The organism is Hymenobacter sp., assembly GCF_036388155.1.
In the GTDB taxonomy this organism is placed as follows: domain Bacteria; phylum Bacteroidota; class Bacteroidia; order Cytophagales; family Hymenobacteraceae; genus Hymenobacter.
The window spans coordinates 1-57,671 of record NZ_DASVSI010000123.1 but is presented as its reverse complement, the minus strand read 5'-3'; the positions used below and the strand labels follow the sequence as shown (position 1 = coordinate 57,671).

The window sequence follows — 57,671 nt, the reverse complement described above, 5'->3', positions numbered from 1 at the left end:
AGCCCAGCGGGAAGCCGATTACCGTGCACACGGCCACGCTGGTACCGGTCAGCTTTTCGGTGGCCAGGGCCACGTAGCACGGCGGCACGCACACGCTGGCAAAGCCGTGCGCGGCCGCCTCCTCGCAGAGCTGGATTATCTGGGCTTCCGTGCAATCAGGACGCAGCAGGGTGTGGTCAATTCGGGCGGCTAGGGTCATGGGACAAAGGTAGCGCGAGTAACGCTGCCTCCCCTACTACATCACGAGGCGGCGGGTTGTGGCGTGGAGGCTGCTATGGTTGCAGCCTTCCCCTGTACTTTTGAACAAATCCCTCTGCTATGGAAAACGCCATCAAGTTTCTGCGCATTCAGAATTTTAAGTCCATCAAAGACGTGACGCTACACCCACGCCGCGTGAACTTAATTATCGGCGAGCCGAACGTGGGCAAGTCGAACCTGCTGGAAGCTATGACGCTGCTGGGCGGCATCACCTACGAGCAGACCGAGAAATTTATGGGCAGCTTCATTCGCTACGAAGAGCCGCGGCAGCTGTTTTATGACGGTCTACTAACAAATACTATTAAAGTAGAAACTGACCAAGAAAAAGCCTTATTGGGATGGAGCGTTTTTGATGGCTTATTCAAAAGCTTGTTCATTTCCAATTTCACCTTTGGTGAAATAATCAATGATGCCACCTTCACACACCGAGGAAAAACTGTCGTGCTGGGCACGGATGAAGCTGTTTTGGATGATTTCCCGGAATTAATCAAGCAAACACATATTCACAAACCAGGGAAATCTAGGTACATGTATGCAACGTTTGATGATGAAGCGTCTTTTAAAATCAGGCAATATCAAGACCGACTGCGCATAGCTATTAAAACGTATTACTTCAGCAAACAAACTGCGCTCGGCAAACACTATAACTTCAATTACCTGAGTCCACCGCAGGGCAATAATCTGCTGGATATTATTCAAAAACTTCCTGGTTTACGAAAGGAAATCTCTCGAATGTTTGAGCATTACGGGCAAAAGCTGCAAGTTCGCATGAATGAACGGCGCCTTGAAATCATCAAGGACCAAGACGGCGTAATCTACTCATACCCCTATTCCAGCGTAGCCGACACCCTGCAACGCATCATCTTCTACTTGGCCGCGATTGAGAGCAACGACGACGCCGTGCTCCTATTCGAAGAGCCCGAGGCCCACTCCTTTCCGGTGTACGTGTCGAAGCTGGGCCGGCGCATCGTGGAGAGCCGCAACAATCAGTTCTTCATCGACACACACAGCCCCTACCTCATCGACGGCGTCCTGGAAGACATGCTCACCGATGAGGCGCAGGCCGGCGAGCTGGCCGTTTTTGCTGCTTACTACGAGGACCACCAAACGAAGGTGCATCAGCTCAGCGACGAGGAAATCCGCAGCATTCGCAACGACAGCATCGACGTATTCTACAACATGAAGCGGTTCACGACCGGCCGGATTGATGCGTGAACAAGTCGTGTTCGTGCCGGAATGCCACGTCGACACCGCCCTGGCCCAAGTGCTGCTGGCCGACCGGCTCACCTTCATCAACCACCAGAAAAGCATTTCCAAAGTAGCTCGCGTGTTGCAGGCACAGGCCGCGTCGGACCGGGGCCCGCGCTTTGTGGTGGGCATGGTGGATAAGGACAAGAGGTTCGCCGACATCCACTACCTGCGTCCTTTCGCTGCTTCCGCGCCCGTAGCCGCCCGCCCCGGCCCCGACTCCCGCTACTGCATCTACCAGCACCCGGCGCACCCGTGCCACTATCTCATCGTGTTGGAACCTGCCTGCGACACCTGGATTTTTGAAGCCGCCCACGCCGCCGGCCTGGACCTAGCCACTTTCGGTTTGCCCACCACGCTAGCCGGATTTATCGAGGTGGTAAAGGACGAAGACGCCGAAGAAAACCCACGGCTCGTTGACTTGCTGCGGGCCATCAGGCAGGCCCAGCCGCCCGCCTACCGGGAGCTGGCGGAATTCGTAGCCGACGTCATGGACCGCAACAGCAAGCTCTGGCGGTAGCGCCAACCACCACAAAAAAAGGCGGCCTTCCCGATTGGGAAGGCCGCCTTTGCGTTTTATGAGCGGGTTAGCTAGTCCACCAATACGGCCCGGCCGCTTTCCACGTCCTGCTCCACGGACTTGTACTTCACGTCGCGTTTCACGGTGCCGTCCATGTACTGCACGCTCACCTTGTCGTTGCGGTTGGCCACTTTGTGACTGCGCACGGGGGTTTGCTTTACCGCGGGCACGTCGGCGGGGCCCATGTCCTCGGGGCCGGCGCCGAGCGAGTCGAGGCTGGACTCGTGCTCCACGGTGAAGTTGGTTTGCTGCTCCTCGTCTTCGAGGTAGTAGTCGGGCTCGGCGTTGGTGCCTACCATGTTTTGCTGCACCGGCACGTCGGCGTGGAAGAGGAAGCTGGTGGTTTCCTCGTTCACTTTGCCAATCATGCGCTTGAACAGCTCGAAGCTCTCGAACTTGTACACCAGCAGCGGGTCCTTCTGCTCGTACACGGCGTTTTGCACCACCTGCTTCAGGTCGTCCATCTGCCGCAAGTGCTGGGTCCAGGCCGTGTCAATCACAGACAGTACCACCACTTTCTCCATCTGACGCAGAATGTCGTGGCCACCGGTAGCTTGAGCTTTGCGCAGGTTAGCAATAGCCTGCACCTGCTTCTTGCCGTCGGTGAAGGGCACGGCAATGTTCTCGTAGGGCGCGCCGTTGTTCAGCAAATCGTTTACCAGGGGCAGGGCGTTGCTGGCGATGTGCTCGTTCTTGCTCTGGAAATAGCCGAGGGCCTCTTCGTAAAGCTTCTGGGTGAGCTGCGGCAGCTGCAGGCTGGTGAGGTCTTGCTGGGTCAGGTAGGTATCGTAGCCAAACACGCGGATGACGGCCAGCTTGAAATCTTCGAAATCACCTGTGATTTTATGACCGGCGGCGATGTCCTCGCTCACGTCGTAAATCATGTTGAGGATGTCGACTTCCATGCGGTCACCGTGCAGGGCGTTGCGGCGGCGCTTGTACACCACTTCGCGCTGGGCGTTCATCACGTCGTCGTACTCCAGCAGGCGCTTCCGCGTGCCGAAGTTGTTTTCCTCTACTTTCTTCTGGGCGCGCTCGATGGAGTTGGTAATCATCGAGTGCTGAATCACCTCGCCCTCTTCCATGCCCATGCGGTCCATCAGCTTCGCAATCCGGTCGGAGCCGAACAGGCGCATCAGGTTGTCTTCCAATGACACGAAGAACTGCGAGGTGCCTGGGTCGCCCTGGCGGCCGGCCCGGCCGCGCAACTGGCGGTCAACCCGGCGCGACTCGTGGCGCTCCGTGCCGATGATGGCCAGGCCACCCGACTCCTTGGAGGTTTCGCGCAGCTTGATGTCGGTACCGCGGCCGGCCATGTTGGTGGCAATGGTCACGGTGCCTGGGAAACCGGCGGCGGCCACAATCTCGGCCTCGCGCTGGTTCTGCTTGGCGTTGAGCACCTGGTGCTGGATGCCGCGCAATTTCAGCATGCGCGATACCAGCTCGGAGATTTCCACCGACGTGGTGCCCACCAGCACGGGGCGGCCGGCTTCCACTAGTTTCTGGATTTCCAGGGCCACGGCGTTGTATTTCTCGCGCACCGTCTTGTACACCTGGTCGTCGGAGTCTTTGCGGCTGATGGCGCGGTTGGTGGGAATCACCACCACGTCCAGCTTGTAGATTTCCCAGAACTCGCCGGCTTCGGTTTCGGCCGTGCCGGTCATGCCGCACAGCTTGTGGTACATGCGGAAGTAGTTCTGCAGCGTCACCGTGGCGTAGGTCTGGGTGGCGTCTTCCACGCGCACGTTTTCCTTGGCTTCGATGGCCTGGTGCAGGCCGTCGGAGTAGCGGCGGCCTTCCATTACGCGGCCGGTTTGCTCGTCCACGATTTTCACCTTCCCGTCGTCGGTCAGGATGTACTGGTCGTCCTTCTCAAACAGCGTGTAAGCCTTCAGCAGCTGGTTCACGGTGTGCACCCGCTCCGACTTTTCCTGGTAGTCGCTCATCAGTTTTTCCTTCTGATGCAGCTTTTCTTCGCTGGTGAGCGCGGCGTTTTTCTCGATGTCGGCAATGGCCGCCCCAATGTCGGGCATGATGAACAGCTGCGGGTCTTCGCCCTGGGCCGTAATCAGGTCAATGCCCTTTTCGGTCAGCTCGATTTGGTTGTTCTTCTCGTCGATGGTGAAGAACAGCGGCTCGTCGGCCTTGGGCATCTGCCGGGAGTTGTCCTGCAGGTAGTGGTTTTCGGTGGCCTGCAGCACGGCGCGGTTGCCGCTTTCGCTGAGGAACTTGATGAGGGGCTTGCTCTTGGGCAGGCCGCGGTGGGCGCGGAACAGCATGAGGCCACCCTCGCCGTTTTTGTCGCCTTCCTCCACCCCGGTTTTGCCTTCGGCGATGAGCTTGCGGGCCTGCACGAGGTAGTTCTGCACGAGCTTCTTCTGCTCGTCCACCAGGCGCTGGATGCGCGGCTTGAGCTGGTAGAATTCGTGCACGTCGCCGCGCGGCACCGGGCCGGAGATGATGAGCGGCGTCCGCGCATCGTCAATCAGCACGGAGTCCACTTCGTCGACCATGGCGTAGTGGTGCTTGCGCTGCACCAGTTCTTCGGGGTCGCGCGCCATGTTGTCGCGCAGGTAGTCGAAGCCGAATTCGTTGTTGGTGCCGTAGGTGATGTCGGCCTGGTAGGCGGCGCGGCGCTCCGGCGTGTTGGGCTGGTGCTTATCGATGCAATCCACCGTAATGCCGTGGAACTCGAACAGCGGCGCGTTCCATTCGGAGTCACGCTTGGCCAGGTAGTCGTTGACGGTTACAAGGTGCACACCGCGCTTCGACAGCGCGTTGAGGAACGACGGCAAGGTCGAAACCAGCGTTTTGCCTTCGCCCGTGGCCATTTCGGCGATTTTGCCCTGGTGCAGCACCACGCCGCCAATCAGCTGCACGTCGTAGTGCACCATGTCCCAGGTGATTTCGGCGCCGGCCGCGGTCCAGGTGTTGCTCCAGATGGCCTGGTTGCCCTGAATCACGCAGTTGGGGTGCGTGGTGGCGTACTCGCGGTCACGCTCGTTGGCGGTTACCACCAACTGGCCGTTCTCCTTGTAGCGGCGGGCGGTTTCCTTCACAATGGCGAAGGTCTGCGGCAGCACTTCCAAGAGCACGGCTTCTAAGTCTTTGTTGCGCTGCTTTTCCAGCGCGTCAATCTGCTCGAACAGCACCTCTTTCTGGGCCACGTCGAGCTGAGGCTGAGTGTCGATTTGCTGGTGCAAACCCGCAATCTGCCCATCCAGACCGGCGAGGCGCTCGGCAATGCGAGCCCGCACGGAGTCGGTCTGCTCACGCAACTGGTCATCGGACAAGCCGGCCAGTTTGGCATATTCGGCATTAATCAAGCCCACGTAGGGCACGATATCTTTCAAATCGCGCTCCGACTTGGAGCCAAATATTTTGGCGACGGTCTTGCCTAGGAATTCAAACATCAGGTAGTTTTTTAGCGAATAGCGCCGGGGCGCACCCCAAATTTACGGAGCCTTCCGCTAAAACCGTCCCAAAAAGGAAATTGTGCCATGCTGGCAGAATGTAGCGTGGACCCTGCGAGTCCGCGCCTCGCCTTGCACTCCTGTTTTTTCCGCGCAGCCCAGGCGCGGACTCGCAGGGTCAACGCTACAATCAGGCTGGCAGCGCAAAGTGCCGCTCCATCTCGCTCACACACCGGCTTAGGGCGTCGTCTAAGGAAGGCAAAATCATGCCGCGCTCGCTCACCAGCACGCTTTGCGCGGGCCGGGTGGCGGGCAAGCCAAAGTCGGCCATGGGGCGCGGCACCACAAAATCGGGCGAAAGGCCAGCGCGCTGCGCGGCCATGCGGGCCAGTTCTGCCCAAGTGCAGGCGCCCTCGTTGGTCACGTGCCAGATGCCGTTGGCCTCGTCCAGCAGCAAATCGAGCGCGGTGTTGACCAAGTCGGGCACGTAGGTGGGCGAAATGCGCACGTCGTCGGCGGCTTCGAACCGCTGCCCTGCGCGGGCGGCCTGCATGGCAAAGTGCACGAAGTTGAACTCGTCCCAGCCGCTGAAAAACGCGCTGGTGCGCACCACCAGTGCCTGCGGATGCACCGCCAGCACGCGCTGCTCAGCGGCCAGCTTGCTGCGGCCGTACACGTTCAGTGGGTTCGGCTTCGAGGATTCGGTGTAGGGCTCCTGCTGCTGCCCGTCGAACACCAAATCGGAGGAGAAGGTGAGGAAAGGCAGCCCGCGCGCGGCGCAAGCGGTGGCCAGCACCGAAGGGCCGGTGGCATTCTCGCGGAAGCAGTCGCCGGCGTTGTTTTCGGCCTCGTCCACCCGCACGTAGCCGGCGGCGTTTACCACAGCCCAGGGGCGTAGCGAGTCCAATGTTTTTTCCACGACGACCGGACTGGTCACGTCCAGTTCTTCACGGCCCAGGGCCGCAATGACGAGGCCGCGGGTGTGGCAAATTCGACCGAAGGCGCGGCCCAGGGTGCCATGCGCCCCCGCTATGAGCAGGGGACGAATGTCCGGGTCGGCAATGTGGCTGGGAACGAAATCAGGCCGCATATCTTAGTTTCTCCTTGGTAGCAGAGCGGGTGGCGCCGGATATTTTCATGCGGCGCGGCTCTATGGATTTGTCGGGGGTGGTGCTGGGCTGGAAAACCACGCGGCCGGGGCGCTGCCACCAACCGAGGCTTTGCAGCACGGGATGTTGAAAGGGCTGGCCGTGGGCCAGGCTGCGCACCTGCTTGGCCAGCAGCGTGGGCCGCAGTTGGCCGCTGCGCACGTCAAACACGCCGGTTTCGTAGTGGCCGATGTCGCGGGTCAGCAGGCTCACCCAGTCGTAGGCGCCAAAGACGGACCACACCGTGACGGCGCGTACGTCGGCGCCCTGCTCGCGGGCCGCTTGGGCCGATTCCCACACGTACTGTAGCCAGCGCACCTGCTCCTCGCGGGTGCAGTTGAGGTGGGCTTCGGTGATGGAGACGGGGATTTTGTAGCGTTGCCAGGCCTGCAGCAGCAGGCTGGTTACGCCAGCCATTTGCACCCGGCCCACGCGCACGGCTTCCACGTCGGCGTAGCGTTGCTGGCCGTTTTCGGCGGCGTGAGAAGGCCAGTAGTTGTCGGCGGCTTCGTCCAGAAACCGCTCGCTGGTGAGGTAGTGGTTCAGGCCCAGTACGTCGGGCGGGCACGGGTCATCGACCCAGTTTTGCAGTTCTTCTTCCGTGGCGCCGTGCTGGCACAGGTAGTCCCAGAAAAAATGCGTCGGCGACACGCGGCCGCACAAAATGTCCAGGCTGAGCCAGCGCCGGTGGTTTTCAAAATCGGCTTGGTAGCGCAGGGCCGGCGTGCTGTGAATCTGGGCCAGGTCTTCGGTTTGCACCAGTTGGGCGTGCGGGATGATTTCCCGAATGGCTTTCATCGACTGCCGCGTGGCGTCGAGTTGGTTGAGCAGGGCGCGCACAAACGTGCGGTCGTCGGCGGTGTGCGGGTACCAGTGGCCGTAGAGGGCGCTGAAGCGCGCCGTGGTCAGGGGCTCGTTTACCGGGGTGAAGTGGGTGAGCCAAGGGTAGCGCCGGGCCACGTTGCCGGCGTGGCGGGCCAGGCCGGCGGCGAAATTGTCCTCGTGCAGGGCGGTGTAGCGGGGGCCGCTGCCGTGGTGCACCAGGCCAATGATGGGGTTAATGCCGAGCTCGCGCAGGCGGGGCAGGCGCTCGTCGGCCCAGGTCCAGTCGCAGGTGTCGGAATTGTCGGGGCAGGTATGCTCCCAGAGCACGGGGTAGCGGAGGGTTTTTAAGCCAAGTTCGGCTAGGGCATCGAGGTCGGAAACGCGGTGGCGGTGCCCGCTGCGGGTGATTTGGTCGGAATAGTTATCGCCCACACGGCAGTGGCTGCATTCAATACCGCCCCAGAGTTCTAGTGTTGTCATCGGATTCGTCGTCGGTGGAACAATGGCCCAAACCAGCGCTTGGCTTGGCTTGAACGAAAAGCATGCTGCCTTTCCAATACGAGCAAAGCGGCGCAGCGGCTGATTTGGCGAGTGCCGCGGGCCCCCGCTCAACGCCGGAGCCCGCAACCTAACCCCGTGACGCGCCCTACGCTGCGTTGCCCAACTCTCCAGGTAATTCCGAGGACTGATTTTTCTCTTGGCCCTTGAGCATCACCCGCGTTTCGGCCAAATGCGGGCGGTAAAGCACGCGGCTCGGGCGCAGCCACCAGCCCGGCGACTGCATCACCGGATGCTGCAATTTGCGGCCCTGCGCCAGCGCACGCACCAGCTTGGCCAACAGCGTGGGCCGCAGCTCGCCGCTGCGCACGTCGAACGGGCCGGGCTCGTAGTAGCCCACGTTGCAGGTGAGGAGCTTGTTCCAGTCGTAGCTGCCCAGCAGGGACCACACGGTCACGGCGCGCACGTCGGCGCCGAGGGTGCGGGCTTCTTCGGCGGCCTCCCACACGTGGTTGAGCCAACGCACCTGCTCCTCGCGGGTGCTGTTGAGGTGCGCTTCCGTCACGGCAATGGGCAGGCGGTAGCGCTGCCAGGTTTGCAACAGCAAGTTGGCTATGCCCACGGTTTCCACGCCGCCCACGTTGATGGCCTCGGTGTCGGAGTACGTCAGGCCGTCGTTGACGGTGACGGTGCGCTCCGGGTAGTGCTGCATTTCCTCGTCCAGGTACCGCTCGCTGGAAAGGTAATGGTTGATGCCAATGATGCTGGGCGGGCAGGGGTCGTCCACCCAGCTCTGCAGTTCGGCCGCAAGGGCGCCGTGCCCGGTGAGGTAGCCCCAGAGCGGGTGCTCGGGCGTGACCTTGCCGCACAAAAGGTCCAGGCTAATCCACCGGCGATTGTTCTCGAACTCGGCTCGCTTGCGCAAGGCCGGCGTGCTGTGCGCTTGGCCCAAGTCTTCGGTTTGCACCAGTTGGGCATGGGGAATGATTTCCCGAATGGCTTTCATCGACAGCCGCGTGGCTTCTAGCTCATTGAGCAAGGCGCGCACGAAGGTGCGGTGGCAGGTGGTGTGCGGGTACCAGTGCCCGTACAGGCAGCTGAAGCGCGCCGTGGTCAGGGGCTCGTTCACGGGGGTGAAATGCGTGAGCCAGGGGTAGCGCCGGGCCACGTTGGCCGCGTGCCGGGCCAGGCCGGGCGCGAAGCTGTCCTCGTGCATGGCCGTGTACAGTGGCCCGCTGCCGTGGTGCGTCAGGCCCGCAATGGGGTTGATGCCGAGCTCGCGCAGGCGAGGGAGGCGCTCGTCCGTCCAGGTCCAGTCGCAGGTGTCCGGATTGTCGGGACTGATATGCTCCCACAACACGGGGTAGCGCAGGGTTTTCAGGCCAAGGTCGGCAATGGCGTCGAGGTCGCTGACGCGGGTCCAGTGGCCGTTGCGGGCGAGTTGGTTATAATATCCTTCGCCAATGCGGCATTGGGTGCATTCGATGCCCCCCCAGATAGCTAGATTAGACATGGGAATTTTAATTGGTAGAACAAAAAAAAATCAGTCCGCGGCCTAGCGTTGTGCTTGGCCCGGCCATTAAATTAAACTGCCACCCCAGGCAAGCGCATGGGGTGGCAGTTTCCGCAATGAAGAGGGAGAATTACTACTCTTGCTTCGGCGAGCGGCTCACCAATTTCTCCACCAGGGCCGTGCTGCCCGAAATAGCCGGGCGGGCGGGCTTGGCAGCGTTTTCTTTCTCCGTCAGCTTCTTGTAAAGCGTCAGGGCCTGGGCCACCACCTGGTCCATGTTGTAGTACTTGTAGGTGGCGAGGCGGCCCACGAAGTGCACGTTGGGCGTCTCATCGGCCAGCTTCTTGTACTTGTTGTACAGCTCGGCGTTTTCCGGCATCGGAATGGGATAGTACGGGTCGCCCTCGGCCTGCGGGTACTCGTACACGATGGCCGTTTTGGGGTGGTCCTGGCCGGTGAGGGCCTTAAACTCCGTGATGCGCGTGTAGGGATGCTCGTTGGGGTAGTTCACCACGGGCGCGGCCAGGTGCTTCTCCTTGTTCAGCGTTTCGTGCTTGAACTCGAGCGAGCGGTAGGGCAGCTTGCCGAACTTGAAGTCGAAATACTCGTCTACCGGGCCGGTGAAGATGATTTCCTTGTAGGGAATGAAGTCGATTACCTCGTGGTAATCGGTGTTCAGCATCACCTTGATGTTGGGGTGGTTGAGCATGTTCTCGAACATGCGGGTGTAGCCGTGCAGGGGCATGGCCTGGTACGTGTCGGTGAAATACCGGTCGTCGCGGTTGGTGCGGGTAGGCACGCGGCTGGTCACCGACTTGTCGAGCTGCGAGGGGTCGAGGCCCCACTGCTTGTTGGTGTAGTTCTTGAAAAACTTGTTGTAGAGCTCGCGGCCCACTTTGCTCACCACCACGTCTTCCGACGTCTTGATGACGGGCACCGACTCGGCCACCGAAGCGAAAAATTCTTCCACTTCGAAGCTGGTCAGATTCAGGCCATAAAGCTTGTTGATGGTGTCGAGGTTGATGGGCATGGGCACCATCTGGCCGTCAACCGATGCCAGCACGCGGTGCTCGTAGGGACGCCACTCGGTGAAATTGCCGAGGTAGTCAAACACTTCTTTCGAGTTGGTATGAAAGATGTGCGGGCCATACTTGTGCACCAAAATGCCGTCCTCGTTATAGTGGTCGTAGGCATTGCCAGCAATGTGGCTGCGCTTGTCGATGATGAGGACCTTCTTATTGCTGCGGGTGGCCAGCCGTTCGGCGAGCACGCTGCCGGCAAAACCGGCCCCAACGATGAGGTAATCGAACATGGTGCGTAGGGTATGGAAATGTGTAAGGAAGGGACTGAGTATTAATGTCTGGTATTCGGTATTCGGCAGTCAGTAATCAGACGGTGGATGGGAATCCAGATTCAACTAATCTGTCCACCGACTGACCACTACAGACCGCCCCGGTGAGAACCGGCGGGGGGCAGGTCTACCTCCGAAACTTTGGTGGCCATGGCGGGCGCGCTGGCCGTGAGCGTCGTGGACGCGTCGGGGGCTTTGGCCGCGAGGCGTTGCTGCATCAGGTCGACCATTCCCTGCCAGGTTTGGTCCCAGGAAATGGTGGCCAGGTACGCGTCGGTGCGCTGGCGCCAGTCGGCGTCGTCGCGCTGGGTGAGGGCCGTGGCAACGGCCTTGCCGAAATCGGCGGCGTTATCGGCAATCTGCACTAGGTTCAGGTCGCCGTAGGGGCGCACCACGTCGCGAATCGGGGTGCTCACTACGGGGTTGCCGGCGGCCAGGTATTCTGGGGTTTTGGTCGGCGAAATGAACTTGGTGCTTTCGTTATCGGCGAATAGCAATGTTGCTACGTCCCAACCCTTCAAATAGGCGGGGAGTTCCTTGTAGTCCTTACCGCCGAGGTAATGCACGTTGGGCGTGCGGGGCAAAATGGCCGGGTCAATCTTCACCACCGGACCAATGATGACGAACTGCCATTCCGGGTGATTCTGCGACAACTCGCGCAGCAGCTCAATGTCCAGGCGCTCGTCGACCACGCCAAAAAAGCCAATGCGCGGGTGCGCAATGCGGGCCTGGTCGTCTGGTTCGGCCAGCGGGCCACGGGCTTGGCCAAAATGGGCCTTGTCGATGCTGCTGGGGAAGGCGTGCGCGTCGGGGTGCTGCTCGCGCTTGGCTTCGTACAGCGTTTGGCCGCCGGTGAACACCAGGTCAGCTTTCTGAAACAGCTCCTGCTCGCGCTGCCGCAGCTCCGGCGGCGCAAACTTGAACGCGGCCAGCTCGTCCATGCAGTCGTACACGGTGAGCGCCGGGTGGAAATGGCGCGACTTGCCCAAGGCCATGGGCGTGTAGTACCAAAAAACGTATTTTGTAAGACCTTGCTCGTTAAAAAACTGGCTTAGAATTTCAAATTGGGCTTGGTCGGCGGCGGCATCGTCGTGGCGCAGGCGTTGGGGCAAATGCGCCACAACCACTTTCACGTTCTGACGTTCTTTTATCTCAAGGTGCGGCTCGATGAGGTCGTCGTTGTGATAAAAAGCATCCTCGACATAAAACACCCGGCCGTGCTCAGCGAAGCGGGAAAGCAAATGCTGAGGGCGCTGCCATACAAAGTCCCAGTGCAAATGCGCAAAGCAAACAAGGTCGGGCAGGGTATACGAAGCAGAAGTTTCGGCAGCTGATGCGCTGGGCCGGGCAGCGGTGGAGGAAGCACGCAGAGGCGCTTCCACCGTCGATGAAGGTGGCATGAAGAAGGCAGGAAGGTGAGTTTCGCGCCGGGCCGGAACAACACGGGATAGAACGGCCGGGGCGCTTGCTATACTATACGGCCCCCCCCTCCCAAAGGATATGGTTCAGCTTATTCTGCTAAAATCCTGACCAACTTCAATTATAAAATCGGAGTATATAACTATAAAATACCTCTGTAGGAATGCTGCACCTGCAGCAGACACTGCCACTCCACGGCATCGGCCCAGCCACCGGGAGTGCGCAGCCAAGCCTGCCGGGTGCCCACCCGCCGGAAGCCAGCCGCGCGGAACAAGCTCAAACTGGGCCCGTTATCTGCCGGAACCGTGGCATAGAGCTGATGCAGCCGCAACGCAACCCGGGCGTGCTCCTTCACCAGTTCGAGCGCCTGCCGGGCGTAGCCGCGGCGCCGCTGCCCGGCCAAAACGGTGATGCCCACGCCCGCCCGCTGGTGGAGCGGGTCGTACTCAAACAGGTCGACCACGCCCACCGCCTCCCGGCTAATTTCAGTAGTAACCACAAGCCTAAGCTGCCTAACTACGTAGAAATCGCTGGAAGCGTGCGCCAGATACTCACGCAACGCGTGCCGCGACACCGGCGCCAGCATGTCCGACACGCCCCAGATGGCCGGGTCGTTCTCGAGCGCGTACAGAAAATCAAGGTCTTCGGGTTCGAGGGCACGCAGGCGAACGGGGGGTTGGCGGGCGGGCGGGTTGGCGGGTTCAGCAGGTTTCATCAAACGTCCGTTTTAGGGGCCACATCACAAGCTGCCATTCCTTCGTGTCACAATCCACTACGCCACCATTCCACTGAAAACGCGCACGGCAGGCCCGCTCAGCCACACGTTGGCAAAGCCGCCGTCGGGGCGGTGCTCGAACGACACTTCCAGCTCGCCGCCCATGGTGCGCAGGCGCACCGGCGAGGCGGCCCCGCGCTGCGAGGCGGCCAGCGCCACGGCCGTGACGCCGGTGCCGCAGCTCAGGGTTTCGTCTTCCACGCCGCGCTCGTAGGTGCGCACGGGCCAGGGCTGGGCGGGGTCGGCGGGCACTTCCACGAAGTTGACGTTGGTGCCGGCCGGGTCGTAGGCCTGGTCGTAGCGAATGTCGTGGCCGGCCGCAAACACGTTGAACTCCGCCAGGCTGGGCGACTCGCTGGGGTCAAGGAAATGAATGTGGTGGGGCGAGCCCGTGTGCAGAAACACGTCCTCCTCTCCTACTTCAGCCTCTTGGGCGGGCTCCACGTCAATCATTCTCAGGTGCACGGTGCCATTGTCGTCCACGCGGGCGTCATGGGGACCGTCCACGGCCAGGAAACGCGTGTGGCTGTCTATCAGCCCCAGGAACTTGGCAAACGCCACCGTGCAACGGCCGCCGTTGCCGCACATGGAGCTAGGGCGGCCGTCGGCGTTGAAGTACACCATCTCGAAGTCAAAGTCGGGCTTGTTGCGCAGCAAAATCAGCCCATCGGCCCCAATGCCAAACCGGCGATGGCACAGGCGCGCAATCAGGGCTTGGTTGGTTTCGTCGAAAACTTTGGCCCGGTCGTCAATCATGACGAAGTCGTTGCCGGTGCCTTGGTACTTATGGAACTGCATGGCGAAGCGTTGTATTCTGCAAAATAACGGCATCGCGCGCGCCCGGCCATCTCGTCTGTGGCAAGCATTCAAACGCAGGGGTTGGCTGAGAATCTATTTGTATTTGAACGGTTCCGGGGCCGGAGTAAAGTAGCGCGAACTCTGTAATTCGCGTCCCGCGCCTTAAACGTCTCCGCGCTGTTAAAGTCGTTCGGGTGTCCGCCGGGGACGCGAACTACAGAGTTCGCGCTACTGCCCGCCCGGTACACTGACGGCAAAACAGCACTAACAGACTTTTTAGCTGACACAACCAGCTTCTCATGCAAGGTGCCGCTAGCGGTGCTCCCGCTCGTAGCGGTACCCGCGGTACTTCATGCGCAGTTCCGAGCGTTTGCGCTTCGGGGCAATGCTGCCGCGCAGGTATTTCTCGATGACCAGGGCGGCGCAGGGAGCCGCCGCCGTGGCGCCAAAACCGGCGTTTTCGAGGTAGACGGCCACGGCAATTTTGGGGTCGTCGGCGGGAGCGAATCCGACGAAGGTGGCGTGGTCGTCGCCCTCGTCGTTCTGCACGGTGCCCGTTTTGCCCGCCACCGTGATGCCCACATCGGCCAGGCTGGAGGTGGCAGCCGTACCACCGCGCTGCATCACGGCAACCATGCCGGGCACCAGGGCCTCCAGGTTGGCGCTGTCGATGAGGGTGTGGTGCTTTTCGAGGAAGCGCGGCAGCGGCCCGCCGTTGCCCACGCTGCGCACAAAATGCGGCGTGTAGTACCAGCCCCGGTTGGCGATGATGGCCATCATGTTGGCCATTTGCAGGCCGGTCAGGTTGATTTCGCCCTGCCCTACGCTTAGGGAGTAGATGGAGCGGTATTTCCAGTAGCGGGTGCGGCGGGCGCGGTCGTAATAAGCCGGCGTGGGCAGAAACCCAGCCTGCTCGCGGGGCAAATCTACGCCGAGCAGCGTGTCGAGCCCGAACGACTTGGCGTAGCGCTGCCAAGCCGCCAGGTTGGCGTGGCGGGCGGCCGTGGTGTCGGCCACCAAACTGTCGGGCACGCGCTCGATGAGGTTGCGCATCACCTGGTAGAAGTAGGGGTTGCAGCTGTACTGCAGCGCCACGGTGAGGTTGCGGGGCACCGGGTGGCGGTGCACGCAGTTGATAAGCGACTGGTCGCAGCGAAAGCCGGTACTGGGCCGGATGGCGCCCAGCTGCAAGGCCACGGCCGCATTCACCAGCTTGAACACCGAGCCGGGCGGGTTGGCCAGCGTGGCGGGGCGGTTGAGCAGGGGCATGTCCTCGTTCTCCATCAGCTTGCGGCGCGTGCCGGCCCGGTCGGGCGCCGTGAGGGTGCTAGGCGCGAACGTGGGCGCCGACACCGCGCACAGCACCTCGCCGGTGCGCGGGTTGAGGGCCACGAGGTAGCCCTTGCGGCCCGCCAGCAGGCTTTCGGCGTAGGCCTGCAGTTTAGCGTCGATGCTCAGGTGCAGGTCCTGGCCCTGCTGAAAAGCCGTGTCGGCGGCCCAGGTGCCGTGCTGCTGGCCCAGGGTGTCGAGCCAGGGGTGCTGAACGCCCCGACGGCCGTTGAGCAAGCCGTTGTAATACGTTTCGACGCCGCCGTTGCGCAGCCGGTAGAAGCGGCCGCGGCGGTAGCGCTGGGCCAGCCGCAGGAACGGCTGGGCTTGGTCGGCGGCGTAGCCCAGCACCGTTGCCCCCGTGCTGGTGGTGTAGGTGCGCATGGTGCGCTGCTCCAGGGTCAGCATGGGCCAGTCCTTTTTACGGGCCAGGATTTTCTCGGCTTCGGCGTTGGTGAGCAGGAGCTTCACCCCGCCTTTGGGACGGGCACCTTCGTAGGGCAAGGCCCCCTCGATGCGGCGCCACAGCGTACTGTCGCGCCAACCCAGCACGCGGCTGAGTTTGAACGAATCGAGCGGTGGGCGAACTGGCAGCGTGAGCAGGTAAACCGGCCGAGTGGCCACCAGTACCGAGTCGTTGCGGTCGAGCACACGGCCTCGCTGGGGTGCCTCCGATACGTCGCGACGCGGAGTGAGCGGCCCAACGGTGGAGTCCTGCACGGCCGGCATCCCCACCTCCTGCCCGGGTGATGAGCAGGCGTTCAGCAACAGAAGCAACACCAGGAGACAGGTTCTCCAGGGAAAGAGGGCCGTGGGCATAAGGTAAAGCTAGGAGCCAGCGACGAGGTTGACCGACACTCTTCGATGAACCGGGGCCGTTGCCACGCGAAGAGCAGAAATGAGCTGGAAAAAGCTAATGGCCTCCCTCAAGCTTGGCTGCTGCAAACCTTACGCTGCGGCTTTGCGCAGCAGGGCTATTTGCCCGGCGTGGTAGAGGTAATGCTGGGCCACGCCGTGCAGCATGACATAAGCCGAGGAGCCCAGGCTTTGCGACCGGTTGGCCGGAACTCCGATGGGGCGGTCCAAGTCGGCATCCGGCAACTCGGCAGCCGTTTGCAAGAGGCGTTCGTGGGCGGTGCGCAGGTCGCGCAGCACGGCCTGCCAGTCGGCTTCGGTGGGGTTTTGGGGTTGGGGCGGCCAGTCTTCGGCGTGGCTGATTTGGAGCTGGGTGTCCAGCTTGATGCGGCGAGTCACCACATCGGCCCACACGCCAGCGTGCCGTGTAATTTCCCAAATGCTGTGCGCCGTTGGGATGGGGTGCTGAGCAGCTTGCGCAGCAGTCAGGCCGTCGAGGGTAGCCAGCAGCGACGGGCCCGGCCAGGACTCGCCGTCAAAAGCGCGACGGATTTGGTCGAGAAGGCGGGTGGTTTCCGGCATGGAAGGTGGCGCAAATGGTTGATGAAAAAGTCTTACTACTTTAGAATATTTAGCAAAATAAAAATCAATAAATTTTACAAAGTCAGCCTTTACATTTACTCCTATCTTCATCTATTCAAGCTTTATCAACGCTACCGCGCCTTATTCAACCCTGACCGACCACGTGTACCAATACGGCTGCTGCGTAGCCAGAACGCGCCGCTAGTGCTTTGCTTTTTACAGCAAAGTTTCAAAACGGGCGACTACTCGCCAGTGCTGTCGACCGAGAAGCTGGCGGGAAACTTAGCCTTATTTCTGGAAGATGAGCAGGTAGCCGATGCGGAAGGCGACCTAAGCACGCTAGGCTTGTCCTGCGAGGAGCAGGCTGCGCTGCTGCTGAAAAAATGGGTGCGCGCCGGTTACCTCACCCTCTATACTGACGAGCACGGCACCGACCAGCACACCCTTACACCTGAGCTGGAAAGTGTGCTCGACTGGGTGCATTCGCTGCTCGACAAGCCGGCCCACGTGGGCACCGAGTCCCGGTTTCTGGACATCATGCACAAGCTGCGCGAGCTGGTGCAGAACTCCGACGACGACTGGCGGGCCAAAGTAGCGGAGCTGGAAAAACAGAAGAGCGACCTCGAAAAGCAAATTCGTGAGCTGAAGCTGAGCAAAACCGTGGTGACCTACGACGACGTGCAAATCACGGAGCGTTACCAGAACGTGAGCGGACTGGCGCGGGGGCTATTGCGCGACTTTCGGGAGGTGGAGGGTAATTTTCGGACGATTACCCAGCAGATTTACCAGCAACAATCGGCCGCCGGGCACACCAAGGGCAGCCTGTTGGGCCTGGCCCTCGATGCGCTCGACGCCCTGCGCGACACCCCGCAGGGCCGCAGCTTCGAGGCCTTCTATCAGCACCTGACCGACCCGCGCCAGAAGGCCGAGCTGGACCAATTGGTGAAGCAGGTGTTTGAGCTGCTGCGCGCGCGCGGGCTGGCCAATGGCGACGGCTTTCTGCGCAAAATCCGGTTTTACCTGCACGGCGAGGGCCAGAAAGTGAACGAGTCGTTTCATGCCCTGGCCCGCAAGCTGGAGAAAATCGTTTCGGAGAAAAACCTGCGTGAGCGCCGCCGCTCCCTGGCCCTCATTCAGGACATTCGCCGCCTTGCCTTCGAGGTGATGGAGGCGCCGCCCGAAGAGGCACTCTTTCTGGAAATCGACGGCCGGGCGGAGTACCAGAGCAATGAGCTCACAGAAGTTGTGGAGTTGGATGAGCGCGCAAGCAGCATTGCACCTCGGCAGTTGGCCGTGGCGCAGCAGGAGGAGGCTGATTTCGTGCCACTGACGGGGCCGCGCATGGTGGACAGAACGGTGCTGCTAGCCAACATCGACCAGCTACTACGGGCCCGGCCGCAAGTGAGCCTGCGCCAGGTGGTGGACGCCTATGCCCTGCAACACGGCCTAGCCGAGCTAATGACCTACGGCAGCATCGCGGCGACTTCCGACAAGCACTTGCTCAACGACCAGCGCACCGACGTTTTCGTGCTCGGGCCGGGGCGGGCGTGCGAGTTCCCCGAGGTTATTTTCTGCCGCTAGCGTGGCTAAAATTGTATCCTGTGTACTTAAAAGAACGGTCATGCTGAGCGTAGTCGAAGCATCTCTACCGCAGTAGTAATTCAATCGCCTGTGACGAAGCGGGAGAGATGCTTCGGCTGTGCTCAGCATGACGTCCTGATTTTATTACGCACTGATTTATTACCCCCATTTCCTTCCCCGTTACCATGCCCGCACCCTACGCCTCTCTCATTATCAAGCTGCTGCAAACGCACGCGCTCTACTTCGAAGACGACCTACAATACTGGCAGCAGCTGCAAGAACATGAAGTACCCGTGCGCGCTTATTTCGAGCAAATTGGCGTGAGCCTGGACCTGAACCGCGCCGATGGCTATGCCCGCCTCACGCAGCCCGACCCGGCCGAAGACGACCCCACGCCGCCCCGGCGCCTGCTGCGTAAAGTGGGCCTCAGCTACGAGCAAAGCCTGCTGTGCGTGGTGCTGCGCGAGTGGCTGGAAGAGCACGAAGCCAGCGCCCAAACCACTACCCGCCGGCTGTTTGCCACCCGCGCCGAAATTCGCGAGCGGGTGGAGCTGTTTTTTGAGCAGCCCACCAACCGCAAGGCCTGGCTCAGCAAGTTGGATACCGTGGTGGAAAAGCTGGAAGCCCACGGCCTGCTGAAAACGCACCACCGCGACGAGGCCCAGCCCGACCAGACGAAATACGAGGTGAAGGCCTTGCTCAAAGCCAAAGTATCGCTCGAAAAACTCGAAGAGTTTAAAGAAAAGCTGCAACGCCATGCTGAATCTGTTTGATGAAGTGAGCGGGCCGGCGGGCTACCGGCTTCAGCGCCTGCAGGTGTTCAACTGGGGCACGTTTCACGAAGGCAGCACCCAAAACGACATTTGGGAGCTGAAGCCCAACGGGCAAAACACGCTGCTGACGGGTGCCAACGGCTCGGGCAAAACCACTCTCGTGGACGGCCTGCTGGCCCTGCTGGTGCCCCCCACGAAGCGGTTTTTCAACCAGTCGTCGGGCGCCCAGAAGCGGACGGACCGCAGCGAAGAATCATACGTGGAGGGGCACTACGGCCGCACGCAGGGCGAGGAGCAGCAAAAGTCGCGGGTGGAACAGTTCCGCAAGCGTAGCGAAAACCCGTATTCCATCATCCTAGGCGTGTTTGTGAATGCCAACAGCCTGCCCGTGACGCTGGTGCAGGTGCGCTGGTTCAACGGCGGGGGCTTGCAACGTCGCTACCTGGTGGCCAAAGCCGAGCTGAACATTGCCGAGCACATCCAGTTTGGCTCGGGCGGGCAGTGGGTGAGCCAGCTGAAGAAGAAATTCCCTGACCGCGTGGTGGAGGATTTCGACAGCTTTCCGCGGTACGCCGACCGGTTCCGCACCCTGTTTGGAATGCGGAGCGACAAGGCCCAGACCTTGTTCAACCAAACCGTGGGCATGTTGGTGCTGGGCGAACTCGACGAGTTCATCCGCACCAACATGCTGGAAGAAAGCACCGCCCAGATTGAGTTTGACAAGCTGCTCGGCAACTACCAAACCCTGCTTACGGCCCACCGCGCCCTCGAAAAAGCCCGCGCCCAGCTACAACTGCTGCAACCCGTGCATGAGATGAGCGCCGAGTACGAGCAGCTTCGGCAGGGCCTGCACCAGCTGCGGGCGCAGCAGCGGCTGCTGGAGCCGTGGTTTGCCGGGCAGCAGGTGGCGCTGTGGGACGAAGAAACCCATCGCCAGCACCGGGAGCTGAACCAGCTCATCGACCAGTTGGGCCAGCAGGAAAGACACCTTGAAGCTGAACAAGAACGCTATAATGAATTGTATGCGGCTTGTAAGAATGACGAAACACTACAGATTATTACGAAGCTGACGAATGACATTAAGCATTTAACCGGAACCAAAACCGAGAAGGAAAAAAGCCTACGCGGCTACAATACGTTGGCCCGCAGCCTGGGACTAGTAGAAAATCCCGACGCCAGCGTTTTCGCCGCCAATATTGAGCAGGCGTTGCACGTGCAGCGGGAACTGCGCCAGACCAAACAGACGCTGGACCAGCAAAAACTCGACGACTACCTCAAGCTAAAGGAGCAGGAAAAGCAGCACGCCGAAGTGCAGGCCGAGGTGGACCAGTTGGAAAGCAGCAAGAGCAAAATCACCCGCCGGCCGGCCGAAATACGGCAGGAGATTCTGGCGGCCGTGGGCGCGACAGAGGCCGAAATACCTTTTCTGGCCGAGGTGATGCAGGTGAAGCCCGGCGAGCGCGCCGTATGGAACGAGGCCCTCGAAAAGCTGCTGCACAGCATCGGCCTGAGCCTGCTGGTGCCCGAGCGGCTGTACTCGGCGGTGCGGGCCTACGTGCACGAGCAGCGCGACCTGCGCGGCAAAGTCGTGTTTCACCGGGTGGAGCGCAAAGTGCCGCCCGCCATTTTCCGGGACGAGCGCACGGTGTGGGGCAAACTCGATTTCCAGGACAAAAGCGAGTACGCCGCCTGGGCCGAGCACCACGTGGCCAGTCGCTTCGACCACCTGTGCACCGAAGACGCGGCCACCTTTGAGCGGGCCGATAAGGCCCTGCTGCCCTCGGGCCTAATGCGCAACAAAAACCGCCACGAGCGCGACGACAGCCGGCGCCACGACCACATCCTGGGCTGGGACAACCACGAGCTGCTGCGCGAACGCACCCGCCAGGCCCGCGCGCTAAACGAGTCCATTGCAAAAGCCCAAGCCGCCCTGCGCCGCCTGAACAAGCAAATTGAGCAGACAGAAGAACGCGAAAAACTGTGCGCCAATTTCTTACTGGCCGGGCATTTTTCCAATATCGACTGGCAGACCGATGCTTTTCAGCTTCAGGAGCTTACTACCCGCCGCGATGCGCTGGAAAATGACAGCACCGCCCTGAAAACTATGCAGGAGCAACTGCGGGCGCTGAAAGCGAAGCTCCAAAAGCAGGCCGAGGAAATAAAAGCCACCACCCAGCGCATCACGCGCACGGAAGATTTATTGAAAAAGCTTCGCGAGGAGCGGCAGGCGGCGCAACGGCAGTTGGATGGCTTTGACGAAGTCAATCCGACGGCGGACCTTACCAGCTTGGATGAGCTGACGCAGGAACTGCGCGGCCGGCTCAGCTACGCGCAGTTTGCGGCGCAGAAAGAAGCCTTTGACCAAGTATTGCGTACCCGGATAAGCAAGCAGCACGAGCAGGTGCAGGCCCTGGTCAGACAGATTAGCGAGGCGATGTACCGCTTCCTGCATCCCGGCGCGGCAGTCACCGCCAAGTTTACCGATTGGGAAAGCGACACCCGCGAGTTGCGCCCCGACATCGAGCGGCTGCCGGAATACGTGGACCGCTACCAGCACATCAAAAACGACAACCTGGCCGAGCTGGAAACCCGCTTCCACGACGAGTTCAAGCGCGGCGTGACCAAGGCCCTCAGCGACTTCGTGACGTCCCTGGAGGAGCAACACGACCTGATTTGCGACACCATTGCGCAGATAAACGAGTCGTTGCGCGGCATTCCGTTCAACCTAAATCCCGACACCTACATTCAACTGGAGCATACCGATTCGACCGAGCCGCTGATTCACAAGTTCCGCTTCGAGCAGCTCCGCAACTGGCTGCCGGACTATACCGTGCACGGCCTGGCCGGCAACCAGCGCGAAATAGAGCTGGCGCACTTTGCCGACGTCATTCAGCCATTTATTCTGGAGTTGCGCGACCAGGAAAAATGGCGGCTGCACGTCACCGACGTGCGCAACTGGTCGCGCTTCAAGGCCCGCGAAAAGTACCGGGCCGACGACACTTCGAAGCAGGTGTACGAAAGCTCCGGCAGCCTCTCGGGCGGCGAAGGCGCGCAGCTGGCCTACACGGTGCTGGGTGCGGCCATTGCCTACCAGTTTGGCATCAACCGCGAATCGGGCGGGCACCGCTCGTTCCGGTTCATTGTGATTGACGAGGCGTTCAGCAAGCTCGACGAGGACAAATCGGCCTACCTGCTCAAGCTCTGCGCCAGCCTGGGCTTGCAGCTGATGGTGGTGACGCCCCTGACCTCACTGCACCTGCTAGAAAAAGACGTGCACGTGATTCATTGGGTGACCAAAGCCAAACAGGACAAGCGCCGCTCGGTGGTGCGCGACATCCCCATTCGGGTGTACCAGGCCGAAAAAGAAGCCCTACTCGCCGCCGAAATCCGTCATGATTAGCTTGTCCGAGCTCCGTGCTAAAGCTCTGCGGCAGTTCGCAGCTGTGCTACAGGCGCATCTAACGGGCGAAAACCCGTTCCCATTGCCCATCCGGGCCAGTAAGGCGCTGGACCGCACGCTGGGCGCGGCCCACATTTACGAGCAGCAAGCCGAGCTGCTGGCGCATTCTAAAAATCGCACAGGTCACGGCTATACACTCAGCACTAAGCCCAACCGCAAGACTGGGCAGAGCGAAGTCAGCCACATTGCGTTTGAGACGTTGGCTGATTTTCTGGGCTTTATCGATAAGCAGGCAGATTTTGAACTGTTTGAGGCCAATGCCCAACTTACGGCGGACTTGGTGCCTGCGCTGCTGCCGCTGCTGCAACAGTCGCCGCGCCTGCTGCTGGACAATGGCGCCGACTGGCCCGGCTTGCTCACGGTTTGCGCTTATTTTCAAGCCAACCCGCAGCCCAACGAGTATGTGCGCAGCCTCCCGCTGGCGCTGCCCACCAAGTTCGTAGAGCAACACCAAACCGCCTTGCGTCCGCTGCTGAACTGGCTATTGCCGGACGCTGTACGGGCGGAGGAAGCCGACTTCTTCCGCCGCTTTCACTTGCTGTTGGAGGAGCCCGGCATCAAGCTCCGCTTTCTGGACGTGGGGCAGCGGCTGCATCCGGCCGTGTCGCAATGCAGCTTGTGGGCCAGCGAATTTCGGCAGCTTGACTTGTCCGTGCGCCGGGTGTTTATCATTGAAAACCTGACGTCTTTCCTGGCCTTTCCGGCGGCCCCGGACGCGCTGGCCATTTGGGGTGGCGGCTTTGCCGTGAATTTGCTGGCGGGCGCCGACTGGCTCAGTGACAAGCAGCTTTTTTATTGGGGCGACATCGACGTACACGGCTTCCAGATTCTGGCGCAGCTACGGTCGCATTACCCTGCCGCTCAGTCGCTGCTAATGGACGAAGCCACATTCAGGCAGTATCACGGCGGCACAATCGGCGGCAATTTCACTTACCAAATCCTAACCAACCTGACCACCGCCGAACAACACCTATACCAAAGGCTGCTAGAAACCAATGCCCGCTTGGAACAGGAGAAGCTGCCGTTGCGGGGGGTGGCCGCCGCGGTGCAGCAAATAGTAGCTGAAGCGCTATAACACCGCTCGCCCGGCCAGACACGGCCCCTACCTTTGCGGCTCCTATGTATGATTTCCTCACCACCAGCCCCTGGCCCGATTACGAGCTGATTGATTCCGGCAATTTTCAGAAGCTGGAGCGTTTCGGCAAGTACGTGCTGGCCCGCCCCGAGCCGCAGGCCATCTGGGACCCGCACCTGCCCCTGAAGGAATGGGAAAAGGCCGACGCGGCTTTTGCCCGCGCCGCTGGCAGCACCGAAAAAGGCCAGTGGCGCCTCAAGCCCGCCATGCCCGAGCAGTGGATTATTGCCTACGAGCGGCCCGATGGCCTGAAGCTAAAATTTCGGCTCGGTTTGTCGTCGTTCAAGCACGTGGGGCTCTTTCCGGAGCAGGACCCCAACTGGCAGTTCATCTACAACCAGACGCGCCAGCGCCGCGTCAAGCTGCCGCGGGTGCTCAACCTGTTTGCCTACACCGGCGCCGCCACGCTGGCCGCCCGCGCCGCCGGGGCCGACGTCACGCACCTCGACTCGGTGAAACAGGTCAACTTCTGGGCCCGCGACAACATGGACGCCAGCCAGCTCGACGGCGTGCGCTGGCTGGTGGAAGACGCCATGAAGTACGTGCGGCGCGAAGTGAAGCGCGGCAGCAAGTACCAGGGCCTCATCCTCGACCCGCCCGCCTACGGCCGTGGCCCCAACGGGGAGAAATGGCAGCTGGAAGACGAGCTCAACGAGATGCTCAAGCTCAGCCAGCAGCTGCTCGACCCCGAGGACCATTTCTTCGTGGTGAACCTGTATTCGCTCGGCTTCTCGGCCCTGATTCTGGACAACCTGACGACGGCCATTTTCCCCGGCCCGAAGGCCGTGCGCGAGCTAGGCGAAATTTACCTGCACGACGCCGGCCAGCGCAAGCTTCCGCTGGGCACGTTCTGCCGGTTTGCTACCTAGCGCCCAACTCGAGCATCAGCCCGGCTTGTTTAGCCACCGCTGGAAAATGAGCGCCCCCGCCGCGTAGGCCAGCACATCCGCTGGGTCGGCGCTGGCGGTGGCAGACCAGCGGGGCAGCAGGGCTTCGAACCACAGCGCCACGCCGGCCCAGGCCGCCAGCACCCAGGTGCCGGGCAGCGTGGCGTGCCGGCCGTACAGTACTTGGTGCACGGCCAGGGCGAAGCTCAGCGCCAGGGGCAGGAACAGCACGTCGCTCAGGTAAGAGGTGAGCCAGGGCGGCAAGGGCCAATGCAGCCAGCGCTTGTTCAACTGGTAGCTGCCGTAAAGCAGCGCGCTGCCCAGGAACAACGGGTGGCGAAGCACGGAGAGGGCCCGCATATCAGCCGGCAACAACGGTAACCAGCCAAACGATGAACCCCAGAATGGCGATGAACACCAGTTGCCCGCCCCGCACAAGGGTCTTGAAAAAACGTGTTACGGCGCCATCTTCGGGGTTGATTTCCACCAGTTGAATACCCCCACGCAAGTGCTCGGTTGCCGCCTGCTGCTGGGCTTCCCCATGAGCGCGCGGGTCCAGCAGCTCCCCGCAGTGCTCGCAACGGTCGGCGGCTTGCTGCTGCCAGCGCGACCACTGCTGGCAAGCAGGACACTTCTTGGTGGAAATCAAATTTTTATCAGCCATCGCTCTTAGTTTACGCAGAAAGTTACGTAGGATGCGGCCGGTGTTCGAGGTCCTTCGGCACGCCCTACCTTGCGCTTCGCTGCCTCCGCCACGCCACCTCCCCAATGCACCAAACCACTAGCCACCGCCGCCGCGTCGCCCTTATCGACATGGGTACCAACACCTTCCATTTGCTCATTGTGGAAATGCCTACCACGCCCGGCGACAAGCCGCTGGTGCTGCTGCGCACCAAAGCCGGCGTGCGCCTGGGCGAGGGCGGCATCAGCCGGGGCGTCATCGCGCCCGAGCCGTATGCGCGCGCTCTGCACACGCTGGCGGGCTTCAAGGAAGAAATGGAACTGCACGAAGTGGAAGAGGTGCGCGCCACGGCTACCAGTGCCATGCGCGTGACTACAAACGGCCCCGACCTGGTGCGCGACATCTTCGAGCAAACCGGCATCCAGGTCAACGTCATTCCCGGCGACCGGGAGGCCGAGCTCATCTGCGAAGGCGTGCGCCAAGCCGTGGATTTGGGCACCGAGCCGCAGCTGATTACGGACATCGGCGGCGGCTCGGTGGAGTTCATCATCGCCAACCAAGCCACCATTTTCTGGAAGCAGAGCTTCGAAATCGGGGCCCAGCGCCTGCTCGACAAGTTTTTCCCGGACCCCAGCGGCATATTCCCTGCCGCCGCCGTGGTGGCCGAGCAGGAGTACTTGGCCTCGGTGCTGACGCCCCTCATCGAGGCCGTGCACCGCTACCAACCCGTGGGCTTGGTGGGCGCCTCCGGCAGCTTCGACAGCCTGGCCGACATGCAGCTCGGCGAGCTGCGCACCGAAGCGCAGCTGCCGCCTTTCACTGAGTTGCAATTGGCCAGTTTCCAGGACAGCTACCGGCGCTTGCTCAGCAGCAACCACGAGCAGCGGGTGGCCCTGCCCGGCATTTTGCCCATGCGAGCCGACATGCTGGTGGTAGCCGCCGTGCTGATTGATTATGTGCTCGGCATCACCGAAATCAAGCGCATTCGTACTTCGGCCTATGCTTTAAAGGAGGGGCTACTGGCAGAGATGCTAGCGCAGTAGCGAGGCCGCGCCCCGGCACACCCGGTGGATGAAAGCCAGCTTGCTCACCACCTCGGGCCGGATGATGAAGGGGTACGAGTCGGGCTGGCCCATGCTGCGGTTCAGGCTGTTCATGGCGAACGTGAGGGGCAGCCACTGGTCCATGAGGCGGCTGAAATCCGCGACGGAGTAGGGCTCTTCGGTGATGGCGTCGAGCAAGTTTTGCTGGGCGCCGACGCCGCTGGGGTTCACGTGCAGGTCGAAGGCGTGGGCCGTTTGGAGCGTGTCGAGAATGTGCAGGTAGTGGGCCCTGGTTTCGGCCCATTTCGCGCTCGATGTCGTCGGCTTCGGCGATGGTGATGAGGCCGTTGTCGTGGCCGGTAAGCACGTTGTCGCTTCCCTCCGGGCCGGTATCGGCTTTAAAGCCGAAGGCCAGGCCTTTTTCCGGGTCCTGGGGTTTTGCTGAGCACGGCAGGCCCAGGCACAGCAGCGTGTACACCAGCCGGTGCTTGGCCACTTCCAGGCGCTGCCACTGCTGCCGGTGGGCGGGGTTGCTCAGGTCGGGAATGGTGCGATTGAGGGCACACGCGGTGCAGAACGGCGTGGGGCCAGTGGCGGGCACCAGCCAGTTGCAGCAGGCATCGCGGCGTGGTTCTGGCAGCGGCGGTAGCTGCTCGCAGCCTCTACCGGGGCGTCGTAAAGCGCCTTCGTGGCCAGCTACCAGCGGCAGCAGTTCCAGCCGCGTGGTCTCGAAGCCGAGCGGGTTCGCACTTCTCGCAGCCGTTGTTTTCGAAATATAGAATCTGACCGCAGTGCGTGCAAGTGCAAAGCTTCAAAGAACGGGGAAGGCAGAGATGCTTGGGGTTACGGAGGTATTGTTTGATACGGCAAGAGTTTTTCCCACAGCGGACGCGGTGTAAAACTTAACCTACCTAATGTATTTAACACCCTTAGCTCTTGAATCAACTATTTATCCGCAACACTACGCTGTTTTTTTAAGGGCCCTGTAGTTTATTACATCGCAATTCCTGCTATCACCCTGTTTTTTTAAAGGCATGTCGGCAAATCCGCTCCTCCACTCTTATCAAGAGCAGGCCAACGTGTGGGACGAAATGTTCCGGGCCGAGGGCATCCGGCCCGAATACCGCCACTTTGTGGCGGCCATTCAAACGCTGCCGGGCGAGGAGATGACCCGCAAGGCAGAGTTGGCCAAGAAGCTGTTTCTGAGCCAGGGCGTGACGTTTACGGTGTACAACAGCGGCGAGGGCATCGAGAAGATTTTCCCGTTCGACATCATTCCGCGCATCATCAACCACCAGGAATGGCTGCGCATCGAGGCCGGCATCAAGCAGCGGCTCAAGGCGCTCAACATCTTCCTGAAGGACATTTACCACCAGCAGTTCATCATCAAGGACGGCATTATTCCGGCCACGCTGATTTACTCCTGCCCGCAGTTTTTGCGCGAAATGGTGAACGTGGACGTGCCGCACGACATCTACACGCACATTGCGGGCGTCGACCTCATTCGGGACCACGACGGCGAGTTGTACGTGCTCGAAGACAACCTGCGCACGCCGTCTGGGGTGTCGTACATGCTGGAAAATCGGAGCATCACCTACCGCATTTTCCCCGACGTGCTGCCCAAAAGCCACGTGCGCCCGGTGAAGGACTATCCCGACCTGCTGTTCCGCAACCTGCTGGCGCTGGGCAGCCGCCAGGCCAGCGAGGCCACCGTGGTGCTGCTTTCGCCGGGCATCTACAACTCGGCCTACTTTGAGCACAGCGCCCTGGCCCGCCTCATGGGCATTCGGCTGGTGGAAAGCCGCGACCTCATTGTGCACAACCACTTTGTGTACATGAAAACCACCAAGGGCCTGAGCCGCGTGGACGTGATTTACCGGCGCGTGGACGACGAATACATCGACCCGCTGGTGTTCCGGCCCGACAGCGCGCTGGGCGTTTCGGGCCTGTACTGGGCCTACCGCAAGGGCAACGTGGCCATTGTGAATGCCATGGGCAATGGCGTGGCCGATGACAAAGCCGTGTACTGCTACGTGCCCGACATGATTCGCTACTACCTCAACGAAGAACCCATCCTGAAAAACGTGCCTACTCTACGCCTCGACGACCCCGACCAGCGCCAGCACGTGTTCGACAACATGGCCCGCATGGTCATCAAGCGCACCAATGAGTCGGGCGGCTACGGCATGCTCATTGGCAACTGCGCCACCGACGAGCAAATGGCCGAATTTCGAGCTGCCATTACGCAGGACCCGCGCAGCTTCATTGCGCAGCCCATCATCAACCTTTCATCCACGCCCTGCTACATCGACGGCGTCCTGCAGCCGCGTCGCGTCGACCTGCGGCCCTTCGCGCTGTATGGTCCCTCGGGCATCGACATTGTGCCCGGCGGCCTCACGCGGGTGGCGCTGCGCGAGGGCTCGCTGGTGGTCAATTCCTCGCAAGGCGGCGGCAGCAAAGACACTTGGGTGCTGGGGCCGGAGTTTGGCGGGTAAGAGGGTGTGAGGGTGTGAGGTAAAATTTTGTTCTGCTCGCCCATCCCTCAGCAAATGCACCGAAAATTCCCCCCCCCTCCTCCCTCCCTATCCTCCCACCCCACTATCCTCCTACCCCCATACCCTCCTACCCTCACACCCTATGTTGAGCCGCGTCGCAGATACTATTTATTGGCTGGCCCGCTACCTCGAACGCACCCAGTCGATGCTGCAAGTGCTGCGCATCAACTACATCGCCTCGCAGGACGAGCAGCCGTTTGGCGGCTGGAAACCCTTGCTCTACACCTACGGCGACCTGAGCGAGGAAGAAGTCGACGCCGTGGCCCACGACACGTCGCGGGTGCTGGGCCATTTGATTTTTGACAAGGAGAATGGCGTTTCGGCCTACAACAACATCATGCAGGGCCGCGAAAACGCCCGCGCCGTGCAAGACCACATCACCAAAGAAGTCTGGCTGACCCTGAACGACTACTACCACGCCATTCGGCAGGACGAAGTGGCCCGCCAGGTGCAGCACGAAGACCCCGTTTCGGGCATCGATTTCCTGCTGAAACAGGGTCTGCTATTTGCCGGTACGGTGCAGCACACCATGCCGCGCGACGAGGGCTACGTGTTCCTGAGCCTGGGCAAATTCCTGGAGCGGGCCCTGCAAACGGCCGACATCATGCGCCTGAAGCAGGACGCTTTTTCGGCCGAAACCGAGCCCCATCAGGCCACCTCCAGCTTGCGCTACCTGCTTTACTCACTGTTTGGGTTCGAGCAGTACACCAAGACCTACAAGGGCGTGATAGCGCCCGAAAACGTGCTGGAAATGCTGGTGTACGACGAGGATTTTCCGCACTCGCTGGCTTACAGCCTGGCCCAGTTGCAGCGCTACTGCGAGCGCCTGCGCGACAACAGCCTGCCCGAGAGCTACGACCACCTACACTTCCTCATCGGCAAAGCCCGGAACACCGTGGCCTACTGCAGCCTGCCGGCCAACAACGCCCCCGCCCTCACCCAGTTTCTGCGCCAGACGCGGTCAGAACTGATTGACGTAGCCACCGCCCTCAACACCCACTATTTTGGCAATAGCTAAGATTAATCGTCATGCTGCTTGAACGTCATGCTGAGCGTAGCCGAAGCATCTCTCCCGTAGCGGTAAATAATTTACTTGTGCGGTAGAGATGCTTCGGCTACGCTCAGCATGACGGCCTGATTACACTCACTCTTCCCGACATGCCTTCCTATAAAATCAAGCACCTTACGCGCTACGCCTACGCCGCCCCGGTGATTGACTGCGCCAATCAGCTGATGATTTATCCGCTGGAGGACGAGCGGCTGGAAGTGAAGAGCCAGGTCGTGACTGTTTCTCTGAACCCCGAAATAGCCTTTTTCACCGATTATTTCGGCAATCAGGTGGGCGTGTTCACGGTCATCAAGCCCCACACCGAGCTGCTCATCGAGTCGAACGTGGAAGTGGTGACGACCCCCATTCAATTTCCGATGGACGAGGAAACGGCCGAGCAACAATGGCAGCAACTGGCCAGCCTCAGCCGCGACGGCGCCTTCATGGACTTTCTGGACCCGCACACCTCGCCGCTGCACGAGGAAATCCGGACCGCGCTGCAAGGCATTATCAGTGGCAACGAAAAGCCGCTGAAAAACGCCCTGGTGCTCTCCGAATACGTGAATGCCAACCTGGCCTACGAGCAAGGCGTGACCAGCGTGGAAACGCCCACCGAAGAAATATGGCGCCTAAAAGCCGGCGTGTGCCAGGACTTTGCCCATCTGCTGCTCTTCATGCTGCGCTTGGTGGGCATTCCGGCCCGCTACGTGAGCGGCTACGTGTGCCCCAAGGAAGAAGGCGTGCGCGGGGCCGGGGCCACCCACGCCTGGGTCGAAGCCTACATTCCTTTCTACGGCTGGCTGGGCCTCGACCCCACCAACAACTGCATTGTGAACGACGGCCACGTGCGCATGGCCATTGGCCGGCACTTCTCGGACTGCACCCCCATCAAGGGCACGTACAAGGGCACCGGCGCGCACACGCTCACCGTGTCGGTGCACATCGAGAACGGCAAACCCCTGCAACGCGACCCCGCCACCGAAGCCCCCATCTACGTGCGCGAAACCACAGAACCCGTGGTGCCCGTCAACTCCTACCGCAAATACATCACCTGGGCCCAGCAACAGCAGCAACAGTAGTAACCTCACCCCCGCCCCCTCTCCCGCGGAGAGGGAAGCCGGACGAGTTGTAGCGCGGACTTTTAGTCCGCGAGTGGCTCCCCTCTACACAGTTCACGCGCGGACTAAAAGTCCGCGCTACGGCCGCGCCATCGTGGCTCCCCTCTCCGCGGGCTTCGCGCATCAAGCGAACCGGGGTCGTACCCGGTAGGGCCGAAGGCGAGGTTTTGCCGCCGGCCGTAAGTTTGGACTTTCTGGCCTCATCGGCCAATTGCCTTCCCCAGCCATGACCTTCCCCTATTCTCAGCTCTTCAAGTTCACCGAAAGTGTTTTCCTGTCCATTGGCTGCCCCGAAGCCGATGCAACTCTAGCGACTGAAACGCTGCTTTCGGCGGATTTGCGCGGCATCGACTCCCACGGCGTGGCCCGCTTGGTGGGCTACGTGCGCCTCTGGGAAGCGGGCCGCATCAACGCCAGCCCGCGGGTGGGCGTGACCTACGAAACGCCCAGCACCGCCGTGGTGGACGGCGACGGCGGCCTGGGCCTGGTGGTGGGCCCCATAGCCATGCGCGTGGCCATCGAGAAAGCCCAGCAAGTGGGCACCGGTTGGGTTTCGGTGAAGAACTCCAACCACTTCGGCATTGCCGGCTACCACGCCATGCTGGCCCTGGCCCACGACATGATTGGCGTGGCCATGACCAATGCCTCGCCCCTCGTCGCCCCTACCTACTCGCTCGACCGCCTGCTGGGCACCAACCCCATCGCCGTGGCGGTGCCCGCCGGCGAGCAGCCCGACTTTGTGGCCGACATGGCCACGACCACCGCGGCCAACGGCAAGCTCGAAATCGCCCAACGCAAAAACCTGCCCCTCCCCGAAGGCTGGGCCCAGACCGCCGACGGGCAGCCCAGCACCGACGCCAACGCCGTGAAGAACGGCGGCGCACTGCTGCCCCTAGGCGGCGCCACGGGCTCACACAAAGGCTACGCCCTGGGCAGCATTGTTGATATTTTCTCGGCCGTGCTTTCCGGTGCGAACTATGGGCCGTGGGTGCCACCCTTCGTGGCGTTCCTGCAGCCCTCGACCAACCCCGTGGGCCAGGGCCTGGGCCACTTCTTCGGCGCCATGCGCGTGGACGCGTTTCGGCCGGCCGAGGAGTTCAAAGCGCACATGGACAACTGGATTTCGACTTTCCGCAACGCGCAGGCCGTAGAAGGCAAACAAGTCCTCATCCCCGGCGACCCGGAGCGGGAAATGGCTTCCCACCGGCTGCTGGATGGCATTCCATTGCTGGATGCAGTGGTAAAGGACCTGGAAGGCGTGGGGGCTAAGTTTGGGGTAAAGCTGTAGGTCCTTCAGAGGCTTAAGTCCTAGCGTAGCAGCAGCACCTTCTGCCGGGCTACGCCGCTGGCGGTTTGCAGTACCACTACGTAGAGCCCAGCGGGCCAGGCGCCGGCGCGCAACGTCACCTCGTGGCGACCAGCCGGCCGAACGCCCGACGCCAGCACGGCTACTTCCCGGCCGGCCAAGTCGACCACGCGCACCGTGGCCGGGCCGGGCGCGGGCAGGACGAAAGTCAGGCGGGTTTCCGTCGTGAAGGGGTTGGGCGCAGCGGGTTCAAAGAAGGCCTGCGCAACGGCCCCCTTCGCCGCGCTCAGCAGCGTGGCCACGTTGGCGGGGGCACTTTCGTTGTGCAGCCGGTCAAGGGCCGTTACGGCGTAAACGCAGCGGGCGGGGTCGGGCGGGCCGGCAATGCGGTAGGCGGTGGTATCGGTGATGCCCAGCAGATTGGCCGGATTGGCTAAATCGGCGGGAGTGACGGGCGTGCTGCGGCCCGGGAAGCGGTACACGGCGTACCAGCGCGCCGTTTCGCCGTCGGCCGCGGGCAGCGGCGCCTGCCAGCTCAAGCGGCTTTCGGCCAAGCCGACGTCGTTGGCCTGGCTGAGCTGGCGCGGGGCCAGCGGCGGCATGGCGTCTTTCCAAGGCATGGTGGGCACCAGGGCCGGGAAGCGGTAAAAGTTGGTGCGCAGGGAATCCACCAAACCCAACGGGTTGGCCAGCAGCGAGGTGGTGCTGTAGAAGATGCTGCCCTGCACGTTGGGTTGCTGGCGCAGCAGGCGTATTTGGCTCGGCAGTTGGGTGGGCAGGCGGAAGCCCGGCTCCGTGGCCGTGGCGCTGACCCGGTACGGCCCCTGGCCCACGTACACGTGGCGCACGGTGTCGGGGTTTACCTGCTGGCTCCACCAGGGCACGATGAGAGAGTAGTTAGCGGCCGTCTGGCCGATGGCGAAATACACCTGCGGGGCGAGGTAATCAACCCAACCGCGGCGCAGCCACTTCCGGGAATCCGCAAAAATGTCGGTGTAGCTCTGGAAGGCCGTGGTGGCGGTGCCGCCCACGCTGGTGCCGTTGCGCCACACGCCGGGCGGCGAAATGCCGAACTTCACCCACGGCTTGGCCGCCCGGATGCTGTCGGACACCAGCTTCACGAACAGGTCCACGTTGTTGCGCCGCCAGTTGGCCAGCACCGTGAAGCCGCGCGGGTCGGCGGCAAAGGAAGCGGCGTCGTTGAAGGTGAGGCCGGTTTGCGGGGCCGGGTAAAAGTAGTCGTCGAAATGAATGGCGTCCACGTCGTAACGCCGCACCACGTCCATCACCACGCCCACCAGGTACTGGCGCACGGCGGGCAGGCCGGGGTCGAGCACGCGCAGGTTGCCATAAGGCACCACCCAGTTGGGGTGCTGCACGGTGACGTGGCTGGGGGCCACGCTGGCCGTGGGACTGGTAAGGGCGCGGTAGGGGTTCAGCCAGGCGTGAAACTCCATTTCGCGGCGGTGGGTCTCGCGCACCATAAAAGCCAGCGGGTCGTAGGGCGGGTTGGGGGCCAAGCCTTGGGTGCCGGTCAGCCACTCGCTCCAGGGCTCCAGCGTGCTGGGATACAAGGCATCAGCGGCGGCCCGAATCTGGACAACCACGGCGTTGAGGCCGTTTTGGCGGTGCCGGTCCAGAATGCTAACGAATTCCTGGCGCTGCTGGGCCGGCGTGCGGGTGCGGTTGCTGGGCCAGTCCAGGTTGAAGACGTGGGCCACCCACGCCGCACGCAGCTCCCGCTTCGGCGGCGTCGACAAGCTTTGGCCAGATGCCGCCGAAAAACTCAAAAAGGCCAGCGCCACCCTGAGCCACCGGACGATACACTGTGTAGAAAGGGCCATACAAGAAGAGCAGGATGGAAAGACGTTTCAACGCTGGAATATAGAGAAACCAAGCATCATACGTACCCTTTGCATCAAAGCAGGCGCTTAGCTCCCGAAGGCCATAAAAAAGCTCGCGGCGCTCCCCAGGAATCAACCTGCTGAAGCGCCGCGAGACTAATAACGGAAGCTTGCTTAATTACGAAACCTGCTCAGCCAAGGCCGGTGCCCAGGCCGCAATGGCCGTGTCCTGATTCAAATACGGCGACGAATACTCTGCACTGGACTTGTTGATGAACAAACAAGTGCCGCCGTTCACCGTCCCAATAATTTCATCTTTCAGGTCCATGGGCAGCGCGGGGCAGCCGAGGCTGCGGCCCAGGCGGCCGTTCTGCTTGATGAAGTCTTCGCTGACGTAGTCGGCGCCGTGCATCACCACGGAGCGCGACTCGGCGTTGGTATTGAAGCCTTCGTCGAGGCCCTGCAGCTTGAGCGAGCGGCCGTGTTTGCCCTGATACTCGCTGCCCGTGGCGTAGAAGCCGAGGCTGCTCATGTTGCTCTGGTCGGTGTTGGAGAAGTTGGTGGCTTCGTTCTCACCGGAGTTGTGGCCGTGGGCCACCAGGGTATGGTATAGGATGTCCTTCTTGGCCAAGTCGAGCACCCACAGGCGCTTTTCGGTGCTGGGCAGGTCAAAGTCCACCACCGTGAGCAGCTGCTTGTCGTCGGCCAGCTTGCCGGCCTGACGCAGGTTGAGATAGCCAGTCATGGCTTTCGCGAACGTCTCGTAGCGCAGGCCTTCCTGTTCGGCGCCCAGGGCGGCGTAGGTAGAACGCAGCTGCTGGTCGAACCGGGCCTGGGGCGAGAAATCCACTTGGGGCATGCGCACTTCGTTGCCGGCGCCGCCCGCCATCGACTTCGTCACGGGGCCGGCCAAGGGCGTGGCCAAAAACAACGACGCCAGAAAAGGCAACACCCGCCGCGCAATGCGCTGGCGGCGTAAGGCCTTTCTTTTCCGCTGAACGATGCTGGTCTGGTGCATGATTTCTAAGGATTAGCTACAGGCTGTGAAAACCAAGTGCCGGGTGAAAAGGCAACTGGCTCAAGACCTTATACGTGAATGTAAACCTCAGGGGCTGAAATATAAACCCTTCCAACGGCAAAATGATTCCGAAAATGGCCTCCCCTACTCCCAGCCGTGCTTCAAAAACCGGCGGCCGGCGGCCGGCCCATCGAGCCAGCGCGACGCCAAGCCAGGCCCGCTGATGAGCAGCATGCTGCCCACCCGAACACTCGCAATGATGGCTTTGTACTGCTCCGGCGGCAGCGCGGGGCAGCCGCGGCTGTAGCCCAACCGCCCGTGCTGCCGGATGTACGCAGGGCTGGCGTAGTCGGCGGCGTGCAGCACTACGTAGCGGTCGAAGGCATTGGTGTTCTGCCCTTTGTCGAGGCCCTCGATGCGCCGCGAATAGCCGTGAATGCCGTCGTAAGTGCCGGCCGTGCGGTAGAAGCCCAGCGAGGTGCAAGCCGATTTTTCCAAGTTGGAAAACCGCGTGGCCCGCAGCTTGCCCGAGCCTTCGCCGTGGGCCACCAGGCTGCGGTGCAGCACGCGGGCGGTGCGCAGGTCGAGCACCCACAGGCGCTCGGTGGTGTTGGGCAGGTCCATGTCGGCCACGGCCAGCAGGCCAGCCCGCTCAATGCGGCCCGTGGGGTGCAGCGTGAGGTAGCCCACGCAGGCTTGTTCCAGCACTTCGGGCCGCAGCGCAGTCGCAGCGGGCCCCAGGGACACATGCAGCCGCCGAATGGCTTGGCGCAGGGTATCGGGCACGTCGGCTAAAGCCAGCACCGGCGTCAGGGCCAATGAATCGGGCAAGGCAGCAGCCACGGAATCGGAAGCGACGCCGCGCGAAGGCGTGACCGGCGAAATGGTGGGGATGCTGTTGGAGGACTCATCGGCCCTCACCTGGCAGCCGGCGGCCGCTAGCGCAACGGCGGCAGCGCCCAGCACAAGCAGCTTCGGGCAAACCCACTTTCTTTTATCCAACGCAAACATGCCCTGAAAGTACGGCCCAAATCGGCTTATGCGCCATCAAGTGCGGTATTTTGCAACTTAATTGCATGAGGCAACTCGGGGCCTTATATCAGAAAAAGATGCTGGCGTTGACCTTCACGAAGAACGGCGTGCCGGGCGTAAAATGCAGCTGCTCCACGGCCGGGGTGGTTTGGTTGCGCAGGCGGCTGGGGTTGGCAAACTGGGCTTCGTTCCAGTCCACGTTCAGCAGGTTTTCGGCCGTGGCCCCGATTTGAAAGCGCGCCCGGGTGTAGCTCAGCACGCCGTCGAGCAGGAAATAGCCGCGGGCCCGGATGGAATTGTCCTCGTTGGCCGGGCGGCTGTCGAGGTGCCGGTAACGCAGGCTGGCGCTGAAACCCTGCGGGTTTTTGAGCGTGAGGCCGCCCACGCTGGTAAAGCGCGGGGCCAGCGGGATGAAGTTTTCGCCCTCGGCCACGCCCACCAGGCGGCCGTGGTTGTAGTTCAGGTCCACGTCGGCAAACAGGGAGCGGGTGAGCTGGTAGCGCAGCGAAACGTCGGCGCCGTAGCGGCGGGTGCGGCCGGCGCTTTCCACAATGGCTTCGTCGCCCACGTACACCAACTCGTCTTCCAAGTGCAGGGCCCAGAGGGCGGCGTTCACCACCATCCCCGGCAGCGGCTTAAAGGTGCTGCCCGCCTCGTAGCCCAGGGCACGGGGCAGGGCGTTGTCGTTCACGGTGCCGCGCACCACGCCGCGGGCATCGTTGGAGTGAAAGCCGAGGCCCGAGCGGGCAAACAGCTGCACGGTGGGTGTGAGCTGGTAGTACAGGTTCAGTTTGGGCGACACGCGGGCCCGGGTTTTGCGGGCGTCAATGGGCTGCCGCACACCATCCTCGTCAGTATAGTCGCCCTTAAAATCGAACACGAACACATCGGCGCGCAGGGCGGCATTCAGGGTGAGGCGGTCGGTGAGCGTAAGGGTTTCGTCGAGGTAGGCGTTGAGGTTCTGCTCGTAGACGTGGCCGGCCGTGATGGTGTCGGTGATGGTGCGGCGCACGGCGCGGCGCAGGGTCAGGTCAGTATCGTCGATGCGGGTGCCCAGGCCGAAGGTGGTGTGCAGGCTGCGGCTGCCCAGCTGGTCGTCGCGGTCGTAGGTGCCGGTGTAGCCGTACAGGTTGCGGTCGTCGGTCTGGTTGATTTCGTCGCCGTTTTCCTCGTCATTCAGGAAGAAGGTGAAGTTGGAAAACAAGTTGAAATTATAGCGCGAATAGTACACCTGCTGCCGGATAAGAGCGTCGCCGGGCAGGCCGGTGGTGAGCACCACCGAGGCGTTGGTGCGGTCGGTGTTGCCGCCTTCGCTGGGGTCGATGCTGCCAAAGCGCGTGATGATGCCCTCGCGCACCGCGCTTTCGGGTATCTGGCCGCTGGCGTCCCAGCTGGAGGTAAAATGCGAGCCCAGCACTGTAAGGGCCGTGCGGTCGGAGAGCTGACCGGTGTACTTGGCAATGCCGTTGAAGCGCCGGAAATCCTGCGGTTGGTCGAAGTAGGCATTGGTGAAGTTGTATTCGGCGGCGATGTATGCGCTTTCGGGCTTTTTCGAGAGCAGATGGCGCTTGTTATTGCCCAGCAGGTCCAGCATCACCAAGGCCCGACGGGTGTCAAAACGGCCCACCTCCAGCTTCACCTGGCTGGCGTCGAGGCGGGTTTTGGTGCTGAATTCGCCCGCGCCGGCCGTGGCAAAATCACCGAACCGGGCCGTGTACGGGCCCTTGTATACCTTCAGCTGTTCCACCGTTTCGGGTATCACGAAGTGAAAGTCGGCGTAGCCCTGGCCGTGGGCGTGGCTCACCATGTTCACCGGCAGGCCGTCCACGCTCACCGCGAAGTCGGTGCCGTGGTCCACGTCGAAGCCGCGCAGAAATATCTGCTCGGCCTTGCCGCCGCCCGCGTGCTGGGCAATGAACAGGCCCGGCACCAAGCGCAGCAGGTCCTGGGCCGAGTTCACGGGCCGCAGCACCTTGTCGATTTGGTTGATGGCCGCGAGGCTCTGGTTGGGGTCGCGCGGCTGGCTCACGGTCACCTCCGAGAGGCTCAGGGCCGAGGCCGCAATGGTAAACGGCACCGTGCGGCTTTCGCCGGCAGTCACCGTCACGGCCTGGCTGGCGCCCCGGTAGCCCAGGGCCCCCACGCGCAGCGTGTAGGTGCCGGGCACCACACCCGCGAGCCGGAAGTTGCCCAGCGCGTCGGTGGCCGTGCCGCCGGACTGGCCCTGCAAGCCCACGCTCACGCCCGCCAGGGGCTGGCCCGAGAGCGAGTCGGCCACGGTGCCGCGCAAGGTGGCGGTGCTTTGTGCCTGCGCCGTGAAGCGGCCAAGCAGCAGCACCGTCAGCAACATAAGAAATAAGCTGTTCCGCACAGCTCGGCCCAGGCCGCAATCGGAAGAATAGAAATGAGCCATAGCTTCGCCTAGAAGCGTTTGGTGGAGTTGGGAATGGCCATGCGGCTTCGGGCCGCTAGCCGAGCCCGGGCGGCCCGGTTGGCGGCCCGCTCCCGCGCCAGCAGGTCGCGTTTAGAACTGGGCAGTTGGTCAGAAACCAAGTTTTTGGTAGCCCGAAAAGGCCCTACCGTGAGCCAGGGCAAGTGCACAGCCGTGGCCTGGCCCGCGGCAGCAGCCACGGGCAGCAAAGAAGAAAACGTATTCATGAGTCGGAGAAAAATGACGCGCTCCGGCCCCGTGGGCTCAGCAAGCGGCGTCAACAAAAAATAAGACGTTGGGGCCCCGATGCGACGCATCGGGCACCTCAGGCGGGCACCGCAAGGCCCGCGCACGACTTATCCCCGACGGGGCGGTAACTCAATTTGGCCGCGATGGCCAGTAGGCACGGCCACGCCGTAGGCCCTCAACCGAGGTTGGGAGCGGCGAAAAGCGGGCTTCGTGAACACAACCCGCGCCTCGGTCAGGCAGTGAATGTCCAAGCCTTTGAGGGAGGTGAGCAGTTGCTGCAAGGGCGGGCGCTCGCCGGTTTTCTGCACGGTGTATTGCACGCCGTTGCAGTCGTCGAAGCAACCCAGGCGCATGGTGTGCTGCAGCTGGCAGTCGTGGCTGTGCACGTAGGCAAAGGGACGGTCGACCACTCGCGCCGGACGCTCCACGAGGCCAGCCCCCACCACCAGCAGGTAGTTGAGCAGCAACAGCAGCGTGAGGTACGGGCGAAAGACCACGGGCAAACAGAACTAGCGAGGAGGTTGCTACTCAACTACGGCGCAACCACCGCAAATGGATGTATTTACTACCAACTATATTTTCAGCTAAAGAAAACCCGCTCCACCGTCCAGTAAGCCGCCACCAGGCCAATCACCACCGAAACCGGAATCACGACGCGCTGCTTGTACCAGCTTTTGCTGGCGGCCCAGCGGCCCACCAGCGCCCAGCACAGCAAAATCACCGACACCTGGCCCAACTCCACTCCCACGTTGAAGGAAATGAGCGAACCAACATAGTCCTTTTGGGGCAGCCCCAGCCCGGTGAGGACACTGGCGAACCCCATGCCGTGCACCAGCCCAAACCCAAATACAATGGCCACCCGCCACGGGTTGAGCCGGTCGGTGATAATGTTTTCGAGCGCCACAAACAAGATGGACAGCGCAATGATGGGCTCGATGATGGACGAAGGCGGCTGAATGAGCCCGTACATGGCCATGCCCAGCGTGATGGAGTGCGCCACGGTGAAAGCCGTAGCTTGCAGCAGCACCGGCTTTAGGCGCGGCTCCAGGATGTAGAGGCTGATGATGAACAGGATATGGTCGAACCCCAACGGGATGATGTGCGTGAAGCCCAGCTGCAGGTAAGTCCAGAAAATCTCGGTGCGCGAGAGCTTGCTCAGGTCCGTGTTGAGGACGTGCGCGGCGGCCGGCATGGCCAGCAGCAGCAGCGGCAGCGCCAAGGTGGCGCGGCGCGGCCAGCCGATGCCTGTAGATGGACCAACAGCCTTCACCTTAACGACTGGCTAGCAGCTTCTTGCCTTCGGCGGCCACTTCGGTGTCGAGGTAGGGCGCGGTTTGCAGGGATTTTTCCAGCAGGGCCTGGCCTTCGGCGGTTTTGCCCAGCTTGGTGAGGATAAGGCCAGCCCGGCCCAACAGCACCGGGTTTTTGGAGCCGGTGCGGCGGGCAACCTGCATGTACTTCTGCGCCTCGGCGTAGTCGCCGCGCTTGTAGAGCACCCAGGCCATGGTTTCGTTCACGTCGATGTTGTCGGGGCGGCGGGCGTACTCAATTTTGGCGTGCTCCAGGGCCTTGTCCAGCTCGTTGGTCTTGAGGTAGGCATAGGCCAGCTCGCGGTCGGCGTAGTGGCCCATGGCTTCGTTTTCGTCGGCTTCCTTGGCGGCGTCCGAGAGCATGGCAATGGACTCCTCGGCCATCTTTTTGGCCTCGTCGTGTTGGCCGTTCAGGCGGTACAGGTCCGTCAGCTCATCCGAAAAGGCATAGTCCTTCACCAGCACGCGGGCCTTTTGGTAATAGGAAATGGCCAACGGGTAGTCGCGCTTGGCGGCGGCCATGCGGCCCAGGCCGGCCAGGGCGTAGGCATAGCCGGGGCGGGCCGCCAGGGCCATAAGGTAATACCCGCGGGCGCGGGCGGTGTCGCCGCTCACTTCGTACAAATGGCCCAGGCCCACGCGGGTCCATTCCGTTTGTTCCAGGCCGATGAAGCCCGCTTTGGTGGCCATGTCCATGGCCTGAATGGCGCCGGGCACGTCGCCGTAAATCTCGCGCAGGTAGCTCACGCGGGCGTAGGCCGGCAGGTCGGGCCGCACCTGGTTCATGCGGTCGGCCATTTTCACGGCTTCGTCATAGTGGCCCATTTCCACGTTGGCATCGGTCAGCAGGCCGTACACAAAGCCGCTGTGGGGGTTAATTTTCTGGGCTTGCTGGGCCAGGCCCAGCCCTTGGGCAAAATGGTGCTGCGTGAGGCAGAGCGAGGCTTTGCAGCAGAGCGCCTCAAAGTTTTCGGGTTCGGCTTGCAGCACCTCTTCCAGCAGTTCCATGGCCGCACCGTCGTAGTATGGGTGGTCGCCGGTCACGCGGGCCTCCTGCATGTAGGCTTGGGCCAGCAGCAAGCGGCTTTTTTGGTCGTCGGGCTGGCTGCGCAACTTAGCCAGCAGGCCCTCAATGGCCGCTTTGGTATTCAGCCACTCGCCGCCGGCGGCCAGGTCGCCGCGGCGGGCCTTCAGCTCCGGCATGCGGTGGGCGGGTTTCTTAAAGAAAAAGATGCCGGCGGCCAACAAGCCAAATACCAGCAACAGACCAGGGTATAAGTATTTTTTCACAGCAAAGGGCGAAAAATCACGAAAAAGAAACTAGCTAAGCAAGCTACGAAAAAGAGCCGCCGCCGGACTCCAAAGGAAACCAACGGCGGCTCATTTATGCAGGGACTGCCTTGCGGGACTACTGACGCTCGATGCGCACCGACTGCACCACCGTGCTGCCGTTGTAGAGCGTGGCAATGTACTGGCCGGGGGCCACCTCACGGCCCGGCTGCCATGATACTTCGTTGGCCCCGATGCCGAAGGTTTTGTCTTTGGCTACCGTAGCCACGCGGCGGCCCGCCACGTCGCTGATGACGATGCTCATCTTGCCGCGGGCGGGCAGCTCGAAGCGCAGCGTGGTGCGGTCCACAAAGGGGTTGGGGTAGGCGTTGGCCACGGTCAGGTTGGGCGAGAAGCCCAGGTTGGCCGAGCGCTGCGCCAAGGCCGTGCGCTGGGCGGTGGTGCCGCTCCACGGCGTCTGCGCGTAGGGGAAGGCGGCGCGGAAGGTCGTGTCGTTGGCCGTGATGCCGGCATTGAAGCCCAGCACGCCGAGCAATTGCGGGGTTACGGGGCTAGCCATGGTGGGCGTAAAGTCGTCGTACCACAGGCCGATGGCGGCCAGCACCACACCGCCCACCGCTTGCAGCTCAATGCGGGTCACGTCGTCCTCCAGGCGGCGCCCGTTGGGGAAGCCGTCCATGTTGGGGATGAGTTGCAGGCTGTTGTTGGCGTTGAAGCGCGGGTCCGTGAGGCCCAGGGCCGCAGCGGCCAGCAGGCCCTCTGAGCTAAAGTCAGCCGAGTTGCGGGGCGTGGGAGGCACGGCCATGTTTAGGCGCAACATGTCGCCGCCGGGGTTGCCGGCCTGGGCACCCACCAGCAGGAAGTTGTTGATGAACGGCTTGCCCGCCGCCAGCGGGTTGCCGCCTTTGCCGGTGGCCAGTTGGTACGGAATGGCGTTGGGCACGCCGGTGTGGAAGATGGGCTTGATGTCGACAGAGCGGGGCTTGCCGGTCACGAGCAAGTATTCGCCGTAGCCACCGCCGGCTATGGGAGCCAGCGCGGTGCCATTCAGCAGGGCGGTGCCAGCCAGCGCACTCACGCCGTTGGCGCCGTTGCGGAAGTCAAAGCCGGAGAAAGTGGCGCCGCCCAGCAGGGCTTGGCCCGCCAGCGACTTCGACTGCACGCGCAGCGCAGCCAGGCCCTCCACGGCCTCGCCGTAATAGGTCTGCCCAGGGGGCTTGGGAGCCGCAGTCGGGGCCGGGGTGTTGTCGGCCACGTACAAGCCCAGCTCTGGGTTGGAGAGGTAGTCATCAGTGGAAGCGGCCTCGGCGTAGGGCGTGGCGGCGTTCCAGGCGTCTTTGCCGCCGATGGGAATAATAACTTCGTTGGTGAGCGGCATGCCCAAGCGCGATACCTGCACGTAGTTGCCCGAGTATGTAGAAGCACCGCCCGTGGCCGACAGCACGCGGGTGGCCTGCCGACTGGCTGAAGCCCACACCCCAATGATGAAGTCGCTGTCCAGGATGCTAGTAGTCGATGTCAGAGCCGGAGCGGTAGCCTTTTTCAGCACCGATACCGGGATTTGCAGCGCAATGGCGTGGGTGTTTTTGCGGGCCACGCCGTCGCGGGCCGTGGCCGAGGTGCGCACGCCGCCCAAGTCGAAAATGCCGCCCAGGTCCACGAAGAACGGGTCATCGGTCGGCCCGCAGAATATTTTGGTGCCATCGGCAAGCGTTTGAATGGCGCTGGCGGCGAGGGCGTTGTATGTCGTGTTCAGACCCGCCGCGCTGGTGATGGAGCGCGGGCCGATGTTATTTGGTGGCACAATGCCCCCGGTCACGATGGCCGTGAAGGCGCCACCGCCCACGCTTTTCTCGCAGGTATAGGTGGTTTTCAGGTTTTGCTGGCCCAGCCGGATGTTGAAAAACGTGGAGGGGTCCTGGTTGGTGCGCGTGAACGTGAAACGGTAGGTAATGTCGTCGCCGGTGTTGCCGGCGGTGCCGTTCTTCACGTGGATTTCGTAGCGCACGTTCTCGCCAAACGTGTTGTAATTCGGGCCACCCTGGGGCAGCTCCAAGGGGATGTAATTGGCAATGATGGTCACGCTGGCGTTGGCGTCGTTGGCCGGCGCGTCGGGGCTGCGGAAAGCATAGAGGTCGGTGTTGTCGGCCAGCGGGTCGTCGGCAATGAGCGGGGCTTCGCGGTGGCTGGAGGCCTCCAGCGTGTTGTGCTGGCCGGTCCAGGCCAGCATCCCTCCCACCGTGGTTGCGAGTAGAGCAGCCTGAAACAGGGGACGTGTAAGCAATTTCTTCATAAAAGGAAGGGTTGGAAAATGATGGAATAAACACGTGAGCTAACCGCAACCTTACGCGCTTCAACGTGCCAAATAATCAGCACCGCAAACGATTGATGACTCCTCCTTAAGTCCTACGTGCATTGTGGAGATTATGGTTTGATAACGAAGAAAAAAAAGTATATTAATATTTTTAACCTTGCCATACACTCTCGGCAGTCGCCGCATCATTTCGGCGCCGGGGTGGTTTAGGACCTACTTTTGTGGGGCGCAAACGCGCTTTCTACCTGTTACATTTTTTGGGCTGGCGACCTCGCCGGCCTTGCGCATATATGGCTACAGTTGCTATTAACCTCGCCACTGGCACATTCCAGCAAGAGGAAATCATTGTCGGCATCGACCTGGGCACCACCAACAGCCTGGTGGCCTACGTGCACCCCGACAGCCGCCAGCCCGTGGTCATCAACGACCAGGGCCGGGGCACCATCGTGCCGTCAGTCGTGCACTTTCCCGCCGGGGGCACCGACCCAGTTATTGGCACCGAAGCCCGCGACTTCCTACTCACCGAGCCGCAGCGCACCATTTACTCCGTGAAGCGCCTGCTGGGCAAAAGCTACCGCGACCTGGGCCAGCACGCCACCCAATTGGGCTATAAAGTCATCGACGACAATTCGGAGGGCTTGGTGAAAATCCGTGTCGATGACCGGTTCTTTTCTCCCGTTGAGCTGTCGGCCGACATCTTGAAAGAGCTGCGCGCCCGTGCCGAACACGCCCTCAAGACGCCCGTGAACCGCGCCGTCATTACCGTGCCGGCCTATTTCAACGACTCGCAACGCCAAGCCACGCGCGACGCCGGCCGCCTCGCGGGCCTCGAAGTGCTGCGCATTGTGAACGAGCCCACCGCCGCCGCGCTGGCCTACGGCATCGGCCTCGACCCCAACGACGAGAAAACAGTGGCCGTGTACGACTTGGGCGGCGGCACTTTCGACATCAGCATCCTGCGCATTCAGCAGGGTATTTTTGAGGTGCTGAGCACCAACGGCGACACCTACCTGGGCGGCGACGACCTGGACCGCGCCGTGGTGGACCACTGGACCGCCACCTTCGGCTTGCCCGAAAGCTTCCACACCGACCCGCAACTGCAGCAGCAGCTGCGCCTGGCCGCCGAGATGGCCAAAAAATACCTTAGCCAGCACGACGACTTCACCACCCACCTTACCGACGAAGCCGGCCGGAACCTTCCCGTCACGCTAACGCGCGCCCAGTTCAACGACCTCATCCGCCCGCTGGTGGAGCGCACCATTGCCGCCTGCCGCCAGGCCCTGGCCGACGCCAAGCTCACCACTGCCCTCGACGCCGTGCTGCTGGTGGGCGGCTCCACCCGCGTGCCGCTGGTGTACGAGGCCGTGTCCGAATTCTTCGGCCAGCCCGCCAACAACTCGCTCAACCCCGACGAAGTGGTGGCCCTGGGCGCCGCCATTCAGGCCGACATCCTGGCCGGCAACCGGCGCGACGTGCTGCTGCTCGACGTGACGCCCCTTACGCTCGGCATTGAAACGTTGGGCGGGCTCTTGGACCCCATCATCCCGCGCAATTCCAAGATTCCAACCAAAGCCGGCCGCCAATACACCACCAGCGTGGACGGGCAAGTGAACCTGAAAATTGCGGTGTACCAGGGCGAGCGTGACCTGGTGAGCCAGAACCGCAAGCTGGGCGAGTTTGTGCTCAGCGGCATTCCGGCCATGCCAGCAGGCCTCCCCAAAGTCGACGTCAACTTCCTGCTCAACGCCGACGGCATCTTGCAGGTTGAGGCCATCGAGCTGCGGTCGAACACCCGGCAGAAGGTCGAAATCAAGCCCCAGTACGGCCTCACCGACGAGCAAGTGGAGCAAATGCTGATGGACTCGCTGGTAAACGCTAAGGAAGACGTAGCAGCCCGCTTGCTCATCGAGGCGTGCACCGCCGCTGAGCAGCTGCTGTACCAGGTCGACAACTTCACCCGCAAAAACCGCCAGCACCTCACCGAGGAAGAGCTTACCGCCACCGCCGCGCAGGTAGAGCGGGTGCGGGCTGCGTTGACCGGCTCGGAGCGGGACCCCATCCTCAAGGCCATGGACGAACTAGACGAGCTGACCCGTCCCTATGCCGAACGGGTCATGAACATTTCCATTCAACAAGCCATGGCGGGCAAAAAAATTGGCTAACCACCCCCGCCCGTTCCGTTGCAGCGGGCGCACCATTTTCTTTAGTAACAGGTCGTAGGTAACAAGACATAAGACCAGCACCAAAGTATTTGCAGTCTAACTACTTGCTAATCACTACTGATTACTTACTTAGCATGACTCCTTCGCGCTTTCGCGCTTTTCTGCTTCTGCTTTTTTATGGCTCGCTGTTCAGCCTGCCGCTTTCGGTGGACTGGTTTTCGGACCGGGGCTTCGGCCTGACTTTGCTTACCGAACCTCTGATGGCCCTCACGGTGGGCGTGCTGGTGCTGGGCGGCGTGGGGGGCTGGCTGCGCTGGCCCGGCAAAGCCCACCGGCTCGACAAGCTCATCGGCATTCATTTTGGCACCCTGTTTTTGGCCACAGTATTTTCGGGCGCTCCGCTGGTTTCGGCTAAATACCTGGCCACCCTCTTGCTGTACGTCGCGTTTGGCTACGGCGTGCCCCGCGTGCTGCACCTTACCCGCGTCGAATGGCTAAGGGCCTTGGGAGTGCTGGCCACGAGCACTGCCCTGCTCGCGGGCTACGTGCTGGTGCGCCACCTCATGCAGGGCATTTCCTACAGCAATTCGTACATCATTGCGCAGCCCTTCTTGCAACACGGGCACACCAACCTAACGGTGATGCTCGAGCCGCTGGTGCTGCTGCTGAACCTGGCGCTGCTTCACCATCCGCTACTGCGCAAGCAGGGGCTGCGCCTGCTGGCCACCGCGCTGCTCACGGTGGTGCTGATGGTGGTGGCTTTTTCGTATTCGCGGGCTTCCTACATCTCTTTGGTTATGCAGGCCTTGCTGCTGCTTTTTTACGTGGGCTGGAGGGAATGGCGGCAGTTGCTGCTGCCCTGGTCGGTGGCCGCTTGCCTCATTCTGACCACCTGGCAACTCCTCACCCAAACCCACCCCGACGCCGTCAAGGTCACCGACAAGAGCATCGTTCATGAGCTTGGCACGGTAAGCGACTTCACCCCAACCAATGAGTCGAACGCCGAGCGTAAAAACCGATGGGTGTTTGGCCTGGAGCTTTTCGAGCAAGAACCCATCATCGGCGTGGGCCCGGGCACTTTCCCCGACCGCTACCTCGATTTTGTGCGCAACGCGCCTTCGCATGTAAACTACACCATCACCTTCCGCCGCATGAACAGCCACAACCTCTACGTGACGTGGCTGGTCGAGGCGGGGGCGCTGGGGCTGGCCACGGGCGTAATGCTGCTGGGCTACGTGGGCCTGCGGCTGTTGCGCTGGACGTGGCGCCGCCGCCTCACGCCCACGCAGGTTGGGTTCACGGTATACTTCCTGTTTTTCCTGTTGCACTCCCTCACGCAAGACTTTTGGCAGGAGCCCCGCGTGATTGTGCTGTTTTGGTTGGCCATGGGCTTGCAACGCTACTACGAGCGGCCCACCCCCGTGGCACTACGGCAGACGGCGGCTACCGCTTGATGGCTTCGTCGCGCGCTTGGGCGCCGCCGATTGGTTGGGCCGCAGGCCGAACCCCAGCACCGCCCGCGAGGCAGTGTCCCGAAACGTGACTTCCAGCAACACCGGCGGCGTTTTCAAGCTCGAATCGGCCGCGAAGGAGAAAGAATAGAACAGCTGCGACCCTCCCCCGTCGTCGATGCGCATGCCCAGCTTATACAGCTCGATTTGTTGGCGGCGCGGCTGCCCACTTTTCCACATCGGGCGGGCAGCCGCTTGAAAACCAGCCAAGCTCACGCCCCGGCGCACTTCCGGCGCCAGCCGGGCATAGGCCCCGGCGTAATCAGCCCGAAGCACGGCGCGCAGAAATTGGCTGGCCGCCTGCCCCTGGCTGGGCTTTGCTTGCCGGCTTGACTGGGCGGGAGCCTGCGAGTAACCACAGCCCAGCGCTGCCAGAACTACCAACGCCACGGCTCCTCCCCGTGCGACTCGCAACTGCCCAAGGAGAGCATGAAGCTGACTTACCCACCGGACGACACGTGCTTGCATGGCCAAAAGTAAGCGGGGGCGGCTGGCCCGGCATGTTGCCGGACCGCCGCCCCCGCTTTTTCCAGCCCGTTGCCGGGCCGAAGGTGTGGGTTACTTATTCTATCACTATCCGGCGGGTCACGCTCAAGCCGGTGCCGGTGAGGCGCAGCGTGTATACACCGGTGGCCAGGTGTTGAGTCATGATTTCGGCCTGATTGGCGCGTCCGGCACCTACCTGCAAGGCTTCAGTCCGCACGCGTTGTCCCAAGGCGTTGTAGAGGTCCACAGAAGCCGCGCAGGAAGCGCCTGCGCCGCGCAGTAACACCCGCAACGTGCTGCCCGCCACAACGGGATTGGGGGCCACGCTCACGGTGTAGCCTGCGGTTTGGTCGCGGCTAGCCAAGGGCTGGGTCACGGTCACGGCCAGTGCGGCGAGGTTGTTGCCTTCGTTGGTCTCGCTCACCACGTTGGCGGGGTCAGCCACGAATAGCACGTAGTACGCGCCCGGGGTCACATTGCTCGGCACCGTCGCCACCAGTTGCCGCGTTTCATCAAGGTTCACGCCCAGTACTCCGCCGGACCTGGTGCCCAGCAGCCGGTCGCTGGCATCCAGCGTTTGGTTGGTCGACAGGTAGTAGCCCACTGCCGAACTGGGCGCAGCGCCACCGCCCTGGTTGGCCACAATGCCGCTCAACGACAGGTTGCCACCCACTGCCACCGACGAGGGCGACGCCCCAATTTGGGTGAGCAGCAAATCGGACTGCGGCGCGGCGCCACAGCTCACGGTGGCGTCAAAGCCCGTCGAAGTCGCACTGCCATCGCTGGTAAACTGCACGGTCAGGGCGCCGCTGGCGTTGGTAGCCATCACGAGCGGGGGCAGTTGGTATCCCGTGTAAGAAGCCAGCAGCGGTGCATTCACGCTGGTGCCATCGTAAATGCGCACGTAGTCGAATCCCGGTTCCGTCGAAAAAGAATTGAAAACCAATTGCACCAACGCGCCCGGCGTGGCGGGCAGAATGGTCAGCGTGCCGTTCGAGTAGTCGGCGTAGTTGTTGTAGCCGCCGTTGTCGTAAATCGTGGTAGCGCAAGTAGTAATCGTGGCCGAGCCGGAAAGGGGCACCAGGGTCCCCACAAAAGGCCCGTTCACGGTAAGGGCTTGAGACGCCACGTTGTTGTTCTCGTTGGTTTCAGCCACGGCGCTCTGCGGGTCGGCTACAAACAGCACGTAATAGTTGCCCGCCACTGTGCCCGTAGGAACCACCAAACTGGTAGAGCGGAACGAGCTTTGTCCTGCTGCCAACGCAAACCCCGTGACGGTGTTCAGCAGCACGTCACTGGCGTCCAGTGTCTGGTTGGTCGACAAGTAATACCCCACCGTGCTGCTCACCGACACGGTGTTGCCCGTGTTTAGGATGGAGCACCCGCTGTTGATGGCAAAGCCGGGCGTCACATTGCCCGAACCAAGCGAAGGCTGCTGAATGAGCAAATCAATGCCAGGCGCCACCACTTGCAGCGGCGTGCTGGCCACGTTGTTGTTCTCGTTGGTTTCGCTGAGCTGGTTCTGATAATCGGCCACAAACAGCACGTAATAATTTCCCAGCGCGGTGCCAGTGGGCACGGTTATGTTGGCATAGCGCGACGTGAAGCTGCCCCCGAACAAGCTGCCAGTGGTGTTGCTGAGCAACACATCGCTGGCATCCAGCGTCTGGTTCGTCGACAAGTAGTACCCCACCGTAGCCGGGTTGGCCTGGGCGTTGCCTTGGTTGAAGAGGGAGCAGGTAGCCGAAATGATGCCCCCAGGGGCCGACGACGTCTGTCCCAACGACGCGTTCTGCATCTGCAAATCAATGCTCGGCGCAACCACCGTCAAGAGCAAGCTGCGCACGTTGTTGTTCTCGTTCGTTTCGGTGACAGCGTTGGCTGGGTCGGCCACAAACAACACATAGTATGTGCCTGGCACAGTGCCAGCGGGCACCAGCGGGCTGGCAGACCGGTAGCTCAGCTGGTTGGCTATCAAGAAGCCTCCCACGCTGGAACTTAGTAGCACGTCGGCGGCATCAAACGTTTGGTTGGTTGACAGGTAGTACCCCACCGTGCTGCTGCTAGCGGCGGTATTTCCTTGGTTCACCATCGTCGCGTAGAGCTGCACTTGGTTGCCGGCCACGGTCGGGTTCTGGTAAAGCTGCTCCTGCTGCACCACCAGGTCCACGCCGGGGAGCGCTACCGTGAAGCTAACCGCCACCACGTTGTTGTTTTCGTTGGTTTCTCCCACTTGGTTCTGGAAGTCGGCCACAAACAAGATGTAGTACGTGCCAGGGGTCAAACCGGGCGGCACGGCGGCAGTGCCGTTTCGGGTAGCCGGAAACGAAGGCGTTAGCTGCCCGCCGTACTGCGAGGTCAGTAGCTGGTCAGCAGCGTCCAGAGTGGCGTTAGTCGAGAAATAAAAACCCACGCTGCTGCTGGTGGCCGTCGCATTGCCCTGGTTGGCAATGTTACAGTTCATGGTAAGAGGGGAACCCGCCGTGACATTTTGTGGGTTCACGGACGCCTGCTGAATGGTGAGGTCAATGCTCGGCGGGGTCACGGTCATGTTCACCGATGCCACGTTGTTGGCTTTGTTGCTCTCGCTGACCTGGTTGAGGTAATCGACCACGAACAACACGTAGTAGTTGCCCGGCGCAGTACCCGCCGGCATCGTAAAGTTGGCGAAGCGCGAGGAGGACTGACCCGCAGGCAGCGGAAAGCCCGTTGAGTTGCCCAGCAGTTGGTCATTGCCATCCAGCACCGCGTCAGCCGACAGGTAGTATCCCACCGAGCTGTTGTTGGCAATAGCGCCCGCCAAGTTGTACACCGTGCAGCTGGCCGTCAGGCCCCCACCGGCAACCACGCTCAGCGGCGACAACAAGGCCCCCTGGATAGCCAGGTCCGACTGTGCCGGCGGCGGCACGCTGGTAACGCAGGCAATACTTGCCGAGAAGCCATTTTGCTGCACTATCCCATCCGAAGCAAGACGCACGGTGAGGGCGCCGGAGGTAGAAGTGCCATACACGGTCGTCGGCGGGTTGCTGGAATCGTACGTGCCAATCAGGGGCGCGTTCGTGTTTGCCCCGTCGTAGATAGACACCGCGTCGTAGCCCGTCTCCACCTGAAACGACGTGAATTGCAAGCGGATTTTGTTCCCGGCCGTGGCGGGCGTTATGGTAATCGTGCCGTTGGCATTGGCCGAATACAGCCCGTTCAGGCCGCCATCGTCGTAGAGCGTGCCCCCGCAAGTGGTAACGCTGTTAGAGCCAAAAGATGGTACCGCATAGGTCTGTGCGCAGAGCGCGCCAGGACGCACCAATCCCGTGAGCAGTATACATGTGAATAAGGTGGCAAACAGCCGCAAGGCCGCAGAGTAGTTTTTCTTCATGTAAAAGAATTAAAAATGAAAATATATTGATTATATTGAACAAGGCACAGCTTTTACCTCACCCATGAGTTATTATAAACTCCCAAATGAGGCTTACTCAGCCGTAGCAGGCACCAGCACGAACACGTCTTCGCCCGGCCGCTTCATCAAGTATTTCTCGCGCGCAAATTTTTCGAGCAGCGCCGGCGAGCTCATCAGCTCGGCCCGCTCCCGCTTCACCACCTCAATGTTGTCGAGGTAGTATTGCTTCTCGTTGCGCAGTTCCTTCCACTTCCGGTAAATGTCGAATTGCTTGCCCAAGTCGTTGGCATCGAAAACAAGCATCCAGACCAGAAAGCCGACGCCAGTTAGAAAATAGAAGCTGCGAACCACGCGCAGCAACGGACCAATAAAAGCGGGGAGTTGCATTTGCAGTAAAGGTAATAGAAACGGCCAATTCTGCATCCACAGAATTGGCCGTTTGGACTTTAACTCAACGAAATACTTACATTTTCTTTCCGGGGAAGTACGCCACCTCACCCAGTTCTTCCTCAATACGCAAGAGTTGGTTGTACTTGGCCATCCGGTCAGAGCGCGAAGCCGAGCCCGTTTTAATCTGGCCGGTGTTCAACGCTACTGCCAAGTCAGCAATCGTGTTATCCTCCGTCTCACCCGAACGGTGGCTCATGATGCTCTTGTAGCCATTGCGGCGGCCCAGGTTGATGGCCGCGATGGTCTCAGTTAAGGTACCAATTTGGTTTACCTTGATGAGGATGGAATTGGCAATTCCCTCGTCAATGCCGCGCTGCAGGCGGTCCACGTTGGTCACGAACAAGTCGTCGCCCACCAATTGCGTTTGCTTGCCCACACGGTCGGTTAGGGCCTTCCAGCCGGTCCAGTCGTCCTCATCCATGCCATCCTCCAAGCTGATGATGGGGTACTTCTTCACCCAGTCGGCCCAGTAGTCCACCATCTGCGACGACGTCAGTTTGTCGCCGGTGCTTTTCTTGAAGTGGTACACGCCGTCTTCGTAGAATTCCGACACCGCGGCATCCATGGCAATGAACACGTCTTCGCCTGGGCGGTAGCCAGCCGTTTCGATGGCCTGCAACACAATTTGAATCGCCTCTTCGTTGGACTTAATGTTGGGTGCAAACCCACCTTCGTCGCCCACGTTGGTGCTGAAGCCTTGCTTCTTCAGCACATTTTTAAGGTGGTGAAAAATCTCCGTACCCCAACGCAGCGCCTCCGAAAACGACGAAGCGCCCGTCGGCATAATCATGAACTCCTGGAAGTCGATGGAGTTGTCAGCATGCGAGCCCCCGTTCAGGATGTTCATCATCGGCACAGGCAACGTGGTGGCCCCTACCCCGCCCACGTAGCGGTACAACGGCATGTTGGCGTCGAGCGCCGCCGCCCGAGCTGCAGCCAGGCTCACGCCCAATATGGCGTTAGCGCCCAAATTGGCTTTGTTGCTAGTTCCGTCCATCTCCAGCATAATCTTGTCCAGCAAGGCCTGCTCGTACACCGAAAAGCCTACCAGCTCCTCCGCAATGCGGTTGTTCACGTTCTCTACAGCCTTCAATACGCCCTTGCCCATGTACATGGACTTGTCGTCGTCGCGCAGTTCCACGGCCTCGTGCTTGCCCGTGCTGGCCCCGGAAGGAACAGCCGCCCGGCCCATCACGCCAGAGTCAAGAGTTACGTCAACTTCCACCGTCGGATTACCACGGGAATCAAAAATTTGGCGGGCATGAATTTGCGAAATGAAGCTCATAGCAAAGAGAATTGGTTATGCCAGCAAACTTACGCTACGAGCTACACTTTGCGCATTCTCGTTCTGACTCATCAACGAGTGGATTGCATCACTGAATCCAACACAGTCGCAGTTAGTTTGCCCGCACCCACACCAGCAAATTGCACTTTGTATTGCTTATCAACAACAATGTGAGTAGGAAAGCCCAATATTTCCGGGTGCCCTGGATAGATTTCGTCAACAAACTTTCGATATCTTTTTTGGACGCTGAACTCGTCACCGTACCTGTCCAAATCCAATACGTAGGTTGAAATAAAAACTTTATTCCTATATATAAATGCTTTTATTTTCTGTAGTTCAGACCAATTTTCGGGGCTAACCATGACCAAGTTAACATCCTTTTTTTCCTGGTGCATCTGCAATATCGTGGGTAATTCAGCCACACACGGCTTGCAAAAGCTCCCGTAGATATAAAGATGAGTGAGCTGGTTTGGACTCCCATCAATCAGCTGTCTTATAAGGTCACTGCTGCCTTTATAAATTTTAATATCCGCTGCTGATTTGATGGACTCATTACCCTGAGACTGCTTGGCAACAGCAAGCAATTGTTCATCAGAAGTAGTTAATGGTGTAAGTGTTTTCCTCTCAATCTCAGAAAGCTCGCTAAAGCTGGGGTTTATAACACAACCATATAGAGAAAAACCTAAGAGTAAAGCGCATATTTTTTGTGTCATCGGATTCTGGATTAGTTTGCAAGGATTAAAACGTAAAAAAGTGGAGAAAGACTTATTGGCTTTCTCCACTTTTTATAGGGCTTTACTGTACAACAATTCCAACTTTAAAACCGCCGTTTTCGCCCAATGATGGAGTGAACTCATAAGAACCCGGCTGAATAGTCATTGACTCGTAACCGAACGCATGTGCCGTCTCTGAATTAACTTGGAGAGCTTGTTCAACTTCTACATTTCTGTCAGCATTACCTAGCATCTCAACTTCTTCAGGGAACATAAATTGAAAGACCAGTTTCTTAGTATTTGAGCCCTCTTCCCCATTATTCTCAACATAGCCCGTGAAATGCTTAGGGTCCTCTGGCTTAGTTGACCTGAAAACTGGAATGTTAAAAATCACAAGATGCGCTTGGCATACACCCCATCCGCTTAGGCAACCCTGTGCAGGTCTTCCGATGTAAGCCTTAAATTTAAATATGGTGAAGTCTTGTGTTTTCTTTACCGAAAGTCTGTTGTTGGGTTCTATATCACTTTGCTGACAGGAGAGAAGTGACGAGCAGAAAAGCATAGCCAGAGCTAAAGCCTTGATTTTGTTGTTTTTCATACTTTGTTAGATGATGAATGAATGAGGTTTATTATTAATCAATTCTATCCATTTATTCAAGTAAAAGCATATTATAAAATTGTTATCACTGCTTTAACTACTAAGTATTGAGATGATTTTTACAAATACCCGCGCTTATCAGTAAGCAAAAAAGGGACGCCCCCTGCGGTGCGTCCCTTTTCCTTGAATTGTTAGCGCTAATTAGGCACCGGCTTCGTCAGCTTTAGCCTCGTCGCGGCTTTCGTCTTCTTTCACCGTCTCGGTAGCGGTGTCAGCCGGAGCCGAAGTTTCTACTACAGCGGCAGAAGCAACAGCTTCGCCTTTTACTTCGGTAGCCGAAGTAGCAGCATCGCCGGCAGCAGCCTTCTTGCCGCCACGGCTACGCGAACGACGGGTCGTGGTGGTCTTCTCAGCAGCGGCCGATTTAGCTTCCAGCAACGTCTCGTTGAAGTCTACCAATTCGATTACGCACATGTCGGCGTTGTCACCCAGACGCGTGTCGCTCAGCTTCAGAATGCGGGTATAGCCACCGGGGCGGGTAGCAATTTTGCTCGAAATATTACCGAACAATTCCTTGATGGATTCCTTGTCCTGCAAGGCAGCAAACACCATGCGGCGCGAGTGCGTCGTGTCTTCCTTCGACTTGGTCAGCATCGGCTCCACGTACTTACGCAAGGCTTTGGCTTTGGCCACAGTCGTCGTCAGACGCTTGTGCAGGATGAGCGACGAAGCCATGTTCGATAGCATCGCGTGACGGTGGGCGGTAGTCCGGCCCAGGTGGTTGATTTTTCTTCCGTGTCGCATTGGACGTTTGAAAAAGTGTGTGCTTGCGGGCGGCGACCACGGCGGGCCCCAAAGGCCTCATTAGAACCGCTGCCCCTTGGGCACACTGGTGAAATAAGTAAATGAATAAATGTGTTGACGTGCTGACAAAAAGAAGATGTGCCGATTTGCCAGAACGTCCAGCATCTCAGCACATCAAATAATCAGCAAACTAGTCTTCGTCCAGGCGGTACTTGCCCAGGTCCATGCCGAACTCCAAACCACGCTCTTCAACGAGGTTTTCCAATTCGGTCAGGCTCTTCTTGCCGAAGTTGCGGAACTTCATCATGTCAGCAATTTCGAGCTGCACCAGTTCGCCCATCGTCTTGATGTCGGCAGCCTTGAGGCAGTTCTTGGCACGTACGCTGAGCTCCATGTCCTCCAAGGGAGTCTTGAGCATCTTGCGCATCTGCATGGTCTCCTCATCAATTGGCTCGTCTTCAGTCACGCGAGGACCTTCGAGGGTCATCGTGTTATCCGAAAACAGCATGAAATGCTGAATGAGGATGTTGGCAGCGCCTTTCAGTGCTTCCTCCGGGTGAATGGAACCGTCCGTCTGAATCTCAATGATGAGCTTCTCGTAGTCGGTCTTCTGCTCCACACGGGTGTTCTCGATGCTGTACTTCACGTTCTTGATAGGCGTGTAAATGGCATCAATGGCAATCTGACCGAAAACCTGGTCAGCGGGTTTGTTCTCGTCGGCGGGTACGTAGCCACGGCCACGGGCAATCGTCAGCTCAAACTCCAACTCTTTGCTGGGGTCGATGTGCGCAATCACGTGGTCAGGGTTCAAAACCTCGAAACCGCTGGCGAACTTGGCAATGTCGGCACCCGAGAAGGTCTCCTGACCTTTCACGCGCACTGTAATTTTATCTGCAATGGCATCGCTCGTCTTCTTGAAGCGGACCATTTTCAGGTTTAGAATGATTTCGGACATGTCCTCAATCACACCTTCGATGGTCGAAAACTCGTGCAGCACGCTGTTCGTGCGAACCGACGTGATGGCGAAACCCTCCAGCGACGACAACAGAATGCGACGCAGCGCATTGCCGATGGTGACGCCGTAGCCCTTCTCGAGCGGCTTAAATTCAAACGTCCCGGTGAAGTCGTCGGATTTCTCCATCACCACTTTCTCCGGCATCTGAAAAGCTAAGATTGACATATGTGGGGCGTAAAAAATTTGAAAAAAGTTGGTGAAGTATAAGCACAAGTGCGGCCCGACAAACTGCCGGGCCGCTACCAGTAGTGTTATTTACTTCGAATACAATTCGACGATGAGCTGCTCGGTGATTTTCTCCGGAATCAACTCACGAGCAGGAGCGCTGATGAACTTGCCAGCTAGCTCCTTACCATCCCACTCCAACCAAGAGAATTGGCGAGCGTTACGAACCGACAGGCTCGTGGTGATGGCTTCGAGCGACTTCGACTTTTCACGAACGGCCACGATGTCGCCGGGACGGAGGTGGTACGAAGGAATGTTCACCACTTCACCGTTCACAGTGATGTGCTTGTGACCAACGAGCTGGCGAGCAGCGCGGCGCGTCGAGGCAATGCCCAAACGATACACAGCGTTGTCCAGACGGGCTTCCAGCAATGCGAGCAGGTTATCACCAGTAATGCCTGGCAACGCAGCTGCTTTGTGGAACAAGTTTTCGAATTGCTTCTCCAACATGCCGTACATGTACTTTACTTTCTGCTTCTCCATCAGCTGCACGGCGTATTCCGACTGCTTCTTGCGGCGGCCGCGGCCGTGCTGGCCCGGAGGATAAGCTTTCTTGTTGAGCGCTTTGTCGGGGCCGAAAATTGGCTCGTTGAAGCGACGGGCAATTTTTGAGGTAGGGCCGGTATAACGTGCCATCTTAATCTAATACTAGAAGTGAAAAACTAAACGCGACGACGCTTGGGGGGGCGGCAGCCGTTGTGCGGCAGCGGCGTTACGTCGCGGATGGTGGTCACCTCAATACCCACGTTGCCGAGGGCGCGGATGGCCGACTCACGGCCCGAACCCGGACCTTTCACAAATACTTCGGCTTTGCGCATGCCCAGGTCGTGGGCTACTTTACCGCAGTCGCTCATCGCCATTTGGGCGGCGTAGGGCGTATTTTTCTTCGAACCACGGAAGCCCATTTTGCCGGCCGAAGCCCACGAAATAACTTGACCGTTATTGTTAGTGATGGAAATGATAATGTTGTTGAACGAGGCACGGATGTGTACCTGACCAACCTGCTCCACCACGACAACGCGCTTTTTGGCTTTGTCTTTTCTTTTTTGTGCCATTTGGTTATCGCAAAAAATGCGGGAGGTGTTGGCGCTGGCGGCTGCGGATAATTTATCCGCAGCCGCCAGCGCCGATTCCCGTGTGAGTTTATTTAGTTGCCTTCTTCTTGCCGGCTACCGTCTTCCGCTTGCCCTTGCGGGTACGCGAGTTGTTCTTGGTGCGCTGACCACGAACTGGTAGACCTTTGCGGTGACGCAAGCCACGGTAGCAACCGATGTCCATCAAACGCTTGATGTTGGTAGTCACTTCCGAGCGCAGAACGCCTTCCGTCTTGTGCTCAGCAGCAATGATGGCACGGATAGCA

At 60.6% G+C, this 57,671-nt stretch carries 48 protein-coding genes and 1 pseudogene (1 of these 49 running past the window's edge); 14 read left to right on the top strand and 35 right to left on the bottom strand.

The features are described from left to right. A protein-coding gene (gene deoC / locus VF629_RS17030) for a deoxyribose-phosphate aldolase (protein WP_331059692.1) crosses the window boundary here: on the bottom strand, window positions 1-199 show its 5' end (the start). Its footprint begins 470 nt before the window's first position; 199 of the gene's 669 nt are visible here — the first part of the coding sequence; its start codon is at window positions 197-199; the stop codon falls past the left edge of the window. Between the two features lie 119 nt (window positions 200-318). Here deoC and VF629_RS17025 point away from each other — a divergent pair, with 119 nt between their 5' ends. Both VF629_RS17025 and VF629_RS17020 read left to right on the top strand, forming a co-directional pair. Continuing rightward, window positions 319-1,473, top strand: coding sequence for an AAA family ATPase (locus tag VF629_RS17025; protein ID WP_331059691.1), 1,155 nt, complete (start codon window positions 319-321; stop codon window positions 1,471-1,473). Then, on the top strand, window positions 1,466-2,026 hold the full coding sequence (locus VF629_RS17020; RefSeq protein ID WP_331059690.1) for a hypothetical protein: 561 nt from the start codon (window positions 1,466-1,468) through the stop codon (window positions 2,024-2,026). Before VF629_RS17025 ends, VF629_RS17020 begins: the two co-directional genes overlap by 8 nt. Before the next feature lie 71 nt (window positions 2,027-2,097). Here the strand turns inward: VF629_RS17020 and secA are convergent, their stop codons facing one another. The 10 genes from secA to VF629_RS16970 all read right to left on the bottom strand — a co-directional run bounded on the left by secA (window position 2,098) and on the right by VF629_RS16970 (window position 16,592). Continuing rightward, on the bottom strand, window positions 2,098-5,499 hold the full coding sequence (gene secA, locus VF629_RS17015) for a preprotein translocase subunit SecA (protein WP_331059689.1): 3,402 nt from the start codon (window positions 5,497-5,499) through the stop codon (window positions 2,098-2,100). A gap of 190 nt (window positions 5,500-5,689) precedes the next feature. After that, on the bottom strand, window positions 5,690-6,589 hold the full coding sequence (locus VF629_RS17010; protein WP_331059688.1) for an NAD(P)-dependent oxidoreductase: 900 nt from the start codon (window positions 6,587-6,589) through the stop codon (window positions 5,690-5,692). Then, a complete protein-coding gene (locus VF629_RS17005; RefSeq protein WP_331059687.1) occupies window positions 6,579-7,952 on the bottom strand; it encodes a family 1 glycosylhydrolase in 1,374 nt (457 codons plus the stop codon). Before VF629_RS17005 ends, VF629_RS17010 begins: the two co-directional genes overlap by 11 nt. 166 nt (window positions 7,953-8,118) lie before the next feature. Further along, on the bottom strand, window positions 8,119-9,483 hold the full coding sequence (locus VF629_RS17000) for a family 1 glycosylhydrolase (protein ID WP_331059686.1): 1,365 nt from the start codon (window positions 9,481-9,483) through the stop codon (window positions 8,119-8,121). 133 nt (window positions 9,484-9,616) lie between these two features. After that, window positions 9,617-10,795, bottom strand: coding sequence for a UDP-galactopyranose mutase (gene glf / locus VF629_RS16995; protein WP_331059685.1), 1,179 nt, complete (start codon window positions 10,793-10,795; stop codon window positions 9,617-9,619). Between the two features lie 128 nt (window positions 10,796-10,923). Continuing rightward, window positions 10,924-12,234: a glycosyltransferase family 1 protein gene (locus VF629_RS16990; protein ID WP_331059684.1), complete on the bottom strand. Its 1,311-nt coding sequence runs from the start codon at window positions 12,232-12,234 to the stop codon at window positions 10,924-10,926. A gap of 161 nt (window positions 12,235-12,395) precedes the next feature. Then, entirely contained in the window at window positions 12,396-12,968 is a 573-nt protein-coding gene (locus tag VF629_RS16985) for a GNAT family N-acetyltransferase (protein WP_331059683.1), read from the bottom strand. Window positions 12,969-13,025: 57 nt separating this feature from the next. Next, window positions 13,026-13,826 carry a diaminopimelate epimerase gene (dapF, locus tag VF629_RS16980; RefSeq protein WP_331059682.1) on the bottom strand — a complete coding sequence of 267 codons (801 nt, stop codon included), beginning with the start codon at window positions 13,824-13,826 and terminating at the stop codon, window positions 13,026-13,028. Window positions 13,827-14,138: 312 nt separating this feature from the next. Then, window positions 14,139-15,935 (bottom strand): peptidoglycan D,D-transpeptidase FtsI family protein, encoded by a 1,797-nt coding sequence (locus VF629_RS16975; RefSeq protein WP_331059681.1) that lies wholly within the window; start codon window positions 15,933-15,935, stop codon window positions 14,139-14,141. A gap of 168 nt (window positions 15,936-16,103) precedes the next feature. Then, window positions 16,104-16,592 (bottom strand): DinB family protein, encoded by a 489-nt coding sequence (locus tag VF629_RS16970; RefSeq protein WP_331059680.1) that lies wholly within the window; start codon window positions 16,590-16,592, stop codon window positions 16,104-16,106. Between the two features lie 21 nt (window positions 16,593-16,613). Between VF629_RS16970 and VF629_RS16965 the strand changes: the two genes are divergently transcribed. The 5 genes from VF629_RS16965 (at window position 16,614) to VF629_RS16945 (ending at window position 24,410) form a co-directional block, all read left to right on the top strand. Further along, window positions 16,614-18,173, top strand: coding sequence for a DUF3375 family protein (locus VF629_RS16965; protein WP_331059679.1), 1,560 nt, complete (start codon window positions 16,614-16,616; stop codon window positions 18,171-18,173). A gap of 185 nt (window positions 18,174-18,358) precedes the next feature. Continuing rightward, a complete protein-coding gene (locus tag VF629_RS16960) occupies window positions 18,359-18,946 on the top strand; it encodes a DUF4194 domain-containing protein (protein ID WP_331059678.1) in 588 nt (195 codons plus the stop codon). Further along, window positions 18,930-22,346 (top strand): ATP-binding protein, encoded by a 3,417-nt coding sequence (locus tag VF629_RS16955; RefSeq protein ID WP_331059677.1) that lies wholly within the window; start codon window positions 18,930-18,932, stop codon window positions 22,344-22,346. The genes VF629_RS16960 and VF629_RS16955 overlap by 17 nt, the downstream gene beginning before the upstream one ends. Further along, complete coding sequence (locus VF629_RS16950; RefSeq protein ID WP_331059676.1) at window positions 22,339-23,481, top strand: Wadjet anti-phage system protein JetD domain-containing protein; 1,143 nt, start codon at window positions 22,339-22,341, stop codon at window positions 23,479-23,481. The genes VF629_RS16955 and VF629_RS16950 overlap by 8 nt, the downstream gene beginning before the upstream one ends. Window positions 23,482-23,525: 44 nt before the next feature. Further along, the gene (locus tag VF629_RS16945; protein WP_331059675.1) at window positions 23,526-24,410 is read left to right on the top strand and encodes a class I SAM-dependent methyltransferase; all 885 of its coding nucleotides are present in this window, start codon (window positions 23,526-23,528) and stop codon (window positions 24,408-24,410) included. Between the two features lie 15 nt (window positions 24,411-24,425). Here the strand turns inward: VF629_RS16945 and VF629_RS16940 are convergent, their stop codons facing one another. Then, window positions 24,426-24,788 (bottom strand): magnesium citrate secondary transporter, encoded by a 363-nt coding sequence (locus tag VF629_RS16940; RefSeq protein ID WP_331059674.1) that lies wholly within the window; start codon window positions 24,786-24,788, stop codon window positions 24,426-24,428. Window position 24,789: 1 nt separating this feature from the next. Further along, window positions 24,790-25,092 carry a hypothetical protein gene (locus tag VF629_RS16935; protein WP_331059673.1) on the bottom strand — a complete coding sequence of 101 codons (303 nt, stop codon included), beginning with the start codon at window positions 25,090-25,092 and terminating at the stop codon, window positions 24,790-24,792. Window positions 25,093-25,196: 104 nt separating this feature from the next. Here VF629_RS16935 and VF629_RS16930 point away from each other — a divergent pair, with 104 nt between their 5' ends. Then, window positions 25,197-26,153, top strand: coding sequence for a phosphatase (locus tag VF629_RS16930; RefSeq protein ID WP_331059672.1), 957 nt, complete (start codon window positions 25,197-25,199; stop codon window positions 26,151-26,153). Here the strand turns inward: VF629_RS16930 and VF629_RS16925 are convergent. Beyond that, window positions 26,142-26,426, bottom strand: a complete 285-nt coding sequence (locus VF629_RS16925; RefSeq protein ID WP_331059707.1) for a putative zinc-binding metallopeptidase — start codon at window positions 26,424-26,426, stop codon at window positions 26,142-26,144. The two genes, VF629_RS16930 and VF629_RS16925, sit on opposite strands and share 12 nt — an antisense overlap. A gap of 93 nt (window positions 26,427-26,519) precedes the next feature. After that, a pseudogene (locus VF629_RS25815) lies at window positions 26,520-26,928 on the bottom strand (putative zinc-binding metallopeptidase); the annotation flags it as partial. A gap of 259 nt (window positions 26,929-27,187) precedes the next feature. Here VF629_RS25815 and VF629_RS16920 point away from each other — a divergent pair. From VF629_RS16920 to VF629_RS16905, 4 genes are all read left to right on the top strand, one after another. After that, window positions 27,188-28,648 (top strand): circularly permuted type 2 ATP-grasp protein, encoded by a 1,461-nt coding sequence (locus VF629_RS16920; RefSeq protein WP_331059671.1) that lies wholly within the window; start codon window positions 27,188-27,190, stop codon window positions 28,646-28,648. A gap of 142 nt (window positions 28,649-28,790) precedes the next feature. Continuing rightward, window positions 28,791-29,726 (top strand): alpha-E domain-containing protein, encoded by a 936-nt coding sequence (locus tag VF629_RS16915; RefSeq protein WP_331059670.1) that lies wholly within the window; start codon window positions 28,791-28,793, stop codon window positions 29,724-29,726. A gap of 140 nt (window positions 29,727-29,866) precedes the next feature. Beyond that, a complete protein-coding gene (locus VF629_RS16910; RefSeq protein WP_331059669.1) occupies window positions 29,867-30,835 on the top strand; it encodes a transglutaminase family protein in 969 nt (322 codons plus the stop codon). A 265-nt stretch (window positions 30,836-31,100) separates the two neighbouring features. Further along, a complete protein-coding gene (locus VF629_RS16905; RefSeq protein ID WP_331059668.1) occupies window positions 31,101-32,162 on the top strand; it encodes an Ldh family oxidoreductase in 1,062 nt (353 codons plus the stop codon). A 20-nt stretch (window positions 32,163-32,182) separates the two neighbouring features. Here VF629_RS16905 and VF629_RS16900 read toward each other — a convergent pair whose 3' ends face one another. From VF629_RS16900 to VF629_RS16860, 9 genes are all read right to left on the bottom strand, one after another. Continuing rightward, window positions 32,183-34,024, bottom strand: a complete 1,842-nt coding sequence (locus tag VF629_RS16900; RefSeq protein WP_331059667.1) for a family 10 glycosylhydrolase — start codon at window positions 34,022-34,024, stop codon at window positions 32,183-32,185. Between the two features lie 178 nt (window positions 34,025-34,202). Continuing rightward, window positions 34,203-35,042 carry a murein L,D-transpeptidase catalytic domain family protein gene (locus VF629_RS16895; RefSeq protein WP_331059666.1) on the bottom strand — a complete coding sequence of 280 codons (840 nt, stop codon included), beginning with the start codon at window positions 35,040-35,042 and terminating at the stop codon, window positions 34,203-34,205. A gap of 144 nt (window positions 35,043-35,186) precedes the next feature. Next, window positions 35,187-36,053, bottom strand: a complete 867-nt coding sequence (locus tag VF629_RS16890) for a murein L,D-transpeptidase catalytic domain family protein (protein WP_331059665.1) — start codon at window positions 36,051-36,053, stop codon at window positions 35,187-35,189. 88 nt (window positions 36,054-36,141) lie between these two features. Beyond that, entirely contained in the window at window positions 36,142-38,424 is a 2,283-nt protein-coding gene (locus tag VF629_RS16885; protein WP_331059664.1) for a TonB-dependent receptor, read from the bottom strand. Window positions 38,425-38,495: 71 nt separating this feature from the next. Further along, window positions 38,496-38,732 (bottom strand): hypothetical protein, encoded by a 237-nt coding sequence (locus tag VF629_RS16880; protein WP_331059663.1) that lies wholly within the window; start codon window positions 38,730-38,732, stop codon window positions 38,496-38,498. Between the two features lie 129 nt (window positions 38,733-38,861). Then, complete coding sequence (locus tag VF629_RS16875; RefSeq protein ID WP_331059662.1) at window positions 38,862-39,257, bottom strand: hypothetical protein; 396 nt, start codon at window positions 39,255-39,257, stop codon at window positions 38,862-38,864. Between the two features lie 77 nt (window positions 39,258-39,334). After that, window positions 39,335-40,024, bottom strand: coding sequence for a HupE/UreJ family protein (locus tag VF629_RS16870; RefSeq protein ID WP_331059661.1), 690 nt, complete (start codon window positions 40,022-40,024; stop codon window positions 39,335-39,337). 1 nt (window position 40,025) lies between these two features. Then, entirely contained in the window at window positions 40,026-41,354 is a 1,329-nt protein-coding gene (locus VF629_RS16865; RefSeq protein WP_331059660.1) for a tetratricopeptide repeat protein, read from the bottom strand. A 118-nt stretch (window positions 41,355-41,472) separates the two neighbouring features. Next, entirely contained in the window at window positions 41,473-43,647 is a 2,175-nt protein-coding gene (locus VF629_RS16860) for a DUF4331 family protein (RefSeq protein ID WP_331059659.1), read from the bottom strand. Between the two features lie 311 nt (window positions 43,648-43,958). Between VF629_RS16860 and hscA the strand changes: the two genes are divergently transcribed. Together hscA and VF629_RS16850 are read left to right on the top strand one after the other, a co-directional pair. Next, on the top strand, window positions 43,959-45,830 hold the full coding sequence (hscA, locus tag VF629_RS16855) for a Fe-S protein assembly chaperone HscA (RefSeq protein WP_331059658.1): 1,872 nt from the start codon (window positions 43,959-43,961) through the stop codon (window positions 45,828-45,830). A gap of 134 nt (window positions 45,831-45,964) precedes the next feature. Continuing rightward, window positions 45,965-47,284 carry an O-antigen ligase family protein gene (locus tag VF629_RS16850; RefSeq protein WP_331059657.1) on the top strand — a complete coding sequence of 440 codons (1,320 nt, stop codon included), beginning with the start codon at window positions 45,965-45,967 and terminating at the stop codon, window positions 47,282-47,284. On the opposite strand, the gene VF629_RS16845 is transcribed toward VF629_RS16850, so the two are convergent. The 11 genes from VF629_RS16845 to rpsM all read right to left on the bottom strand — a co-directional run. Beyond that, window positions 47,258-47,617, bottom strand: coding sequence for a hypothetical protein (locus VF629_RS16845; protein WP_331059656.1), 360 nt, complete (start codon window positions 47,615-47,617; stop codon window positions 47,258-47,260). The genes VF629_RS16850 and VF629_RS16845 overlap by 27 nt on opposite strands. A 286-nt stretch (window positions 47,618-47,903) precedes the next feature. Further along, entirely contained in the window at window positions 47,904-51,200 is a 3,297-nt protein-coding gene (locus VF629_RS16840) for a CARDB domain-containing protein (protein ID WP_331059655.1), read from the bottom strand. A gap of 93 nt (window positions 51,201-51,293) precedes the next feature. Continuing rightward, complete coding sequence (locus tag VF629_RS16835; protein ID WP_331059654.1) at window positions 51,294-51,608, bottom strand: FtsB family cell division protein; 315 nt, start codon at window positions 51,606-51,608, stop codon at window positions 51,294-51,296. 76 nt (window positions 51,609-51,684) lie between these two features. Beyond that, entirely contained in the window at window positions 51,685-52,956 is a 1,272-nt protein-coding gene (eno, locus tag VF629_RS16830; protein ID WP_331059653.1) for a phosphopyruvate hydratase, read from the bottom strand. A 71-nt stretch (window positions 52,957-53,027) separates the two neighbouring features. Next, complete coding sequence (locus VF629_RS16825) at window positions 53,028-53,738, bottom strand: hypothetical protein (protein ID WP_331059652.1); 711 nt, start codon at window positions 53,736-53,738, stop codon at window positions 53,028-53,030. A 13-nt stretch (window positions 53,739-53,751) separates the two neighbouring features. Further along, on the bottom strand, window positions 53,752-54,267 hold the full coding sequence (locus tag VF629_RS16820; RefSeq protein WP_331059651.1) for a hypothetical protein: 516 nt from the start codon (window positions 54,265-54,267) through the stop codon (window positions 53,752-53,754). 201 nt (window positions 54,268-54,468) lie between these two features. Continuing rightward, window positions 54,469-55,071 (bottom strand): 50S ribosomal protein L17, encoded by a 603-nt coding sequence (gene rplQ / locus VF629_RS16815; protein ID WP_331059650.1) that lies wholly within the window; start codon window positions 55,069-55,071, stop codon window positions 54,469-54,471. Window positions 55,072-55,261: 190 nt separating this feature from the next. Beyond that, window positions 55,262-56,251, bottom strand: coding sequence for a DNA-directed RNA polymerase subunit alpha (locus VF629_RS16810; protein WP_331059649.1), 990 nt, complete (start codon window positions 56,249-56,251; stop codon window positions 55,262-55,264). Window positions 56,252-56,341: 90 nt separating this feature from the next. Then, window positions 56,342-56,947 (bottom strand): 30S ribosomal protein S4, encoded by a 606-nt coding sequence (gene rpsD, locus VF629_RS16805; RefSeq protein ID WP_331059648.1) that lies wholly within the window; start codon window positions 56,945-56,947, stop codon window positions 56,342-56,344. A 26-nt stretch (window positions 56,948-56,973) separates the two neighbouring features. Continuing rightward, a complete protein-coding gene (gene rpsK / locus VF629_RS16800) occupies window positions 56,974-57,366 on the bottom strand; it encodes a 30S ribosomal protein S11 (protein ID WP_035567868.1) in 393 nt (130 codons plus the stop codon). Window positions 57,367-57,454: 88 nt separating this feature from the next. After that, window positions 57,455-57,671 (bottom strand): 30S ribosomal protein S13 (rpsM, locus tag VF629_RS16795; protein WP_331059647.1); only part of this gene is annotated, 217 nt, incomplete at its 5' end.

Bases quoted from the DNA above. Each gene is read 5' to 3' on its own strand.
- VF629_RS17025 (WP_331059691.1), top strand. From the start codon at position 319: ATGGAAAACGCCATCAAGTTTCTGCGCATTCAGAATTTTAAGTCCATC.
- VF629_RS17020 (WP_331059690.1), top strand. From the start codon at position 1,466: ATGCGTGAACAAGTCGTGTTCGTGCCGGAATGCCACGTCGACACCGCC.
- secA (WP_331059689.1), bottom strand. From the start codon at position 5,499: ATGTTTGAATTCCTAGGCAAGACCGTCGCCAAAATATTTGGCTCCAAG.
- VF629_RS17010 (WP_331059688.1), bottom strand. From the start codon at position 6,589: ATGCGGCCTGATTTCGTTCCCAGCCACATTGCCGACCCGGACATTCGT.
- VF629_RS17005 (WP_331059687.1), bottom strand. From the start codon at position 7,952: ATGACAACACTAGAACTCTGGGGCGGTATTGAATGCAGCCACTGCCGT.
- VF629_RS17000 (WP_331059686.1), bottom strand. From the start codon at position 9,483: ATGTCTAATCTAGCTATCTGGGGGGGCATCGAATGCACCCAATGCCGC.
- glf (WP_331059685.1), bottom strand. From the start codon at position 10,795: ATGTTCGATTACCTCATCGTTGGGGCCGGTTTTGCCGGCAGCGTGCTC.
- VF629_RS16990 (WP_331059684.1), bottom strand. From the start codon at position 12,234: ATGCCACCTTCATCGACGGTGGAAGCGCCTCTGCGTGCTTCCTCCACC.
- VF629_RS16985 (WP_331059683.1), bottom strand. From the start codon at position 12,968: ATGAAACCTGCTGAACCCGCCAACCCGCCCGCCCGCCAACCCCCCGTT.
- dapF (WP_331059682.1), bottom strand. From the start codon at position 13,826: ATGCAGTTCCATAAGTACCAAGGCACCGGCAACGACTTCGTCATGATT.
- VF629_RS16970 (WP_331059680.1), bottom strand. From the start codon at position 16,592: ATGCCGGAAACCACCCGCCTTCTCGACCAAATCCGTCGCGCTTTTGAC.
- VF629_RS16965 (WP_331059679.1), top strand. From the start codon at position 16,614: ATGAAAAAGTCTTACTACTTTAGAATATTTAGCAAAATAAAAATCAAT.
- VF629_RS16960 (WP_331059678.1), top strand. From the start codon at position 18,359: ATGCCCGCACCCTACGCCTCTCTCATTATCAAGCTGCTGCAAACGCAC.
- VF629_RS16955 (WP_331059677.1), top strand. From the start codon at position 18,930: ATGCTGAATCTGTTTGATGAAGTGAGCGGGCCGGCGGGCTACCGGCTT.
- VF629_RS16950 (WP_331059676.1), top strand. From the start codon at position 22,339: ATGATTAGCTTGTCCGAGCTCCGTGCTAAAGCTCTGCGGCAGTTCGCA.
- VF629_RS16945 (WP_331059675.1), top strand. From the start codon at position 23,526: ATGTATGATTTCCTCACCACCAGCCCCTGGCCCGATTACGAGCTGATT.
- VF629_RS16940 (WP_331059674.1), bottom strand. From the start codon at position 24,788: ATGCGGGCCCTCTCCGTGCTTCGCCACCCGTTGTTCCTGGGCAGCGCG.
- VF629_RS16935 (WP_331059673.1), bottom strand. From the start codon at position 25,092: ATGGCTGATAAAAATTTGATTTCCACCAAGAAGTGTCCTGCTTGCCAG.
- VF629_RS16930 (WP_331059672.1), top strand. From the start codon at position 25,197: ATGCACCAAACCACTAGCCACCGCCGCCGCGTCGCCCTTATCGACATG.
- VF629_RS16920 (WP_331059671.1), top strand. From the start codon at position 27,188: ATGTCGGCAAATCCGCTCCTCCACTCTTATCAAGAGCAGGCCAACGTG.
- VF629_RS16915 (WP_331059670.1), top strand. From the start codon at position 28,791: ATGTTGAGCCGCGTCGCAGATACTATTTATTGGCTGGCCCGCTACCTC.
- VF629_RS16910 (WP_331059669.1), top strand. From the start codon at position 29,867: ATGCCTTCCTATAAAATCAAGCACCTTACGCGCTACGCCTACGCCGCC.
- VF629_RS16905 (WP_331059668.1), top strand. From the start codon at position 31,101: ATGACCTTCCCCTATTCTCAGCTCTTCAAGTTCACCGAAAGTGTTTTC.
- VF629_RS16900 (WP_331059667.1), bottom strand. From the start codon at position 34,024: ATGGCCCTTTCTACACAGTGTATCGTCCGGTGGCTCAGGGTGGCGCTG.
- VF629_RS16895 (WP_331059666.1), bottom strand. From the start codon at position 35,042: ATGCACCAGACCAGCATCGTTCAGCGGAAAAGAAAGGCCTTACGCCGC.
- VF629_RS16890 (WP_331059665.1), bottom strand. From the start codon at position 36,053: ATGTTTGCGTTGGATAAAAGAAAGTGGGTTTGCCCGAAGCTGCTTGTG.
- VF629_RS16885 (WP_331059664.1), bottom strand. From the start codon at position 38,424: ATGTTGCTGACGGTGCTGCTGCTTGGCCGCTTCACGGCGCAGGCACAA.
- VF629_RS16880 (WP_331059663.1), bottom strand. From the start codon at position 38,732: ATGAATACGTTTTCTTCTTTGCTGCCCGTGGCTGCTGCCGCGGGCCAG.
- VF629_RS16860 (WP_331059659.1), bottom strand. From the start codon at position 43,647: ATGAAGAAATTGCTTACACGTCCCCTGTTTCAGGCTGCTCTACTCGCA.
- hscA (WP_331059658.1), top strand. From the start codon at position 43,959: ATGGCTACAGTTGCTATTAACCTCGCCACTGGCACATTCCAGCAAGAG.
- VF629_RS16850 (WP_331059657.1), top strand. From the start codon at position 45,965: ATGACTCCTTCGCGCTTTCGCGCTTTTCTGCTTCTGCTTTTTTATGGC.
- VF629_RS16840 (WP_331059655.1), bottom strand. From the start codon at position 51,200: ATGAAGAAAAACTACTCTGCGGCCTTGCGGCTGTTTGCCACCTTATTC.
- VF629_RS16835 (WP_331059654.1), bottom strand. From the start codon at position 51,608: ATGCAACTCCCCGCTTTTATTGGTCCGTTGCTGCGCGTGGTTCGCAGC.
- eno (WP_331059653.1), bottom strand. From the start codon at position 52,956: ATGAGCTTCATTTCGCAAATTCATGCCCGCCAAATTTTTGATTCCCGT.
- VF629_RS16820 (WP_331059651.1), bottom strand. From the start codon at position 54,267: ATGAAAAACAACAAAATCAAGGCTTTAGCTCTGGCTATGCTTTTCTGC.
- rplQ (WP_331059650.1), bottom strand. From the start codon at position 55,071: ATGCGACACGGAAGAAAAATCAACCACCTGGGCCGGACTACCGCCCAC.
- VF629_RS16810 (WP_331059649.1), bottom strand. From the start codon at position 56,251: ATGTCAATCTTAGCTTTTCAGATGCCGGAGAAAGTGGTGATGGAGAAA.
- rpsD (WP_331059648.1), bottom strand. From the start codon at position 56,947: ATGGCACGTTATACCGGCCCTACCTCAAAAATTGCCCGTCGCTTCAAC.
- rpsK (WP_035567868.1), bottom strand. From the start codon at position 57,366: ATGGCACAAAAAAGAAAAGACAAAGCCAAAAAGCGCGTTGTCGTGGTG.